At 54.6% G+C, this 42,701-nt stretch carries 38 protein-coding genes and 1 tRNA gene; 13 read left to right on the top strand and 26 right to left on the bottom strand.

All coding sequences use genetic code 11. The annotated features are described in order from the left end of the window. The first annotated feature begins 260 nt into the window (after positions 1 to 260). The 3 genes from HMPREF2981_RS06705 to HMPREF2981_RS11105 all read left to right on the top strand — a co-directional run bounded on the left by HMPREF2981_RS06705 (position 261) and on the right by HMPREF2981_RS11105 (position 1,703). Positions 261 to 698 (top strand): putative immunity protein, encoded by a 438-nt coding sequence (locus HMPREF2981_RS06705; protein WP_070661833.1) that lies wholly within the window; start codon positions 261 to 263, stop codon positions 696 to 698. 185 nt (positions 699 to 883) lie between these two features. Next, positions 884 to 1,444 carry a hypothetical protein gene (locus tag HMPREF2981_RS06700; RefSeq protein ID WP_070661831.1) on the top strand — a complete coding sequence of 187 codons (561 nt, stop codon included), beginning with the start codon at positions 884 to 886 and terminating at the stop codon, positions 1,442 to 1,444. Further along, positions 1,434 to 1,703 (top strand): hypothetical protein, encoded by a 270-nt coding sequence (locus HMPREF2981_RS11105; RefSeq protein WP_246825359.1) that lies wholly within the window; start codon positions 1,434 to 1,436, stop codon positions 1,701 to 1,703. Before HMPREF2981_RS06700 ends, HMPREF2981_RS11105 begins: the two co-directional genes overlap by 11 nt. Before the next feature lie 336 nt (positions 1,704 to 2,039). On the opposite strand, the gene HMPREF2981_RS06695 is transcribed toward HMPREF2981_RS11105, so the two are convergent. Beyond that, positions 2,040 to 2,360 (bottom strand): hypothetical protein, encoded by a 321-nt coding sequence (locus HMPREF2981_RS06695; RefSeq protein ID WP_013398181.1) that lies wholly within the window; start codon positions 2,358 to 2,360, stop codon positions 2,040 to 2,042. A gap of 200 nt (positions 2,361 to 2,560) precedes the next feature. On the opposite strand from HMPREF2981_RS06695, the gene HMPREF2981_RS06690 reads away from it, so the two are divergent. Both HMPREF2981_RS06690 and HMPREF2981_RS10890 read left to right on the top strand, forming a co-directional pair. After that, complete coding sequence (locus HMPREF2981_RS06690; protein ID WP_070661828.1) at positions 2,561 to 3,478, top strand: LysR family transcriptional regulator ArgP; 918 nt, start codon at positions 2,561 to 2,563, stop codon at positions 3,476 to 3,478. Between the two features lie 418 nt (positions 3,479 to 3,896). Continuing rightward, complete coding sequence (locus HMPREF2981_RS10890; protein WP_161800479.1) at positions 3,897 to 4,052, top strand: hypothetical protein; 156 nt, start codon at positions 3,897 to 3,899, stop codon at positions 4,050 to 4,052. Positions 4,053 to 4,113: 61 nt separating this feature from the next. Here HMPREF2981_RS10890 and HMPREF2981_RS06685 read toward each other — a convergent pair whose 3' ends face one another. Together HMPREF2981_RS06685 and HMPREF2981_RS06680 are read right to left on the bottom strand one after the other, a co-directional pair. Continuing rightward, complete coding sequence (locus HMPREF2981_RS06685) at positions 4,114 to 4,323, bottom strand: hypothetical protein (RefSeq protein WP_048751099.1); 210 nt, start codon at positions 4,321 to 4,323, stop codon at positions 4,114 to 4,116. A gap of 9 nt (positions 4,324 to 4,332) precedes the next feature. Next, positions 4,333 to 4,674 carry a cell division protein CrgA gene (locus tag HMPREF2981_RS06680; protein ID WP_013398184.1) on the bottom strand — a complete coding sequence of 114 codons (342 nt, stop codon included), beginning with the start codon at positions 4,672 to 4,674 and terminating at the stop codon, positions 4,333 to 4,335. A 157-nt stretch (positions 4,675 to 4,831) separates the two neighbouring features. Between HMPREF2981_RS06680 and HMPREF2981_RS06675 the strand changes: the two genes are divergently transcribed. From HMPREF2981_RS06675 to HMPREF2981_RS06670, 3 genes are read left to right on the top strand one after another with little or no spacing between them, the layout of a single operon-like run. Continuing rightward, positions 4,832 to 5,584, top strand: a complete 753-nt coding sequence (locus tag HMPREF2981_RS06675; protein WP_048780287.1) for a class E sortase — start codon at positions 4,832 to 4,834, stop codon at positions 5,582 to 5,584. A gap of 16 nt (positions 5,585 to 5,600) precedes the next feature. After that, positions 5,601 to 5,762, top strand: a complete 162-nt coding sequence (locus HMPREF2981_RS10885; protein ID WP_004006314.1) for a hypothetical protein — start codon at positions 5,601 to 5,603, stop codon at positions 5,760 to 5,762. Between the two features lie 23 nt (positions 5,763 to 5,785). Next, entirely contained in the window at positions 5,786 to 6,418 is a 633-nt protein-coding gene (locus HMPREF2981_RS06670) for an aminodeoxychorismate/anthranilate synthase component II (protein WP_048780286.1), read from the top strand. A 160-nt stretch (positions 6,419 to 6,578) separates the two neighbouring features. Here HMPREF2981_RS06670 and pknB read toward each other — a convergent pair whose 3' ends face one another. The 14 genes from pknB to HMPREF2981_RS06600 all read right to left on the bottom strand — a co-directional run bounded on the left by pknB (position 6,579) and on the right by HMPREF2981_RS06600 (position 25,729). Beyond that, positions 6,579 to 8,753, bottom strand: a complete 2,175-nt coding sequence (gene pknB / locus HMPREF2981_RS06665; RefSeq protein ID WP_070661825.1) for a Stk1 family PASTA domain-containing Ser/Thr kinase — start codon at positions 8,751 to 8,753, stop codon at positions 6,579 to 6,581. Positions 8,754 to 8,801: 48 nt separating this feature from the next. Further along, on the bottom strand, positions 8,802 to 10,526 hold the full coding sequence (locus tag HMPREF2981_RS06660) for a protein kinase domain-containing protein (protein WP_048780284.1): 1,725 nt from the start codon (positions 10,524 to 10,526) through the stop codon (positions 8,802 to 8,804). Then, complete coding sequence (locus tag HMPREF2981_RS06655) at positions 10,523 to 11,962, bottom strand: peptidoglycan D,D-transpeptidase FtsI family protein (protein ID WP_004006318.1); 1,440 nt, start codon at positions 11,960 to 11,962, stop codon at positions 10,523 to 10,525. The genes HMPREF2981_RS06660 and HMPREF2981_RS06655 overlap by 4 nt, the downstream gene beginning before the upstream one ends. After that, positions 11,955 to 13,427, bottom strand: coding sequence for an FtsW/RodA/SpoVE family cell cycle protein (locus HMPREF2981_RS06650; protein WP_179918966.1), 1,473 nt, complete (start codon positions 13,425 to 13,427; stop codon positions 11,955 to 11,957). The genes HMPREF2981_RS06655 and HMPREF2981_RS06650 overlap by 8 nt, the downstream gene beginning before the upstream one ends. After that, positions 13,411 to 14,997, bottom strand: coding sequence for a PP2C family protein-serine/threonine phosphatase (locus HMPREF2981_RS06645; protein ID WP_070661823.1), 1,587 nt, complete (start codon positions 14,995 to 14,997; stop codon positions 13,411 to 13,413). Before HMPREF2981_RS06645 ends, HMPREF2981_RS06650 begins: the two co-directional genes overlap by 17 nt. A 3-nt stretch (positions 14,998 to 15,000) precedes the next feature. Further along, positions 15,001 to 15,477 (bottom strand): FHA domain-containing protein FhaB/FipA, encoded by a 477-nt coding sequence (locus HMPREF2981_RS06640; RefSeq protein ID WP_004006321.1) that lies wholly within the window; start codon positions 15,475 to 15,477, stop codon positions 15,001 to 15,003. Then, a complete protein-coding gene (locus tag HMPREF2981_RS06635) occupies positions 15,477 to 16,388 on the bottom strand; it encodes an FhaA domain-containing protein (protein ID WP_048751104.1) in 912 nt (303 codons plus the stop codon). Before HMPREF2981_RS06635 ends, HMPREF2981_RS06640 begins: the two co-directional genes overlap by 1 nt. Positions 16,389 to 16,641: 253 nt before the next feature. Continuing rightward, positions 16,642 to 16,728: transfer RNA gene (locus HMPREF2981_RS06630), tRNA-Leu, on the bottom strand. 121 nt (positions 16,729 to 16,849) lie between these two features. Beyond that, complete coding sequence (locus tag HMPREF2981_RS06625; RefSeq protein ID WP_070661820.1) at positions 16,850 to 17,200, bottom strand: PLD nuclease N-terminal domain-containing protein; 351 nt, start codon at positions 17,198 to 17,200, stop codon at positions 16,850 to 16,852. 48 nt (positions 17,201 to 17,248) lie between these two features. Next, positions 17,249 to 18,802 carry an alanine/glycine:cation symporter family protein gene (locus tag HMPREF2981_RS06620; RefSeq protein ID WP_070661817.1) on the bottom strand — a complete coding sequence of 518 codons (1,554 nt, stop codon included), beginning with the start codon at positions 18,800 to 18,802 and terminating at the stop codon, positions 17,249 to 17,251. 341 nt (positions 18,803 to 19,143) lie between these two features. Then, positions 19,144 to 22,446, bottom strand: a complete 3,303-nt coding sequence (gene lysX, locus HMPREF2981_RS06615) for a bifunctional lysylphosphatidylglycerol synthetase/lysine--tRNA ligase LysX (protein ID WP_246825358.1) — start codon at positions 22,444 to 22,446, stop codon at positions 19,144 to 19,146. Positions 22,447 to 22,843: 397 nt separating this feature from the next. Continuing rightward, positions 22,844 to 24,199 carry a Na+/H+ antiporter NhaA gene (gene nhaA, locus HMPREF2981_RS06610; protein ID WP_070661814.1) on the bottom strand — a complete coding sequence of 452 codons (1,356 nt, stop codon included), beginning with the start codon at positions 24,197 to 24,199 and terminating at the stop codon, positions 22,844 to 22,846. 238 nt (positions 24,200 to 24,437) lie between these two features. Then, positions 24,438 to 24,962 carry a ferritin gene (locus HMPREF2981_RS06605; RefSeq protein ID WP_004006327.1) on the bottom strand — a complete coding sequence of 175 codons (525 nt, stop codon included), beginning with the start codon at positions 24,960 to 24,962 and terminating at the stop codon, positions 24,438 to 24,440. A 224-nt stretch (positions 24,963 to 25,186) separates the two neighbouring features. Further along, the gene (locus tag HMPREF2981_RS06600; RefSeq protein ID WP_070619724.1) at positions 25,187 to 25,729 is read right to left on the bottom strand and encodes a MarR family winged helix-turn-helix transcriptional regulator; all 543 of its coding nucleotides are present in this window, start codon (positions 25,727 to 25,729) and stop codon (positions 25,187 to 25,189) included. A 1,694-nt stretch (positions 25,730 to 27,423) separates the two neighbouring features. Here HMPREF2981_RS06600 and HMPREF2981_RS06595 point away from each other — a divergent pair. Next, positions 27,424 to 28,053, top strand: coding sequence for a superoxide dismutase (locus HMPREF2981_RS06595; RefSeq protein WP_048780277.1), 630 nt, complete (start codon positions 27,424 to 27,426; stop codon positions 28,051 to 28,053). A 121-nt stretch (positions 28,054 to 28,174) separates the two neighbouring features. On the opposite strand, the gene HMPREF2981_RS06590 is transcribed toward HMPREF2981_RS06595, so the two are convergent. The 8 genes from HMPREF2981_RS06590 to HMPREF2981_RS06555 all read right to left on the bottom strand — a co-directional run bounded on the left by HMPREF2981_RS06590 (position 28,175) and on the right by HMPREF2981_RS06555 (position 37,029). Beyond that, positions 28,175 to 29,647: an RNA-binding domain-containing protein gene (locus HMPREF2981_RS06590; RefSeq protein WP_070661811.1), complete on the bottom strand. Its 1,473-nt coding sequence runs from the start codon at positions 29,645 to 29,647 to the stop codon at positions 28,175 to 28,177. Positions 29,648 to 29,940: 293 nt separating this feature from the next. Beyond that, positions 29,941 to 30,777 carry a bifunctional transcriptional activator/DNA repair enzyme AdaA gene (locus HMPREF2981_RS06585; protein ID WP_070661808.1) on the bottom strand — a complete coding sequence of 279 codons (837 nt, stop codon included), beginning with the start codon at positions 30,775 to 30,777 and terminating at the stop codon, positions 29,941 to 29,943. A gap of 229 nt (positions 30,778 to 31,006) precedes the next feature. Further along, positions 31,007 to 32,773, bottom strand: a complete 1,767-nt coding sequence (locus HMPREF2981_RS06580; RefSeq protein ID WP_070661805.1) for an ABC-F family ATP-binding cassette domain-containing protein — start codon at positions 32,771 to 32,773, stop codon at positions 31,007 to 31,009. A gap of 434 nt (positions 32,774 to 33,207) precedes the next feature. Next, positions 33,208 to 33,807, bottom strand: coding sequence for a class I SAM-dependent methyltransferase (locus HMPREF2981_RS06575; RefSeq protein ID WP_246825356.1), 600 nt, complete (start codon positions 33,805 to 33,807; stop codon positions 33,208 to 33,210). 258 nt (positions 33,808 to 34,065) lie between these two features. Next, positions 34,066 to 34,530 (bottom strand): MmpS family transport accessory protein, encoded by a 465-nt coding sequence (locus tag HMPREF2981_RS06570; protein ID WP_070448444.1) that lies wholly within the window; start codon positions 34,528 to 34,530, stop codon positions 34,066 to 34,068. A 107-nt stretch (positions 34,531 to 34,637) separates the two neighbouring features. Next, complete coding sequence (locus tag HMPREF2981_RS11100; RefSeq protein WP_246822536.1) at positions 34,638 to 35,279, bottom strand: MmpS family transport accessory protein; 642 nt, start codon at positions 35,277 to 35,279, stop codon at positions 34,638 to 34,640. A gap of 493 nt (positions 35,280 to 35,772) precedes the next feature. Continuing rightward, positions 35,773 to 36,576, bottom strand: coding sequence for an NUDIX hydrolase (locus HMPREF2981_RS06560; protein ID WP_004006338.1), 804 nt, complete (start codon positions 36,574 to 36,576; stop codon positions 35,773 to 35,775). A gap of 129 nt (positions 36,577 to 36,705) precedes the next feature. Next, complete coding sequence (locus tag HMPREF2981_RS06555; RefSeq protein WP_004006339.1) at positions 36,706 to 37,029, bottom strand: putative quinol monooxygenase; 324 nt, start codon at positions 37,027 to 37,029, stop codon at positions 36,706 to 36,708. Between the two features lie 187 nt (positions 37,030 to 37,216). Here HMPREF2981_RS06555 and HMPREF2981_RS06550 point away from each other — a divergent pair, with 187 nt between their 5' ends. After that, positions 37,217 to 37,702: an SRPBCC family protein gene (locus HMPREF2981_RS06550; protein ID WP_070661799.1), complete on the top strand. Its 486-nt coding sequence runs from the start codon at positions 37,217 to 37,219 to the stop codon at positions 37,700 to 37,702. A 116-nt stretch (positions 37,703 to 37,818) separates the two neighbouring features. On the opposite strand, the gene HMPREF2981_RS06545 is transcribed toward HMPREF2981_RS06550, so the two are convergent. Further along, positions 37,819 to 38,409 carry a TetR/AcrR family transcriptional regulator gene (locus tag HMPREF2981_RS06545; RefSeq protein ID WP_070627106.1) on the bottom strand — a complete coding sequence of 197 codons (591 nt, stop codon included), beginning with the start codon at positions 38,407 to 38,409 and terminating at the stop codon, positions 37,819 to 37,821. Positions 38,410 to 38,602: 193 nt separating this feature from the next. Here HMPREF2981_RS06545 and HMPREF2981_RS06540 point away from each other — a divergent pair, with 193 nt between their 5' ends. The 3 genes from HMPREF2981_RS06540 to HMPREF2981_RS06530 all read left to right on the top strand — a co-directional run. Next, the gene (locus HMPREF2981_RS06540) at positions 38,603 to 40,168 is read left to right on the top strand and encodes an MFS transporter (RefSeq protein ID WP_070661843.1); all 1,566 of its coding nucleotides are present in this window, start codon (positions 38,603 to 38,605) and stop codon (positions 40,166 to 40,168) included. 325 nt (positions 40,169 to 40,493) lie between these two features. Beyond that, positions 40,494 to 41,885, top strand: coding sequence for a CoA-disulfide reductase (locus HMPREF2981_RS06535; protein WP_246825354.1), 1,392 nt, complete (start codon positions 40,494 to 40,496; stop codon positions 41,883 to 41,885). 173 nt (positions 41,886 to 42,058) lie between these two features. After that, the coding region (locus HMPREF2981_RS06530; RefSeq protein WP_070661794.1) for a hypothetical protein at positions 42,059 to 42,701 on the top strand (643 nt) is incomplete at its 3' end.

Here is a 42,701-nt window from a genome sequence, read left to right as displayed (position 1 = left end):
GCGTTCGCTGTATAGTTTTGAAACAACAAGCCTGAGGGTTTGTTAGTTAATTACATATGTATGGAAGAGACCCCGTGAGGGGTCTCTTTTGTTTTAACCACTGATTTGCATTCTCCTTGAGAGCTATCGGCTCTGCTGTGTTCTTATGGCGCGCGTTGGTGAATACTCTAAAGGCTAAGAAGACCTCATGAAATATAATAGGCGCATCAGGGTGTTGAAAATCTGTGAGAGTGCGTATGCTTTCTTGTTATCTTAGGAGCATGGAGACTTTACAATCTGCCCCAGACCCGAAGGATTTGACGCTATCGATAGATGAGAGGTGTGAACTTATCGTCTGGGCGGCAGATTGTATGTATCGGATACTGCCTATTTTCGAGAAGCAGTATCCTGCTGATCCTCGGCTTCGGCAGGGGCTTGCTGCGGTCGCTGAGTTCAACCGCGGTGCATTATCTGTTGGAACTATGCGTCAGCACGCCTTGCTCTGCCATGCTACGGCCCGGGACTGTGAGACCCCGTCTGCGCAAGCCGTAGCTAGAGCCTGCGGACATGCGATTGCCATAGCCCATATGGGTGCACATGCACGCAATATTGAACGATATACTCGCAAAGTGCTTTCGGAAAAATCTTTGACCGAAGAGCTCGAATGGCAACGGTCACATATTCCTGCTCGATTCTTTAGCTATGTTTTTGCGCGCTAAGCAGCGCATACCCACACGTAGAATTTCGGAAGCCAGAGAAGTCCTTTTTACCGGTCTGTGATAGCGTGCCTGAGGCGTCATGACGGGAATACTAATACCAATGATTCACATTCTTCTGAACGGGTTTCTGGAACGTTTACTGTATTAAGTACCGACGAATACCTATCTCGCGTTAGAGTGAATGTATGGAGTATCCGCTTTTTTCAGACCGACAGCAGGAACCGTATACGGGAGAGGACACCTCAAAATGCCGGACGGTGGCGCTCATCGCTGAGGTTAAGCTGCCTTTAGCGGAACTATGGCTGGCGTGTACTGAGTATATCCATCTGTGGTGGCCGCGGGAGCTTCTGCGGGACGAAGAAAGCTATCTGGAGCTTACCGATACAGTTCTTACTGAAGAAGACTCGCAGGGGTATGTAACAACTCTTGCTGAGGTAATCTACTATGAGCCCGAGGACGTGCTGGGCTTTTTGCCTCTGCCCGATACTAAACTGCATCAGCTTCTGCGTGATGACAGCGGGTTTAGCATACTTTTCGACGAAGACGGCGCAGAATCTTCACTTATGGAAATCACCTCTGGTTTAGTGAAACCCCGTGAACTTGCGGCTGAGTACGACGAGCTGGGTGTTTATACGATCCAACGTTATGGCGCAGAACTTATTTTGAAGGCGTGCGCACGATTCTTTGGCGCTGAACTTCAAGCAGAGTCTCTCGTATCGGGTATGCTTGACAGCTATGAGCACTAGGCAGGCCGCATCGGAAAGAGGTATCGCAGACAGTACAGTACAAGAGGCCGAACACGACATTATCGTTCGTCGCTCTTTGCCGATTGGGCAGTGGCTGAACCTGCTGGCAATCCCGATCTTGGGTCAGCTGATTCAAACTGCTTTCTTCGTTCTGCTGGTGTTCGGTTTCTTCTTATGGTTTGCTTCTGGCGGTTACCGACCAAACCATCGAGCTGTGAGTAGGAACCAAGCCCGAACATCTGAAAATTTTAGACCTTGAAGTCAGCTACAACGTGGTTGTGCTTAAGGCGACGATGATTGTTGCGGTATTCTCTGGGCTGAGCTTTGTGACAACGACCAGTAGCGACGATCGGCACGCGCGTGACTTCTTAGACCCGATGGTGCTGCGTCTGCGAAAAATCCTGCTGATTCGAGTTCGAGATATATCTCTCCATTTTCAGGTATGGGCGCCGAAGAGACACTGGAGGGCATGAACTGTGGTCCGCATCGGCGCAAGAAGATAGTACAGAGTCCGTTGACTAGACGGTGAAGGATAATGGACTCGAAGAAGCCACTGAATCCGGGAGTACAGACTCATCCGGAGGTGAAGATAGGTTCACAGCGCCTCGATCACAATGCCGCCAAAACGGGCATTCTTCGCCTCGCAGGTTATTCCATCAACGTAGCAGGTTGAACTGGAGTAGGTTTCTTGTAGCCCGGTATTGGCGTAATATCCGTAAAATCCGCCAAGCAGCGTTACACCCGAGCTGTTGGGAGTCGGTAGCACCTGTATATCGTAGAAAACGACCGGGCGGCCAGACCGGTCAGTCACCCGTGCAGAACATTCGGGACAGAGCGAGCGAGGATAACGTTCTAAAGTCTTCACGGGCTTGGAACAAACGGGGCATGCAATTTCCATGAATGGTGGCTTGACCATGGAGGATATCCTTCGGGTGGTTAGATGACAGCGTAGACACGTTGGAGGGGGACAGTCCCACTGCTTTTATCTTAGAGGTGTGTATCCAGGGTGAAAATGGTGTACGCCAAATAGGACATGCGCAGGGCGATGATGAACATCAAAAGTCTGAAAACCCCGTAAACCTAGCTAAGTTATTTCAACGTACGTAAGATGTTCTTATGACACGTTTTACGACCGACCACCTCAAAACATTCGTCACGGTCATCGAATACGGCACCTTCGACGCTGCTGCCGACGTTCTTGGGGTTAGCCCCTCCGCAATATCACAGCGTGTAAAAACAATGGAACAGCTGGCCGGTAAAGTTCTGCTGCAGCGCACCAACCCGGTTACCCCAACAGCCTCCGGGCAGAGCGTGTTACGTATTGCCCGGCAAAGTGAATTCCTACAGCTTGAACTGGAACGAGAACTCATGGGCGAGGGCGGATTCCAGACAGTCTCTATAGCCCTGAACGCCGATTCTTTAGCAACGTGGTTTTTGGAGGCCATACGCACGCTCGCTCAGGAGGACGAAATTTTCTGTGACCTGCGGCGTGAAGGTGAATTTCATTCCTCAGCCCTTCTGCGTACCGGGGAAGTTATGGCTGCCATAACCTCACAGCCCGGAAAAATCCCCGGATGCTCGGTAGATTACCTGGGCGTGGCGCGTTACTGGTGTGTGGCATCGCCAGCGTATGTGGATCGTTACCTTCCGGGGTTCCCCGCGAAGACTACCCGTGATGATCTGAACCGGGCACCCGTGGTGGAATATGATCGTAAAGACTTTGTGCAGGATGCTGCACGCGCTCTGATTGAGGAAGACCTAAAACTGTCCAGAGCCGAATTCGAACAGAGCCCAACGCTCTATATTCCTTCGTCACCGGACTATGCGCAGGCGGTCTATGAGGGTATTGCGTGGGGTCTGCTTCCGGAGGCACAGTGTATCGAATATTTCGCCGCCCAAACACTTGTGAAACTTGCTCAGAAGCCCGTGGAGTTCCCACTGTACTGGCAGCACTGGAATATCAACTCGCCCGTTCTGGAAAAAGTTAGCCGTCGTGTTGCTGATGCGGCTCATCAGGGGCTCTTGAACTCATGACAGACAGCTAGGGGCGAATGACATCAAACGCACCGCACCCAATTCTGCATCGCGCGGATTCACCCTGTGGCTGATAACACTCAACTTCGTGGCGGTATTCTACTGGTTGTGACTTTAATTCCACGATCGCCTTGGCAGCATTCCTAGTGGTGTTGGCGCTGTTGCAGATTATGTTGCGGCCTTTATTTGCTACGCTTGCTGCTACACAAACCATTGTTTTTACCAGCTCTTTAAAACCTCAATCGACTAGTATATATGCTTATATTGGAATATTTGCATATATAGATCTTGGCAGTGTTTTCTGCTGCACGTCGCATCGACGAAGCGCCCTAGAATCTTGTTCGCTGGGTACTGTTCTACGTCATCTTTGCGCTCTGTACAGGGATTCTCGGGTGTATACCCCCGTATATGACACAGCATGTGGAACAACTCAAAGAAAGTGCATGCCGCAGACCGACCCATGCAGCACACAGCGCTGACCCAGACGATGGTGGAGCTGATCGTCATGATCGTATTCGTACGGATTCTGCAGCCCCTGCGCGAAGAACCAGTCGCAGAGCCTCAGCACGATTAAAAGCAAGAAGAACGCGGCGGGCGCATCCCAGGGATACGGCACCGCCTCGCTTATACGTGATCTAGCGGAAGAAAAGAGTCGCCAGCCAGAATAACGCCGCAGCGACGATAAACCCGATCAACGCCCAGCGGCGTAGCCTTGTCTCCACGCGGGCGGCACGAATATCCGCACGTTTTGAAATATCCTCGGTACTCCGCATGGGATCGGAGGTAGAGCCATGCGGGGCATCCTGAGATTCTTGAGGCGAAGGAGACCCATCTGATTCGGACATAGCCCTAACCTAACGCCACCGAGTCATCATGACCATACCCACCATCATGGCACCCACGCCAATAGTCACATTCCACATGCCAATACCGGGCACAGGAAGTCGACCCTCAAAAATGTAATACGCAATAATCCAGAGAATACCCAGCGCAACGAGCGAAAACATTACCACTCGATACCACAGGGGAGTACCCTCTCTCTGTGTTCCGCTCGTTTCCATCTCGCGAGCGACCTCTAACAGACGGAGCTCGCTCGCATCTTCTTCAACGGCCTTAGCCGATTTCTTGTCTTGTGACTTCTTTGACTTAGTATTGGCAGTCTTTTTCGACTTTTTCGCAGTCGACTTAGGGGACATATTTTCCTCCGCCTCAGATGTATGGGTAACCTTATGTAGTACGTTAAAAACTATCTTTGCAGACTCGCGGGATGATTTCACCTTTCACCGGCGTTGTCATTAAAGAAAATGTAATGACTGGGACGGTAACATCCCGCTATGGAGGACACCCAAAACTATGGCGCATGCATCCGCGAAAGCGCATCAGGCAGTTCAGCCTCATAAATCTATTCTGCGGTGGACCATCCAAATCACGGGTGAGCTTCTGATCACCGTTGGTCTTGTGCTGCTGCTCTTTGTCGTGTGGCAGCTCTGGTGGACCAATATAGACGCAAACCGTTCACAGTCCCAAGCCGTCGATTCCCTAACGCACGAGTTCAGCTCCGCCGCGCCAGTCGAACAGTGGGATCCCCAAAATCCACCGGAGCCTGAAGCCGAACCCGAGCACGGAAAAGGATTCGGGGTTGTCTACATTCCCCGGTTTGGTGCAGACTACCAGCGCCCCACCGCACAGGGTACCAGTGCAGACGTGATCGATACCCTCGGTTTGGGACACTATGACGGAACCGCCATGCCGGGTGGCGTGGGCAACTTCGCGCTTGCAGGGCACCGGCAGACACGCGGGGCAGTGCTCGACTATATCGACCAGCTGCAGGTGGGCGATCACATTTATGTGCGCACCAAAGACGGCTACTACACCTACACCGTGTACGAGCATGTGATTGTGCAGCCTGACAATATTGAGGTGATCGAGCCGGTTCCGAGCAAGCCCGGACAAGAGCCCACGGAGCGCATTATGACGCTCACGACCTGCCACCCGCGTTACGGTGACACAGAACGTTATATTGTGCACGCCCGTTTTGAATCCTGGCAGCCTAACTCTGCTGGCGCGCCTGCGGAAATTGCCCAAGCAGCCCAGAACCCCGCCTAACCCGAGAGGATATAACATGTACGGTTGGATTTTTCGTCATCTTCCCGGACCTCTATGGGTTCGCATCATCATTGCTATTCTGCTTATCGCCGTGATCGTATACGCCCTCATGGAATTCGTGTTTCCGAATTTTGCCGAGTACGGTCCGTTCAACTTTGACGTTACCATCAACCATTAGCGGCGCTTGCCAAAGGAGAAGCCATGACCCGCATCCTGGTTATCGATAATTACGATAGTTTCGTGTTCACCCTCGTCGGATATCTGCAGCAGCTCGGAGCCGAGACAACCGTAATCCGCAATGACGAGTATGACCTTGATACCGTGCTCACAATGGCTGCCGAGTACGACGGCCTGCTCATCTCTCCGGGACCCGGTGCCCCCGCAGAAGCCGGGGTCATTATCGATACCATTCGCTGGGCTGCGCAGACTCATAAACCCCTGCTTGGCGTGTGTCTGGGGCATCAAGCTATCGCGGAGGCGTTTGGCGGCACCGTCACGCACGCCCCCGAGCTGATGCACGGTAAGACTTCAACCCTGGTCCACGAGAATGACTCGGTATTCAAAGGCGTACCGAACCCCTTCACTGCGACTCGCTACCATTCGCTGGCGGTCGTCCCAGAGACTATGCCTGAGGTCTTGGAAATCACCTCGACGACTGAGAGCGGCATTATTATGGGGCTGCGGCACCGGGATGCGCCCATGCACGGCGTACAATTCCACCCGGAATCCGTGCTTACCGAGAGCGGTTATCTGATGCTGGGTAATTGGCTGGAAGAAACGGGGCTTGAGGGCGCCGCTGAGCGTGCCAAATCGTTGTCCCCACTAATCGCCTAGCGGGCAGCAGTAAAGGCGCCTGACAGACCCAAGTAGGTCTGTCAGGCGCCTTCTCTATGTGTGCGGTACAGCCGAAGAAATATATGTGGGGCGTGCTTTAGATTCGAAATCTAAAGCACGCCCCACATATATGACCAGGATTTACCTGAGCGAACCAGCCTTACCTTTCTTCTTTCTCCTCATTTTCCTTGCCGTTTTGTACGGCCTTGGATGAAGGAGCAGCGGCACTTGGCGTTGCAGAAGGTACAGGAGCGTTGCCCAGCTGGCCCTGTTGACCTTGCTGCTGTTGATTCTGCTGCTGATTACCTTGCTGGCCCTGTTGACCTTGCTGCTGTTGATTCTGCTGCTGATTGCCCTGCTGGCGCTGGGTGTTGTTATTATTCGTCGACGGGGTAGTCGCACGCGGTGAGGCAGATGCGGTCGCCGCCGGGGCAGCCGCCACACGAATAGTAACAGTGCTGTTCTGGGCCACCAGAGTACCCGCAGCGGAGCTCTGAGAAATCACCGTATTCGGTGCCGCAGAGCTTGTCTGAACGGTCTCAATATTGGTGTTGAGCAGAACATCGGACGCGGTCAGAGCTTCAATAGCCTGATCCTTCGTCAGACCCACGAGCGAAGGAACCTTGACCTTACCGGAGGACAGCACCAGGTTTACGTTGCTGCCAGCCTCGATCGTGGTCTTACCGTCGGCATCGGTTTCAGCCTTCTCAGGCTCCAGAGAAACTACCATACCGGCGGGAACGGATGCGCTCTCAACGGTGCTGACGCGACCATCCTTAAGGCCGAGTTCCTTCAGGGCGTTGCGCACATAGGCTTCGCTCTGACCCTGCAGGTTATCGGGCAGGGTTACACGCTCGGGACCATTCGAGTAGGTTAGCGATACGGTAGAACCCTTAGCCGCCTTTGTGCCCTCGCCAGGGCTGACGCTAATAACATCGCCCTTCTTCACGTTCTCGGAGTATGCCCCGCGGCTCTCCACGGCAAAGCCAGCATTGCGCAACTGGTTCTCGGCATCGTCCTTCGACTGGTTCATCACGGTAGGAATAGCGACCTGCGGAACTTCATTGAGCTTGCCCTGGTAGTACAGGAACGAGCCGATACCCAGCAGAAGCGATGCTGCAATAGCAAGACCAACGAGGAAACGAACCCAGGTTCGCTTGCGGGGCTGCTCGGCGGGAAGGAACTCTTCCTCTTCAACAAATTCTTCTCCGCCGTACTCATCGTCATCGAAGAAACCGTTGAGATTCGCGTCTTCAACAGGAGTCGAAACCTGCGGCAGGGTCGTGGTGTAGGCATCGAAATCAACCTCACCCGTACCGGTTCCTGCCGCACCCGCCGCGGGAGCCTCAAGAGGCGCAAAAGCGGTGGTCATGGAGTCATCGGGAACCTGTTGCGGCATACCGCCGCCAACCTGCAGACCCGCTCCCTGACGGATCGCCTGCGAAAACTCATCGGCGGTCTGGTAGCGATCATCCGGGTTCTTGGCAAGACCTCGAAGAATAACTTCATCAAGCTCAGGGGGTACGCTCAGCGGACTAAAGGTACTCGGTGCGGCGGGAGTCTCGGTAAGATGCTTCGCCGCCAAATCGACGTTAGTTTCCGCATCGAAGGGGGAACGTCCAGCAACCATTTCATACAGTACGCATGCTGCCGAATAAAGGTCGCTTCTCGCGTCGACTTCTTTACCACTGACCTGCTCGGGAGACATGTAACGTGCGCTACCCATCACCACGTTGGCCTTTGTCAGAGCCTCGCCAGCCTCTTCAATAGCTCGGGCGATGCCGAAGTCCATCACCTTAATCTGACCCGGCTGCCCCTTCGCGGCGTCTTCCTCGGTTCGGGGAAGCACCATAATATTCGCGGGCTTAATATCGCGGTGGACAATACCCATCGAATGACTGTATTTTAGAGCGCTCAAAAGCTGCTCTGCGTACCCCACCGCATCACGCACGGGAATGTACCCGCCCGACGAAAGGACACTGCGCAGCGTCCTGCCATCAACGTATTCCATAACGATGTACGGGATCTTAGCCTCGTCATCGTCGGCGGCATCATCAACACCGTATCCGCTGTTGGGATCTGACGGGGAATAAGCGCCCGTGTCGTACACCGCAACGATACCGGGGTTGTTCAGGGATGCGACAGCCTCCGCCTCACGTTTAAACCGTGAACGGAAGGTTTTGTCTTGGGCCTGCTCCGGGCGCAGGATCTTCATCGCGACCTTACGACCGAGACGAGTATCCTCCGCCGCGTATACGGTAGCCATCGCACCGGTACCGATAACATCGAGTACCTTATAACGGCCATCTACCGTTTCAGGAACCAACAGGTCCATACGTTCTCCTGGGGTAAAAATAGTTTTTGATGTGAGTGGACTCAGACACTAACGCCCAGTACGAGGACTAGAAGAAGTCGACGCGCCTGAAGGCGTAGCTGCGGATGGCGACGAGTCAGAATCCGTCCTCGTACCTGAAGACTCATTAGCTACATACATCTCTACCTTACTAGGAACTGACACTTTAGTGCCAGAAGAAGGGCTGGTGCGCAGCACCGTACCGGGCTGTGCGGTGTCCGAATGCTCGAAGTGAAGGTTCACGTCAACACCAAGCGAGGTAATCGTCCGAGAAGCCTCTTCGTAGTTCTTCCCATCAACATTAGGTAGGGTCGCGCCCCTGGAACCGCTTGAATAACGCACGGTAATGGTGCTGCCTTCGTCTACCGAACCAGCCGGTGAAATCGACAGAACGGTGTTGGCTGGCTCTTCAGACTCAACACTTTCAGTCCTGGGCGAAAGACCCAGGTTTTTCAGGTCATTGACAACATCCTGAAGGGGGCGACCCTCGTAGCTGCGTGCCTGCAGGTTAATTTTCTGCTTCTGAGTGCTGCTCGCAGCCGAGGACTCCTCGCTCGGGGTGGCTACCGTGACGGTACCTTCCGCAGAGCTGGGTGTTGCCGAGCTGGTGGTATTCGGAGTGGGGGTTGCACGGCTATTTGCCGCCCAGACAGCCCAGAGGATACCGAGAATAAGCACTAGTGCCGCAACGATAGCGGCGATCCACACCCAGCTGCGTTTCTTCGGCCCCTGTTGTGACGTACGCGCGGCCGCAGCCTTCGACCCTGGCTCGGGAATCGGTGCCGTCGAAGGACCGGGCGTGAAGCGCGACCCAGATCCGAACTTCGGAGCAGCGGATGCCGAAATAGGCTCGGCGATTAGGGAGGTCTGGGCGGTATCCAGATTCTCCGGCAAGAATGCCTCCAGCGTGGGCACAGCCTTAATCGCCGCAGGAATATCGCGACGGCGAATAGCATCAATAGCAGACGCCAGCGCAGTAGCATCCTTAGGACGCTCCGCAGGATCCTTAGCAAGCAGGCACATAATCAAGGCGCGGGCGGGCGCCGGGATGCTCTCCGGCAGCGGTGGTGGCGGATCGTTCACCTGGGCTAGAGCAATCGCGATCTGTGATTCACCCGTGAACGGGCGGTGACCGACCAGGCACTCGTACCCGATAATACCCAGCGAGTACATATCGGAGGACGGGGTTGCAGGTTGACCGGTTGCCTGTTCGGGTGCCAAATACTGGGCTGTACCCATCACCTGACCGGTAGCGGTCAGCGGAACCTGGTTCGCAAGCCTAGCAATACCGAAGTCGGTAACCTTCACCCGGTCATCCGGGGTGATCATTAGGTTACCGGGTTTCACATCGCGGTGCACGAGTCCCTGAGCGTGCGCAGCAGCCAACGCGCGAGCCGTCTGCGCAATAAAGTTCAGGATGCGATCTGGCGGCAGCGTGCCGTCGCGCTCGATGATGCTCGACAGCGGCTCACCTGGAACCAGCTCCATCACCAGGTATGCAGAGTTATCCTCTTCACCGTAATCGAACATATTGGCAACGCCGGGGTGGTTCAGAAGCGCAGTATGGCGCGCCTCCGCACGGAAACGCTCCAAGAACCCGGGGTCACCCGTATACTCCTCTTTCAGGATTTTAACGGCGACGGTGCGTCCGAGAACCTTGTCGCGAGCTTTCCAGACCTCACCCATACCGCCGATAGCGATACGTTCGGTTAGGGTGTAGCGCCCGCCCAAGGTGATATCAGCCGAAGGCCTCACTTGTTCAACACCGCCTCAAAAAGTTGTTTACCTGCATTTGTCGAAAGCTGGGAACCGGTTGTTGCATCCATATCCTCATAGACCACCGCAATGGCGATCTGAGGATCATCGGCGGGTGCAAACCCGGTAAACCAAGAGTTATTCAAACCACCCGTAGTTTCTGCGGTACCGGTCTTACCAGCAACCTTATACCCGGGCACGCCTGCGTTACGGGCAATACCGTTATCCACAGAGTTCACCATCCATTGTTTCACCTGATCGGCGACTTTAGTAGAAGTTGAGGTGCGCAACTTCTCGGGTGAGAACTCGTAGAGCACGCTCAAGTTACTGGTTTTGACAGAACGAATCATATTGGGCTTCATCTGCACACCGCCGTTAGCGATCGCGGCAGAAGTCATCGCCACCTGCAGCGGGGTGGTGCGTACATCGTACTGACCCACGGATGCCTGCGCCAGCTGGCTCTGCGACATACCCTTCGGGAAGCTCGATTTAGCCACCGCCAGCGGAATCTTCAAATCCTGGCCATAACCAAAGTTTTCGGCAGTCCTGGAGATCCTATCTTCACCCAAATCCATTGCGATCTGCGCAAAAGGAGTGTTGCAGGACTGCGCCATAGCCCATTCAATCGTAGCCTTGGTGCGTCCTCCACACTGACCGCCCGCATAGTTCGGAAGCGACACATTGGTTCCCGGAAGGGGAAGCTGTGCGGGGTTATCGATCGTGGAGTTCGCATCATATTTGCCGGACTCCAAAGCTGCGACGGCATCAATAATCTTGAAGGTCGAGCCGGGCGAATAGGTGTTACCCGCAATAGCACGGTTGTAAAGCGGGTTATTCGGATTCGAGTTCAGTTCCTCATAGTTGCTGACTACCGTAGACCCATCGTGGGATGCGAGCGTATTCGGGTCATATGAGGGAGACGAGGCCATCGCCAAGATTTCGCCAGTCTTGGGGTTAATCGCCACAATAGAACCCTTACGGCCCTGAAGCAGGTTGTTAGCAAGCTCCTGAAGCTTGGAATCCACGGTGAGCTCGACGCTCGCACCGCGTGCCGAAGAACCCGAGAAGAGCTGAGCAACACGATCGTAGAACTGGCTGTCGGAAGTACCCGAAAGCTCCTTGTCCATAGCGGACTCGACACCGGTGGAACCGTACACTGACGAGAAATAACCCGTCAGCGCCGCATACTTTTCCGGCTCGGAGTACACGCGCTGATAGTTATACTCATCATCCGATTTCACTGACGAGGCGATTTCGGTTCCATCGACCACGATAGAGCCACGGTTGGCACCGTAGTTATCGTACAGAGAACGCGAGTTCCACGGGTTATCTTTGAGAGATTCGGTGTCGAAGAATTGGATATAGCTCAACGTACCCATGAGCAGGATAAAAACGCAACCTGCGGCCATCCACATGCGGCGAATTGCCCTATCCATTGCGGTCACCTCCTGCTTCTTGAGTTGAAATACGGGCGAGAACGCTGGTTGCGCCCTCAGATTCATAGCTGTAGTCTTCGTGGTCGATACTTTCGGGAACGTCGAACCCGACCACGACGTGAGGCGCTCGCGCGGTATGCGAAATCGAAAGCCACAACGCCACGATAATCCAGTTAGCCACCAGGGATGAACCACCGGCAGACATAAACGGTGTGGTCAAACCGGTCAGCGGAATTAACCGGGTTACACCGCCAACCACCACGAAGAGCTGAAGCACCATAACCGTGGAAAGGCCCGCCGCCAAGAGCTTGCCGAAACCGTCACGAGTGCCCAACGCCGCGCGGTACCCACGCGAGATGAGGATGAGGAACATCATCAAAATAGCGCCCAGGCCGATCAGACCGAGTTCCTCACCGAGAGAAGTAATAATCATGTCCGAGTTAGCGAACGGCACCAAAGAGGTAAGGCCCTGACCCCATCCACGGCCAAAGAGACCGCCGTAGGACAGACCGAAAATACCCTGAAGGATCTGACCGGAACCACCGCTGGAGGACATATAGACCTCGGGATCAAAGGCGTGCATCCAGCCATAGATACGGGCGTGCACGTGAGAAATGGAGTTGTAGGCGAAGTATCCGCCAACCACCACGCCGACACCGCCGACTACAAGCCAGGAAATCTTGCCGGTCGAGAGGTACAGCATCGCCATGAACAGCCCGAAGAACAGGATTGCAGAACCCAGATCCTTCTGGAAAACCAACACGCCGATGCTGACCATCCACGCCAAGAAAATTGGGGTCAAATCGCGCAGACGCGGCAGATTGATGGGTCCTAAACGCTTACCCGCTGTGAGAATCAAATCGCGGTGTGTGGACAGGTAGCCCGCAAAGAAGATTGCCAGGGTAATCTTGGCAATTTCGCCGGGCTGGAAGGTACGCCCGCCGAGCCTGATCCAAATCCGTGCGCCGTTGATTTCGGTACCAAGGCCGGGGATAAGCGGCATGATAAGCAGGATGAAGGAGAGCACCAGCGAAATATAGGTGATCTTACGCAGCACTCGATGATCCCGCAGGAAGTACAGCACAACGGAGCAGAGGATCATTGAGAAGCCTGTCCAGAACAGCTGGGACTCGCCCACTGGGGACTTCTGCATGGCGGGATCCTTATCGATGCGGAAAATCATCGCCAGCCCGATTCCGTTGAGCGCCACAACAAGCGGCAGAATAAACGGATCGGCGTAACGCGCCCGGAATTGAAGCACCAGATGCGCGATGAGCGCGCACACGCCCAGCACCACGGTACCTTGAATCCACGGGTTTTTCCCCATATCCCACGCCGTTTCGGGGTCAATCAGGTACATGGAAAATGAGCCGATGCCGACCGCAATTACGAGCAGAACAAGCTCAATCAGGCGACGCGAACGGGGTATGTGTGCATCACGCAATAGCCTAGCCACGATTACCACCTTCCGTTGCTGAAGTTTTTTGACCTGTCTGCGTGCCGGACGAAGCCGCACCGGAAGGCTGTGTATTCCGGTCATCCTGCAGATTCACCTGAGCCTGCATACGGTTTACGATAACCCGTGCATCGTCAAGATTATCCGCGTGAATCGTATTCTTCAAAAGCATGCGAGTATGCTCGGGCAGCTGTGAAGTTTCCACTTCGCTTTCCTCGACCACATGGGAGAGATGGATTGGCCCCAACGACTGCGGAACACCGTTATAGACGGCGACCTTACCGTTATTTTCACCAACGTAGTAGCGGCCCTCAACCCATTTCAGCCCGCTCCAACCCGCAATGAGCGCCAGCACAAGGATTACTGCCGCACTCACCAGCAGAATCGGACGCCGACGGCGTCGAATTGGATCCGACAGAAGCTCTTCAAGCTCGTCCGGCAGCTTTGCGGGTTCCTCGGTGCTCATCGGTACGCGCTGCGCCAACGAGGCCCGATGCTCCAGGGTGCGGCTCGTCACCGCCGGAATACGCCCGGTTTCTGTTGCCACGGCGGCGCTGCCCACCAGCTGATGCGGGCGAGAGCCAAGCTCGTGGCGCAAAATGGCGGCATTCGTGCGGGCGAAGTACACCGCATCCTGATCGCTTGCGTCGCCGTCGTGGGGGAAGGAATCCGTGAGGTCACGTGCGCGGCGGAACTTCTTGAGCGCGCGATCGTGATCGGACAGGCCCTCTTCGGCGTTTACTTCCTCGGTGATTTCCTCAAGCTCAGAGGTTGTCAGTGAGGTATCGATCTCGCCAGTCTCTGGCAGGGCAGAAGGACCTACAGGTTCGTCGGCAGGAAGTTCTTCGCGGTCAATAACCTGTACAACCACGACCGTCACGTTATCGGGTGCGCCGCCGTCGAGAGTCATCTGGATAAGAACGTCCGCGATCTCACCCAGATCATCGGTGGAACGCATGACGGCTTCGATCTCTTCATCAGAGACCACCGCCTCTAAACCATCGGAAGCAAGCACCCAGCGCTCACCGGGAATGGCTTCTAAAGTCTGCAGCTCAAGTTCGGGGGAGGCATCGACGTCGCCAAGCACGCGCATAATCACGTTGCGGTGCGGGTGATTCTCTGCCTCTTCGGGAGTGATGCGGCCCTCGTTGAGAAGACGCTGCACGAAGGTGTGATCGGTCGAAATCTGCTCGAAACCGCCGTCTTCATCGGCGCGTAAACGATAGGCTCGCGAGTCGCCAATATGGGCCATCTCGATCTTTTCGCCGTCCACCAGCAGAGCGGTGCAGGTGGTACCCATGCCCGCAAGGCGCTGATCACTGGTTGCCAGATCATTGATAATGGCGTTGGCACTTTGGATTTCGTCGGCGAGGTATATGCCGCCGGTACCGTCAAAGTCGGGGTGGTCCAAAGGGGTCAGGTTCAAAACGGCGGTAGCGGAAGCGACGTCACCACCGACGTGCCCGCCCATGCCGTCAGCAACAACAGCAAGATAACGCCCACCGTACCCGGAGTCGTCATTCTTGCTGCGTTTCACGCCCGTATCGGAACGGGCTTCAAAGCGAAAGGCTATCTTCAACGATTACCCCCTCAGCTGCATAGTCGTTCCGCCCACACGGAAATCGACACCCGGCTCAATAGCAGTAGCGCGGGTCAGCTTTTGGTTGTTTACGAATGTGCCGTTGGTTGAGCCCAAATCCTCCAAGAACCAGCGAGAACCCTGTGGGAACAGACGGGCATGGCGACCGGAGGCGTAATCGTCCTGCAACGAAACCTCAATATCATTGGCGCGACCGATAGTAACCGGGGAGTCACCCAACTGCATCATAGCTCCCGCCTGCACTCCCTTGGTGATCACCAAGCGGGAAGGACGTGCAGGAGGAGCTGCAATATGCTGCGGTTGCGGCTGCGAGTCTGCGGCAGATTCTACGGGTACGGAGCGGAAGTTCTTACCCAGCCCCAAATCGCGGCGGGCGGCTGCCACCACGAAAAACACAAAGAACCAGAGCAACCCCAAAAACGCAAAGCGCAGTATGGTTACAGTTAGCTCGGATGCCATTAACGTATACCTCCAGAGGCAATTGAGCGGAAGAGAACTCGGGCTCCGCCCAACTGTAACACCGCTCCATCTTGGAGAACGGTGGGGGTTTTCAGCGGAAAACCATTCAGCCGGGTTCCATTGGTTGAGCCCAAGTCGGTGGCAACATAGTTGCCTCCCTGGCGGGAAATCTGTAGGTGGCGGCGCGAAATACCCTTGTCAGCCAGACGCACGGATGCATCGGAACCGCGACCGATGACGAGAGGTGCCCCAGAAAGCTCATACCGCTGCCCGTTAATATCCACAAAAGCATGATGCGCCGCAGCACGTTGCTGCTGCGGAGGGTTCTGCGGGGAACGCGGTTTCGGCGCGGACGCGGCAGGTGCCTGCTGTTGCTGCTGCTGAGGCTGTTCCGTGCGGCGCGGCGGAGTAGCCCGCGGTTTTGTAATTCTGGTCGGCAGACCGGTATCACGAGCCGGGGCAACAGGGGCGTAGTCGGAGGCGCCGTGGGCGGCACCGGCGGGAGGAACATAGTTCGTCGCACCCGAGGGCGGAGCCTGGAACGCCTCAAAACTGGGCACAACCTCGAACTCGTCGGCTTCGAGATCGGCAATAGGGCTGAAGGTAATACGTACAGCCCCAATCAGTGAATACCCCTGCGCACGCGCATGCGAAATAGCAAGATTGCACAGCTCAACCGCGAATGGGTTGCCCCACTCCCGCACGCGCGAAAAATCGGCGCTCGAAAAGCGAACGTTGAAGATATTTGGTGCCATCGTGTGACCGCCCTGGTCTACATATGAGGCATCATCCATCGACGTGCGAATACGGTTAGCTACATCAGCCTTTGCGAAGGTGCCAAAGCCTTTGGAAAAGCCGACGGTACGACCGATGCCTTGCTCCAGTCGTTCCAACTTATCAAATAACTTCATTGCCTCCTCCTTTATGGCTCGGGCCGGATGTCACCCCTGGCATCCCGTGGTTGGGAACCCGAAGGGTTCAGTCTAGCTTTTGTAGCTGTGCATTTGCTGTGTTAGGTGTGAGTGCACACACCCAACTCTATTCTAGGGGATAGTGTGACCACCATGCCGATAATATACTTTTTACTCGTAAAATATAGACTCGAAAACCCCAAATGTTGCCGACACAACAAAAAATCCCCGGCTCATCAGAACCGGGGATTGCTGGTGCGCGAGGGGGGAGTTGAACCCCCACGCCCTCACGGGCACACGGACCTGAACCGTGCGCGTCTGCCTATTCCGCCACTCGCGCAAGTGTCATACGACTCAAAGAGCCGCAGGCAACATATAGAACTATACAGGCTCCGTAACAGACCGTCCACTTCGGTATTCGTGAACTTACTCACCGAAGGTTGAAATTGTCATAGGATATGTTATCTTCCTTCGTCGTGAGGGTTCGAGGCGGTATCGGTCTGGTCTGCGGCGGTCGCATCCTTTTTCTCGCGATGCACGCGCAAAAACCACGCCAGTGCACCAAAATAGGGGAGCACCAGAATGAACAGAAGCCACTTGAGCTTCTGAATCTCGTTGAAGTAGGGGCTGCGATGCACCGTAAAAATGCAGTACAGCACCGAAGCAATCCAGATAAAAATCAGGGCAAGCACCGTGTACTGGTAGAGTGCCTGCGCCGTCGGATTCTGAAAAAGCACGAGAGGAAACACCGAAAAACCTAAAGTCAGCACGTCTTTAGTATGCCAGAGGATACGCCAAGCGCCCGAGAACATAAAATTTATGTCCTCGGGCGCTGCAGGGAGAGTTATCTAGGTGAAACGTTATACATTCGCAGCCTTTTGGGCGCGTTTGGCCGCAGCCGCCGCATCACGCTCAGCCCAGAACTCTCGGGTGGTCACCTCATCGGTGCCGTCCCAGGCCGCAAGATTCTTAATCTCAGGCATATCGGATGCCTTGAAAATAGGCTCCACACCGGATTTGCGCTGCCGCTCGTAGTTCTTGAGCACCGCAACGACCTTCGGCGAAAGCCACACCACTGCAATCAGGTTCACAATCACCATGCCCGCGTTGAGCATATCCGCCGTGGTCCACACCAGCTCCAGCGATGCGATTGCCCCGAAGAATACGAAGCCCAGCACCACCAGACGGAACACAGTTAACGCCCCGGGCTTCTCAGTCACGAAGCGAATATTCGATTCGCCATAATAGTAGTTGCCGATGACCGAGGAGAAGGCGAAGAGGAAAATCGCGATGGTTAGGAAGTGGGTGGCCCAGGTGCCGAGCTGGTGGGCAAGCGCATCCTGAGTCAGTCCAGCGCCGCGGGTCTTATTGCCATAGGTTGGGTTTGACAAAAGCACGATAAACGCGGTGACCGAGCAGACCAACATCGTATCGAAATACACGCCCAAAGCCTGTACGTAGCCCTGCTTTGCGGGGTGCGAAATAGTTGCGGTTGCACCCGCGTTCGGGGCGGTACCCATGCCGGCCTCGTTCGAGAGCAGACCGCGCTTCATGCCCCAAATAACGGCGCCCATCGTGCCGCCCACTACGAACTCGCGCAGACCGAAAGCACCCTGGAAAATCATGAGCAGAACGTTCGGGATTTCGCCCACATTGAGCGCAACCACTAACAGTCCCAGCAGCATGTACAGAACCGCCATGAACGGCACCATATACTCGGTGACCGTAGAAATGGTGCGGATACCGCCGAAGATAATCGCAGCCGTCAGTGCGGCAACGAAAAAGCCTACCACGATGCGGAAACCCATATTCTCGGTACCGGAAATACCGATATTCAGGGAGTTCGCACCAGCTTCCACGATCGCATTGGTTTGTACCGCGCAGAACACAAAACTATAGGTGAGCACGATAAAGCCCACGAAAATCAGGCCCAGCCAGCGTGCATTCAGGCCACGCTGCATATAGTAGGCAGGACCGCCAATATAGGAATCCTTGCCGCGCTCCTTATACAGCTGACCCAGCAGGGATTCGGCAAAAGCGGATGCGCCGCCCACGGCAGCAATGACCCACATCCAAAACACCGCGCCGGGACCACCCATTGCAATAGCGATCGCTACGCCAGCAATATTGCCGGTGCCCACGCGGGATGCCGCCGAAACGGTGAACGCGCGGAATGAGGAAATGCTCTTGCTCCCATCGGCCTCGTGACCGGACGGGTCGGTGAGTACGCGCAGCATCTCGGGTAGGGAACGCCACTGTACGGCGCGGGTGCGGATCGTCAAGAACAGGCCCACGACAATCAAGGCAACGAACAGAAAGTTTTCCCATATCCAGCTTTGAATGCTGTCAACCACGCTGGTGGCGCCAGCGGTGGAGGCGTTAATGTCCTGAATAAAATTTACAAGTGAGTCCACAGGTTTTCTCTTTCGTCACGGCATAGAAGCGTAATAGGGATAGCAACTATGCGGGCATGAAGGCGCGAAGGTGCAAACCGGGTAGACCGCACGCCAGGGAAAGAAATTCCCTTTAGAAATTACAGGTACTTATTGTTCCGTTGATGAAGGGTTTACGGCAATCTCATTGGGGGTCTTGTCCACATTTGTAACGAATAATTAATATAGCCGGAACACGGGTGATACTCCGTTTGACAAGCAAAAACATCAAAAAGTTATGACTGAACCACAATTCATATCAAACATCGTTTAATAGACATAAAAACACTCTCTAGTGGAGAAAATGAATCTTTGACTACATGCTACTTCACGGGTTTAACAAACGGGAAAGAAAGCACCCCGCGAATCTGGGTCTGCGCCATGAGCATCGCCAAGCGATCAATGCCGATGCCCAACCCGCCCGTCGGGACAAGCCCGGTCTCAAGGGCGTACAGAAAATCCTCATCAATCTGCATGGCTTCCGGGTCTCCCGCTGCAGCCTTGAGAGACTGCTCGGTCAGGCGGCGGCGCTGTTCTAAAGCATCCGTCATCTCGGAATAGGCGGTTCCCATCTCCATACCGTTAATCACCAAATCCCAGCGTTCCACCAAGTGCGGCTTGGTGCGATGCGCACCCGCCAGGGGAGAGGTCTCCACCGGAAAATCCGTATAAAACGTGGGGAACACAGTTTTTGCCTCTACCAGCTCGCCGTAAAGCTCCTCAAGAATGGCGCCCGCGCCCATGTCATCACGCACATGAATCTGATGCTCATGCGCCAGCTCAAGCAAAGTCTCAAAATCTGTTTCACTCGAAATATCGCGCCCCAGCGCACGCGAAAGGGCCTCGCATACCGAAACTGCCCGCCACTCACCCGAGACATCCGTGAGAGTACGCTCGGTACTGCCCTTCTCGCCCAGCGGAAGTACCTCAGAACCATAGACGGCCCGGGCGGCATTCTTGATGAGCGTTTCGGTAAGCTTGCGCATGACCGTGTAATCTGCGTAAGGCTTATAAGCCTCCAACACCGTGAACTCCGGGTTATGGGTGGCATCCGCGCCTTCGTTGCGAAAATCCCGCCCTAACTCATAAACAGCGCCCAAACCGCCAACCACCAGGCGTTTAAGATACAGCTCAGGCGCAATGCGAAGCGTCAAATCCGCACCATAGGCGTTAATAAAGGTTTTGAAGGGGCGTGCGCTCGCACCGCCATGAATAGTATTCAGAATCGGGGTCTCAACCTCGGTGAACCCTGCATCATCGAGCGTGCGGCGAATGGCAGTGATCAGTGAGGAGCGCATCCGAAGGTTTTCAAGCTGCTGCGGATGCACCAACAGGTCGGTCGAGCGTTTGCGGATGCGCGCCTCCGGATCATTCAACGCCCCGTACGGAATGGGGTGCAGACACTTCGCCGCCATCTGCCAGCCGTGCACAATGACAGATGCGGTCCCGGTGCGGCTGGCCCCCGCCGTGCCGGTCACAAGCAGAATATCGCCCGTATCAACGGCGGATTTGAGAAGCCGAAACTCGCGCTCGCTCACAAGGCTGCGCTCGGCAATAATCTGTACCTGTTTGCCTTCCTCAGACAGGGTCAGGAAGATAACCCCGCCGTGGTTGCGGATAAACCGCACCCTGCCCGATAGGGTAAACTCCCCGCTTGGAAGCGTATGGTCACTCAGCCCATCGTGCACCTGCACCGTCGAATACTCGCATGTAGCCCCCAGTGGGTACGGGTTCATACCGGCATCCCGAAGCATCTGCAGGTGACGAATACGGTGCTTGGTCTGATCGCTGAAGCGGTGTTCGGGGGCCTGCGCCTCGCCCGGATGCATACGCTCGATCTCGTGAACTCGCGCGATCTGGTCTTCAGTCAGGCGGTGCACTTCATGGCGCTGTTTACGTGCCGAAAAATCGGGCAGGAAGCCCTCGGCAACCCCAGCCGCCGCCGCAACGTTCAGGAAGGCCAGCGTCGGTTCCGCAACCATATAGCGTGGCATCCACTCCGGGGCGAACTTGAGGTTGAAGCGGTACAGTCTCTCCAACTGAAGGAACCTGTCTAAAACCCCCAACGACCGAGAAGCGAACCTGCTCCAAGCATTAGCACCGAACTGATCTGCGTTCTCATACACATGGCGGAACATAGCAAAGTTCAGTGAAACACGCGTGATGCCGTAGTCGGGGGCATCCTCCATAAGCTGGGCAACCATATATTCCACGATGCCGTTGGGGCTGTCAGGGGAGCGGCGCATCACATCCAGCGATATGCCGGTGCGGCCCCACGGCACGAATGAAAGGAGGGCAACCATTGTGCCAGCAGAATCATGCGCCGAAACAAGCAGATTGCGACCGTCTGCGGGGTCTGAGAGCCTGTTGAGCGCCATCGAGAACCCGCGCTCAACCTTGCCGTGACGCCAAGCGTTTACGTTATTTTCCACCTCGTGCAGCTGCTCGGGTGAAAGCTCACGATGTCTGCAGATTTTCAGCGTGTAACCGGCCTTACGAACCCGCTGGTGGGCGTGGCGTACCTCCGTAAGCGAGGTATTGTTCAGGCTAAAACGTGAGACCTCTAGAATGGCTTCGTCCCCCATGCGGATTACGCCCAGTCCCCGGCGTGCGAAAGCTCTGGCGCCGTCTTCGCTCACGCTGATGGCGGCGGGAATCCACCCGTAGCGGCGCACCTGGTGCATCCACCGGTCGATTGCGGAACCCCAGGACGCCGGATCGCCCACCGGGTCGCTGGACGCCAAACATACAGAGCCCACTTGCCTGTAGGTGACAGCGGCGCGCATATCCGCCGAGAAAATCACCTGCTTATCGCGGCGTGTTGCAAAGTACGAGAGTGAATCGTTTCCGCCATACTCCTGTAAAAGTTCGCGCAGGCGCAATTCCCGATCGGCAGTCCAGGTATTGGGGACACGGTACCCCCGCACCACCACATACACCGCGATCAGTGCAAAAATTCCGTAGAACACGGATGCCGCTCCCACCACCGTGGCGCCCGGGTTTGCACCCTTGAGTTCGGGAAAACTATCGAGCCCTAACCCCTGTTTGAGCAGGTGGGGAACCGTAACCCCCGGCACGTGATGCCCAAAGTACCAGGCCAGCAGGGTTGTCACCGTTAGCCCGCCGAGGAAGACCATGCTCGCCAATACCCATGAAATTCGGCCTATATGCGCCGGGAAAGCAGAGCGTGCCAGGATGAGAAGCGGAATAAAGATAGCCGCCACAATAATAGCTACGGTGTCGAGTGTGGAGGAGAAAAATTCTTCGCTCGGCATCACGTTATCGGGGAAGAAGAGCAGAAGCGCACTTCGTGTTCCGATGAGGATGCCGATGACTTGAAAGAAGATGACGGCGTAGAGGGCGGCTCGTTTACGGGTAATCAGAGCGGATGTCATGACCACCATGATGACCGCGCTCACCAGCGTATGACTTGATGGGATGTTGAGCAGGCTCGCGGTGATTTCCCACCAGGTGAACCCGTGACCCCTGCGAAGCGGGGAAATAATCCAGGTGAAAAGTGTCAGAATTGTTGCGATTGAGTAGATACCGATAACCCAGCGGGCGATGATTTCCGCATAGCGTGATGTCGTGTGATGGGCGTCTGCGCCCCGCTTCTGATGTGCCATAAAACGTTCTCCACCAATCACTCGGTACATTTCATTCTACGGACATGCCGTGTGTATGCGTAGAATCTGAGGACGTAAGACAGCGCACCATTGGGGTGGAGGTCGAAAGCGCTGCCAGGGGTCGCCATGCAAGGAGTGCTTTGAATGCCATATGGCATATGCGGTAAGACTCCCCGCCATCGATATATTCCAAAAATAGAATATATCTGAAAGGGTGCAGCATGGTCAGAGGTGTTGGGTTGGATGTTTAGAAAAAAGCTCTCAAACCTGCGAAATATCAACTATATTCTGGAATGAGAATATAAAAATCCGGTGGTGATTCTTAGGGGTGTCACCACCGGATTCTTAATAGTAGAGCAGGGTATTCACCGATGTCTCTCCACCGAAGACAGACCGTCTAGGATTGTGATTTACGCTGCTGGAACACGTCCGGAATGCCATCCATATCGGCATCCACGCTCTCCTTTTCCGCCAGTAAACGGTAGTGCTTATTACGGCGGGAGAGAATCAGAGCACCCAGAATTGCGGCGGCTACTGAACCGAAGAGAATAGCAATTTTGGCGTCTTCACCGTGCGGTGACCCACCGGTGAATGACAGTTCTGCCACCAGAAGCGATACGGTAAAGCCGATACCGCCGGTAACCGCAAGACCTATGACGTCAATCCACTGCACATCCGGGTCTAGGTTGGCGTGCCTGAACCTGGTAACCAGCCAGGTGGTTCCCGTAATACCGATGGTCTTGCCGAAAACTAGGGCGAACATAATACCCAGGGAGACTGAGTCGGTGAGGGCCCGCGTAAGACCGTCAAAACCGCCCATAGCAACACCGGCGCTAAAGAAGGCGAAGACCGGCACGCAGATACCCGTGGAAAGCGGGCGAAAACGATGCTCGAAAACTTCGGCGAGACCTGCATCTGCACCCGCAGCTTCGGTACGTTTATTGAATTTAACCGGAACGCAGAAACCAAGCACCACGCCGGCAATAGTTGCGTGAATACCGGATTCAAGGAAAAGCGCCCACGTGATAAAGCCCAGGGGCAGAAGCAGAATCCACGCTGCGGCGGGCTTGAGGTGCAGCATTTTTTCGCCACGATAGGCGATAAAGGCGAACAGCGAGATAGGGATGATCGCAAGGAGCAGGTATTCGCCATGGAATGTGCCGGTGTAGAAGATTGCAATAATGCAGATAGCGATCAGGTCATCAACCACTGCCAGGGTAAGAAGGAAGATGCGCATCGCCGAGGGCAGGAACGTGCCCACGCCCGCCAATACGGCAACCGCGAAGGCAATGTCGGTTGCCGTGGGAATAGCCCAGCCATGTATAGCGGTGGGGCTGCTGAAGTTGATAGCGGTGTAGATGATGGCGGGGGTTATCACGCCGCCGAAAGCCGCTGCGATGGGAACGATCGCGGTTGCCGGTGATTTGAGGTCACCGATAGCGAACTCTTTTTTGAGTTCAAGACCGGTCAGGAAGAAGAATATTGCCAAGAGACCGTCTGCCGCCCAGGTGCCTATCTTCATGTGAAGGTGGTGAAACCCTGGAACTTCGGGACCTATAACGGTATCGCGCACCCCGAAATAAATATCTGCCAGTGGGGTATTGGCAAGAACTACCGCGAGGACGGTCGCCACCAGCAGGATGCTGCCGCCCACGGACTCCGTGCGCAAAATATCTGCAACTCGCTTAGAGTTGCTGTAGGATCCGCGGCTGAAAACTGTATTTTCTGAGTTCGGTGTCTGTGATTGGGTCATATTCTCTGTAGTTGTCCTCCGGATAGGAATAATTCTTACTATTCTAACGCTCCTACCTAGGAGATGGTATTTTTTGCTTCTATAGGTATAAATATACTTAACCAATATATGCCATTTTGGGCATATATTCTATAACGTAAGCGAAATTTCAGGGTCAATATAAATATTCTCGCCCCTGCCGTAAGATCGACTCGGAGCGAGAATATAAAAATTATGCAATTATGAGGTGTGAGGCACCTTAGGACCCTGCAACGGCAGGAGCGGAGCTGTCTTCGCCGTGCGACTCATCGAGCTCACGAGCCACATAGTTTTCGATGTCGAAGAGGTTTCCGTTTGCACGCTTCACAATGGTGACGAGAGTTTCCATTGATGCGACTTCCTCAACCTGTTCCTTCAGGAACCAGAGGATGAACTGCTCACCCAGAGCATAGTTTTCGTTGCGTGCTGCGGAGAAAAGAGCCTCGATCTGACCGGTGACTTCCTTTTCCTGCGCTAGGGAAAGATCCACGATTTCCTGAACATCCTTAAAATCATTCTTGACGTTCGGAACTGCGGGAATCTCAACCTTGTGGCCGCGATCCAGCTTGTACTGAACCATCATGAGGGCGTGCCCGCGCTCCTCCAAAGACTGGCGGTAGAAGTAACGCGCCAACTGGGGAAGGTCCTCACCATCAAGCCAAATCGCCATTGAAAGGTATTGGTGGGATGCGGCAAACTCGTGACCGATCTGTTCGTTGAGCAGATCGTAGAAGGACTTAGACATAACTTTTCTCTCCTTGAAATTAGGGTGTGTGTTCTATTTGCGTAGGATACAGTGCAACGCTGTCGAACCCATCATAGAGGGCCGAATCAGCACTGTATAGAGAGAAAAGGCTAATCTGGAGGCGTATTTAGGGGTTCCTGAGCTCGGTCTATCACACCAATAACAGAACCGTTATGATGTGCTCGCAAGCCTCGGAAAATCCGGGTGTATTCGTTCGTGCAGGCTTAGGCGGGGTAACTTCCGCGCCGCAAACTCGACGATGAAATAAGTTTAGAAGGCGTATCGCCCAGAATGCTTTCGCCGATATTAGCTAAAGCACGCACCTGATCTTCCGTGAGGTGGTCGAAAATCTCGTGACGTACCTGTGCTACGTGACCGGGTGCCGCATCCTGAAGCTTCTGCAAACCCTGAGGAAGCAGATGGCAAATGCTGACGCGGCGGTCTTCGGCGCTGAGTGACCGGGACACGTACCCGTCTTTCTCCAGTCTGGCGACCACGCGCGAAAGACGCGCCGGCAGAGTGTTTGTGGCCAGCGCCAGCTGCGTCATTGTTAACTCGTGATCCTCTGACTCTGAGAGTCCAACAAGTACCATGTACTCGACATAGCTCAAATCGGCATCCTGCTGAAGCTGATTATCGAGCTGCCGTGTGAGGTTGAAGATGATCGAGCTGATAAACAGCCATCCCTCACGTTCTTCTTCATTTAGCCATTTGGGCTCCGCCTTCTCTGGAAGATCGCCAGAGACGGTGGTTGCTTGTTTGGGCATGAGTGCTCCTCCTCGCACCTCCAGCTTTTAAACTGAGCGCATATATAAGGTGTGTAAAGTTCATTGTACTTGTTAAGACAGCAAACCCTCAGATATTGCTCAAAACTTGGTATGTCTTTCCTTAAAGTACACACTGACGGCACAAATTTGTCCGAAATACGTCACACCATTGTCGGCGTGTCTTCGGCAATATGCCCGGGAAATAGCGCTTCCCGAATGAAATCATTGTAATGATTACCTGTAAAAAATACTTGATAATTCAAGGTTTTACACGTAAAGAAGGTAAAATTTTGAGGCTACTTAGGTAGTACTCGCCAGGAATATTACAAAATGATTAAAAAAATTTGGGAAAAAATACCATTTGGGTTTGCACATGATAAATAAGCGTGTACACTGGTATGCATAACGGGGTCGAAAAAGAAGCCCGCGGGGCGAGACCGGAAGCTCAAACCGACAGGGTTCGACTCTCTATTTATCGGTGATTGTCGTCGGTGTGCAGGTAACCTGCATTTCTACCGGCGGTTGTGCGGTGCGGGTACTGTTCGTGGTTGGGCGGTTCCCGCGCCGTTCTTTTTAAGAAGACCCTACGTGCCTCGCCCACACTAGCAAGAATGCCTTATAGGTGGGCAAGCGCACATCAAAAGGGTTGCGCGACGTCTATGCTCGCTACTTCCCCGGTATTTCGGGGGTTTTCTATTAATTTTTCCCCCGACGGTCACGGTCTAGGGGGATTTTTCATGCCTTTCTGCACGGCGTGGTGCATGGTGGGCTGTGCGGATCGCACACAGTACGCCAGATCCATACCTTAATACCCCATCAGAGCAGGATGCGCCCGTCGTGTCGCGTTCCTACGCATTCTGACATTCACAGGGTGAAGGCACCTCTCTCACGACGCGGAACGACAGGGGCAATGTATGTGTGTTCTAAGGGAGGGGCGCGGCTGATATAACCCCACCTGGAATCCTCCCGAGGTTTTATCCACAGTACTTTTCCACACTGTGGAGAACTTACACGACTGTTATTAGGGAATCTGGCTCACACACGCATTACGCCCACTGTGTCTTAGAACGCGCCCGTTAATCCCTGCAAATACGCGAAAATAACCCTGCTATGAAAATCTTCGGTAGGCGCATCCAGAATTTTGAGGATGTCGAGACAAGTTTTAAACAGATACTTTCCACACCTGTGGAAAACTTTGTGAACAATTTCCACCGGTCATTATCCACAGAATAGGTTGTGCATTATGCACACACTAAATTCTGCTTGTGAAAACTATATGCGGTACTAGCGTGTGAGTTTTTATGGGCGAAAAGACGCTAAAACACAGCGAATACGGTAAAAATTACACGTAACATAACGACACTAATTTTCGGCTTTTGGCGTCATAAATCGTCGCTATCTATGCGCGACAGAGAATATCATTATGGGTTATCCACAAAGTTTATCCACAGCGTGGATAACTTACATACCTGTTATTTGCGGGTCTGAACCCCGCAAAAATCCGGCAAATACTCCGAAATCGTGATGAATTTGAAATAAAATCCACGGGTTTATCCACCCCTGTGGAAAACTTTCTCCACCCTATGCACAGCAATGCACAGCATCCCCGCACAATGCCCAGAACCCACTGAACTCGCAGGCAAACGCTGGTAACCTTGTAACGACGCCATCTTCTGAATGAAAGGGCATAAACTATGGCTGAAAAGTACACTCTTCCCGAGCTCCCCTACGACTACGCGGCGCTCGAACCCCACATCTCCGCAAAGATCATGGAGCTGCACCACGATAAGCACCATGCAGCCTATGTTGCAGGCGCAAACACAGCCCTAGAGCAGCTTGAGGAAGCACGCGCAAACGGCTCCTACGGCAACGTTTCCAAGCTGTCCAAGGATCTTGCCTTCAACCTGGGTGGTCACACCAACCACTCCATCTTCTGGAAGAACCTTTCCCCCGAGGGCGGCGACAAGCCCACCGGCGAGCTCGCAGCGGCTATCGACGAGTTCTTCGGTTCCTTCGATAAGTTCCGTGAGCACTTCACCAACGTTGCCCTCACCATTCAGGGCTCCGGCTGGGCAATTCTCGCCTGGGACACCGTGGGCAAGCGCCTCATCATTGAGCAGCTGTACGACCAGCAGGGCAACATCTCGGTTGCACTGATTCCCGTTCTGCAGCTCGATATGTGGGAGCACGCCTTCTACCTGGACTACCAGAACGTGAAGGGCGACTACGTGAAGGCATTCTGGAACATCGTGAACTGGGCAGATGTCGCTGAGCGCTTCGCCCGTGCAGTGTCGCAGACCAAGGGTCTGGTTGTTCCTGAGTAGTCCTCAAAGATTATCGATGCGCTCGCACTCAGGGCGTATCGTATACGGGCGGGTGCCCGGTGCCTTCGTTAGAAGAGGCGCCGGGCACCCGCTTTGCGCTATAGAACTCATGGGTTAGCGGCTACACGGTGATGAGACGGTATACAGAACCGCGATGCCCTGAACGTGCTTGCTGCTTTGCCATGCCTCGTTTGACCAATTTGGGCAGCGCATACCGAACCTGCCGCGCGGTTAACTGGGTATCTTCTACGAGATCGGTGACCGTAGCGGGCTTCTGCGCTAAGGCAGAATACACCTGTGATTCTGTGGCGGATAGTTCCTGCGGTACGTCAACATGCTGGGAAGACTGTGCCGCCCGTCGCTCCCGTGTGGACTGTGCATCGTTGGTGGATCGGTAAATGATAACGCGTACCTGAATACCTTCATCAAGGATGCGAGCCTCGCGCAAACCAGCATTGCGTAAGGCCTGCTGTGCCGCCAAAATACCTCCGCCTTCTCCCTCAATGAGCCGGCGACCGTCGCTGAGACGAATATTCTGACAGATAGCGTACAGTGCCTCATTCACAGCCGCGGGGCGGTGCACAAGACCAACCTGACTAGGTAGAATACCCCAAAAACCACCGGGGCTGATGATCTCAACACGGCCACGCTTGATAAAAATCTGCACGAACTTTCCCGAAGCATCCTGCTCATAACTGCGGTGCACAAGGGCATTTGCCACGAATTCGCGCAGAGCCACTAGAGGAATTTCGGGTTCATCCATTAGACCCGCCCCGTCAGGGGTTGTTACGGTGCGGTTTTTAAGATTACGCACAAGCCAGGCAAGCGCATCTTCAAGCATGGCAGGAATAGGGCCTTCGCCCCGAAAACGGTCATCATTACGGGCTGTACCGCTCATAGACACTACGCCGATAATACTTGCCCCAGAATAAAACTGCTGCGGATAATCCCCCAGAGCACATAATCCGGCCAAGGTTAAATCGTTCTGCGCGGTGGTGAGAACATTGCGTTTGTGCAGAATTTCCTGGTCAGAGTCATGCCGCAAACGTGCTGAGGAGAGGCGAACCTGACGCAGAAAGTCCTCGGTGTACGGCTCATCTAAATCTTTGACGGACGTGCCAGGAATATTTCGTAGGTCATTCTGTGGTTTATGGCGTTGGGCATACATAAGGCTTAGCGCGTAACTATCCATCGGGTAGTCACCGTCTCCGAGGCGTTGATACGCCACATTACCTTTAAAGCAGGGGCGTTCCTGTATCGGTAACCCTGGAACAGATACGATGAGCACCTGATGATCGCCCAGAACCATATCGGTGGTTTCTACCGCGATTTTGGGTTTGAGATTCTGCGCGGCGTCAATAATTTTCGCTCGTAAATCTTCAAGATCGTAAACGCCCACGGGAGCAAAATCTTGGGATTCGTCCACGCCGCATATGATGGTGCCGCCGTCAGGAAGGTTGGCAAAGCTACAGATAGTCTCAGCAATGGACGACGGGTAACCGTTATGCGCCGACTTCACCTCAACGGTCAGGCTATCCCGACCGAGGAGGCGTAGCTCATTCAGAGTTTGTGTTACTTCTTCAGGCGTATACATGTAAATATTGTAACTCCGAGAGTGACAATGTGGACGTCTGACTGGGCTGAAAGTTACAAATCTGGTGATTTTGGGTGACAAAATGTAACTTTCAGACGGGTTTTTTGTCACTTTGGCATGAAAAACGCGAGTGAACGTGACAAAAATGTAACTCTCGATGGCAATTGTGTAACTTTCACCGGGGAGTCAAACGGGTCCCCTTTGAATTTTGTGGACTTCCGAAGGGGCACACATACTCGCGGGATGCTCTCGAAAGCGGAAAAGCGGGTAAAACTGGGACGGATCGATGTTCGCTAGGCCGCGCCGAGTTCTTGGGCCAGAAGCACCATTTTGCGGCCGCGACCCCAACGGTAATCCCCGATTACGCCGCTCTCACGAATCACTCGGTGGCAGGGAATAATCAGCGCCACCGGGTTGTGCCCCACAGCGGTTCCCACGGCACGGGCGGCACGGGGGCGGCCAATACTCCCAGCCACAGACCCATAACTTTGCACGGACCCCTGCGGAATATTCAAAAGTGCACGCCACACCTGCACCTGAAACGGCGTACCCTTCAAATGCAGGGCGATGCGCTCCCCGCCTCCACCGAAAATACTTAACGCCTGCTCGTGAAAAGGATGCTCGCCCTCATGCAGCTGCGCATTCGGGTATTCGGCGCGCAGGTTCTTAAGAGCCGCATCCGGGTTATCGGCGAAGGCCATATGACATATGCCTTTATCCGTTGCGGCGATCAGCACCATGCCGAAAGGGGACGCTGCGTAACGCCAGACGATGCGCAGGTTCGCCCCGCCGTTCTTGTACTCGCCGGGGGTCATGCCCTCAATGGTGACGAACGCATCGTGCAGGCGCCCCGTGCCGCTGAACCCGCTCGACCAGGCCGCATCGAGCGTGCTCTGCTGCCCAGCGAGCGCCGCCTTCGCCCGTTCAAGGCTGATATGCTGCAGCATTTTCTTGGGGCTCACCCCCGCCAACTGCTGGAACTGCCGCTGCAGGTATTCGGGGCTCACATGAACCGCTTGGGATACCTGCGCGAGCGTGGGCTGATCTGCGGCGTGGTCATATAGGTACTCGATAGCGGCGGCTATGCGCCCGAACTGGACGGTCTGCTCGATCGGGTCTGTGATGCTCAAAGATTCTCCTAGTTCAAGGTCTTAACACTAGAGAATACGGATGTTCCGGGTGGAAAACGACCCGATTCTTGACCTTGTGCGCGGGAGGCGTAGAAGCGGGAATATTCTCATCGCTCCGGAATAAGAAACTTCTCCCGGATTTGTGGGGTTGGCTGAAGTGGCCGATTAGTCACCCTGTCTGTGAAGCGAAGAGTTATACGGAATGCCCACGGAATAGAACGAAGAATGTTTAGCACGGTGCCTCCCTGAGGGTCTTTGCCGAAATGCTGAGCGTGCGGTCGATACGGATGCGCTCGCAAAAATCCTCATCGTGGCTAACGATGATCAACGCGCCGGTATAGGCATCGAGCGCCTGTACCAGCCAATCCACCGACGAAATATCTAGGTTATTCGTGGGCTCATCCAACAGAAGAAGCTGCGGCACCGGGTCAGTGAGCAGAACTGTCGCCAGCGCGGCACGAAAACGTTCACCCCCGGAAAGCTCCCCAATACGCTGATGCACGCTCTCGCGCCTGAACAGCAGCCGCGCCAGTTGATCGCGAAGATGCTGTTCGCTCGCCCCCGGGTTCGCCAGCTGCACGGTTTCAAGGAGGGTGCGTTCAGGGTCAAGCGTGATGCGCTGCGGCAGATACGCGGCGTTGCCCAGACGGTAAAGCACCCGGTAAGCAGGCGGCACGGGGGAGCGGTAGTCGGGGTCATTCGCGTGCGCTATCGCGTTGAGAAGCACGGTCTTGCCGCTGCCGTTTGCTCCCGTGATGCGCAAATGTTCGGGCCCGGTCAGGATAAGAGCCTCGGGAAAGTCTTGGCTGCGGGACGAATAATCAACTTCATAAGGTTGCGTTTCATGTGAAACGGTATTTTGGGTGTTTACATTCTTAAATTCGGCACTCTGTTGCGCAGACACGCAAGAGTCTTTCCCCACCCGTTGTAATTCCAGCACCTGCCGCCCCGCCGGGAGTGCATCCTGAGCGAATTCCAGGTAGATACTCTCCTGCACGCGCAGGTTCTCTTGGGCTTCTTCATAGATAGACTGTGTCTTGGAAAGGTCTAAGCTACGGGTTCCGCGTAGCTTGTTTGCTGCTTGGCGCGAGGCGTCTTTAGCAAGAGCTCGAATCGTATCTGGTTGGTCGTCTTTCCAAACATGGGAGGTATTGCGTGATATAACTTCATGGGCACGAATCCATTCTTTCTTCGCCTTGCGCACCTCATTTTTCGCCTCGTTCACGCGGCGATGCGCGGCACTCTCCTCGGCCTTCCGCGCCGCCCGGTAGGTGTCGTAGTTGCCCTCATATGTGCGCAGATGCGCCCGCCCCTCACGGTCGGCGTGCAGCTCGGCGATCACGTTCATGTGTGCGAGCAGATCGCGGTCGTGGCTGATGATAAGCGCCGGGCAGGCGAGGGTTTCAAGAGCCGCAAAAAGCCGACTCTTCGCGGCAGAATCCAGGTTATTCGTGGGCTCATCCAGCAGAATAAACTCGGGGTTCGAGCGCAGAAGCGCGGTGAGCGCGGCAGTGACCGTCTGACCGCCCGAAAAGGTGCTAAGGGGGCGCATCAGAAGGCTGCGAATGGCGTGCGGGTCGGCGGCATCCGTGGTGAGCGCAGGGGCAAAACCGTACTCGGCAAGGGTCGCGAGAGTGCGCTCTTCAATATCCCAGGCGTCGCCGATAACGTCATAAAGGTCGGGGGAGTAGTTGCCCGATTCCAGCGCATCGAGCGCCCGCAGAATTTTTGTAATTCCAAAAATATCGGCAAGATGCTGATGCTCGCTCAACCCCAAATCTTGCGGCAGATACGCTATGCGCGGCGGGGCGCTGATTATGCCGTGACTAGGCTTTATCTCGCCAAGAATAAGCCTGAAGAGGGTAGTTTTCCCGGTGCCGTTATCGCCGATAAGCCCGGTGAGTGGCGCGGAAAATACGGCGGAGAGGTCGATGAAAAGCGGGGGTTCACCCGGATGCGCATACGAAATATGGTCGAGTGTAATGTGGTGTGGCATGGGCCGAGTTCCTTCGAGTCGGTGCTCGGATCCCTGCCATCGCAGCGCGCGTTAGGTGTGAGGGCATGAAAAAACCCGAGCATGGTGTGTAGATACACGTAAGCCCGGGTAGTGGGGTGGGCGCATAAAAGCGCTCTGACCTGGTGTTTTGATCCGGGCTATGCTCGGGAGCCGCTCATGTGCTGGTGCCTCCTCGTGTGCCGATGCGCTTCCGTGCGCCTCGGTGGAATAGATAGGGACAATCCGGAATGTGACCCGGATAACCTCTAGTGTAGGGAGTGGCGATAGCGCCTGTCAATCATGGGGCGCATTAATCTCTGTTTCGACCGGGATACTCGCGAGCGGGAGCGTTTTCTTCATTTGGGAGCAGTTAAAGTGCTCCCAAATGAAGAAAACGCTCCCGGAACTCCCCTGTCGACATCAGCACTTCTGTATCACTCTGGCTTGCGCGCCACTATCGCCAGGTGGTCGCGGTGCCGCCCAGCGCGGCGGGTGTGAACTTCTTCCACCGTAAACCCGGCCTTCTCGCACAGCGCGGAAAACTCTGGAACGCTCACATAATAGGCGGTTGTCACGGCGTGCGCGAAGGGCAAGCCGTGTTCGCCCAGAAACATCCCTAGAAGAAGGCATCCTCCCGGAAGCAACAGCCGATAGAACTCGGTGAGTGTGCCGGTAAGGTGAGCTGGCGGCGTGTGAATAAGCGAATACCAGGCGAGAATTCCCGCGAAAGACCCGTCAGTATAGGGCGTGTGTGCCATATCCATGACCTCGAAGCTAAGGTTTGGGGCGCTAGAGGCGGCGCGGGCATGGGCAATAAATTCGGGGGTTACATCTATGCCGGTGACGGATCGGTCTGCGGAGGCGAGCAGGCGCGCCCAATGCCCGGGGCCGCATCCGGCATCAAGAATACTGCCTGGCACGGATGCGCCCCACGACTTGATTAGGGCAATATCAGTCGGTTCCATCTGATCGAGCGACCCCAGCGCCTCACAATATTCCGCCGCCCGCGCCCCATACCTGCTGCTGACTGTCACTAGGCGATCCCTTTCCACGTTGAGGCTGCAGAACGCGTATATACGCAGGTAGCTTTATATTTACATATTTGTGCCTGCTGGCGCGAGGCTGACTTTGGGCAAACTGCCTCGTAAGTTCTGCTTGCACTCTCATAAAAATCGAGCTCCGGCACCTTCAAAGATGCCGGAGCTCTGATTTGCCATGAGCTACTGTTACTTACTAATAAGTCCCGGTAGCTGGGACAGCTTTATTGTGGCGAGCCTGAGAAATTAATTATCTTAGTACCCGAAATCTGCGGAAAGGTGGCAATCGGCGCTGGAGTATCCGTCTCCTGTAGCCTTCTGCTCATCTTTAACTTCGCCGTTAACGATGATCTTGCACGTTACTTCTACGCCGTCTTCGGTGGAACTGACGTGGAGGTTATAACCGTCTTTGCGCTTAGTCTGATCTTCTTGCTTCCATTCGCCGTTAAAATCTGCGCTGCTTGTAGACCCTAGTGTGCCATATGTCACGTGTCCTTCGCCGGTGGAGGTCGCTACTAGCTCAACTTTGATATCCTCGTCTGCATGGGCTGACGCAGAACTAATGGAATCTGACGCAGATTTTGCGCCAGCAAAAACTAGCGCTGAGCATCCTGCAAAAATGAGGAGAATGACCAGGCAGCCGCCACCAAGAAACCAAGGCCATTTAGGTTTTTTCTTGGGTTCGGGCATGGGGTATTGAGGTGCGGAAGGTTGAGACATCAGTGTTTCCTTAGAAATAGTTGTAAGTAATTTGTGTGATAACGGTACCGGCCATTGGTACCGCAGTAATTATAGATCTCTGCGTGATGAGTTTGTCTATTCGATGGTTATAACGTAGAGCAATAAGCGCTGCCATATTTACCGGTGGCACTTTTCTCTGATTTAACTTTGCCGTCAATTATGAGTTTGCAGGTGACGACCTGTGAATCATCAGAGTTGAAAATGTCTCCGCTGACAGAAACAGCGTAATAGTCGCTCTTACTGATTTCTTCGGTATATGACCATGAATTTTCAAATTTTGCGGTGTTATGCGACCCTGAACCTCCGTAGGATGCATTTCCAGAGCCTGACGCAGTAGCTTCAATGGTCACAGTACGCGTATTTTTCTTTGTGGTTGTGTGAGTGTTTTGTGGCGGTTCTTCTTTCTTTTCTTCGGCGGGAGGTTGCGCGGCAGTGCTTTCTGGGGTTGCTTCTTCGGGCATGTGAGAAGAAGCAACAGCAGAGGGGCTTGCCGATGCTGGCCTGCTGGGAGACGATGCGCCAATGAGGGCTATCACTCCAACAAATACCAGGCCAAGAGCCAACAGCCCAGCACAGCCCAGGCAACCTATGAGTGTGTAGGTTCCTGCTTTATTTTCATTGGGTTTAGCGAGTGAAGGTTGGTTATTGTAAGGGGTGCCTTCCATGGTGTATTCCTGTTCTACGCAGAGAACAAAAAATATAATACTCCATCTACGAAAATTATTCATCAGAAAAAACTTTTCATGTCTGATGTGAGGATTCTATGTCTGAAAAAGCCGATATACCGCTGAACTTGTCTTGACACTGTGCTTTAGTAAGAAGCTCACAGAAAATTTTTCATGTCTGGCTTTGTTATTTATGTGTAGATATCAAAACTTAATGTCTGAGGGCTCTTCTCTGTCAATCACCGCAGATTTGCCACAGTAACAAGGATTCTTAATGCAGGATTTTCTGCTGACCGAGACGTCATGACGTGGAGAGTACAAAAACGGGGGCGTTTTCTTCATGCAGGAGCAGTTAAACCTGGCTCGTTACCTCGCCAGCTTCAGAACGTTATTTATTCCCTCGCGCGCTCGGAATAACGTCCCTCAGCGTATGAAGAAAACACTCCCGGATTTAGAGTGTCTGAGTATTCCACCAGTTTTTAAACGTGGTACCAGTACTTCACGCGATCAAAATAACGACCCCTGAGCGACGCAACTTGTCGCTCCCGGAACTCGTCTAAGACTCGCGGCGCTCGCGGTACATGCCCAGCGGGCCCGCATCCGCATAAGCCTGCGCCGTGTTGTAGCGGTACAGGCGCGGCGGGCGGTGGCGGGTACCTTCAATACGCCGGCCGGTATCAATAATCGATTTCGAGGCTGCAATCTGGCGGCGGAAATTCGCGGGATCCAGCGGGCGGCCGAGAATTGCCTCGTACACCTCACGCAGCTGTGCCAACGTAAACTCATCGCCCAAGAACGAGTGCGCAATACGCGAATATTCAACCTTATTCTGCAGGCGGTACAGGGCGTACTCCACAATCTCGTTGTGGTCGAAAGCCAGCTCGGGAAGCTCATCTACCGGGAACCAGCGAATATTTTCGTGCACGCGAGTCTGCGAAACCTCGGTCGCCGGGATCGAAGCCCAATAAACTACCGAAACCACACGCTCATGATCCGCCCCAGGTGCCGGAACCGGCGTGCCGTTGATGCGCGCCGCACGCGCCTCCGGGGCACGCAAAACATCACCGAACGCATACAGCTGTTCCAAATACCCAGGCTCAAGACCGGTCGCGCGCTTGAGCGTGTACCCCGCCGCCTGCTCTAGGGACTGCTGGGACTGCAAGGGACCGCCGGGAAGCGCCCACTGACCCTTATAAGGCTCGCGCAGGCGGCGCACCAGCGGGAGCCAAAGACTTGGGCGCGCACTATTCTTTTTGTGGCGTAATGCAAGAATCACGGTAGAAACCGCTAACGAAACCGAACTGTGGTCGGCCTCGTGCTCTTCGGGGACCTCAGCTGCGTAATGTGGTGATGAGTTCATCCATGACTCCTGTACTTATTTTTGTGTGCCCTATAACCATTTTAAGGGTAAAAACGGCGTTACACGACTTACGGCGCGCGCATCCGACGGATACACGCGCTGCATGGTTGGACTCTTGAGGTAAAGCGGCTAATTCTCGATGTTCAGCTCGCCCATAGCGTCCCATCCGTCACCGTCAATTTGGCGGGAGATAATCTTCGGAGTCTCGCGCAGAGCCGGGCGCATATCGGCTATGGCTTGGGCGAAATGCGCGGAGTTCACATGAGCCGCCGCGCCGTCGTCCTCGAACGCCTCCACCAGCACGAACTCGTTCGGATCCTCAACGCTGCGCGACCACTCAAACCACTTGTTGCCGGGTTCGGCACGGGTTGCCTCGGTGAAGTCGCGGGTTAAATCCAGCCATTTTTCGGTGTATTCGGGCTTGACGGGAAATTTCACAACAATAAAAATCATGACGACTCCTAATACGCAAGATGCGGAACACTTCTATTCTTTCACAGGATGCACTCGCGCGGGCAGAGGCTCTAACGCGCGAGCAGGTCGGATTCCGCCGACAAGGTAGGATTTTCCAACCTCCTCGGGCCAAAAACCACCTGCTCGCGGCTAGTCGTGGGGTGTTCACGGGCGTAGGGTTAAAGGTATGACTACTGCACAGATAAAGTTCCTTGAGACGGATCCCGCCATGATCTCCGCCGAAACTACTCTGCGGGCGGCGGCGAGTGATGTGTACGCCCTAATTGCCGACCCCGCCCGCCATACCGAGCTTGACGGAGGCGGTTCGGTGCGTGGGCTGGTATCCGGCGACACCCCCGAACTGCGCGAAGGCGATACATTCACCGAAAAAATGTTCCTGGGCATCCCATACCGCATGTCTCCTACGGTCGTGCGCGCCGAGAAGAACCAGATCCTCTCCTGGCGCATGCCTGCCGACCACTACTGGACCTGGGAGATCGCAGATAACCACGACGGCACCGTGACCGTGCGTGAAACCTGGGATGCTTCCGAAGCGAAAATTTTTGGGTTCATTCCCGCTGTGCCCGTATTCCGTACATTTGGTGCGTTCGCGCGTAACCGCCGTAATATTGCGCTGTCGCTGGCGAAACTGCATCGCACCTTTGAGAAGTAGGGTTTTTCTTGTCTGCTTCTTCCCTGCGAGCAGATAGTATTTCGACGAAAAGATAGCAATCCGTTACCTGCTCGTCGAAATACTATCTGCTCGCGGTGTTATGCCGATACGAAACACTACCGCGCTGCGCGCCTGAGAATGTCGAGCACATCCAGCAGAATATCCCGATCAGCCTTGATGCGTTTGCGCGCCGCCGGGTTCGCCATGCCTCCCGCAAACGCCGCACTGTAATACATGCCGTCCCCCAGTAAAAGCACGGTGCGCGCCATCTTATCGTCCCCAATCTCCGCGCGAATCAGCTCATACCACTGCCCCTGAATCTCGTCCATGAGTTCGCGTGCCGCCGGGTTCTTATCCTGCGCCAACCGTGAGAGGGCAACCAGGCATATATCGAATGGGGTGCCCTGAAAGGTTGAGGTGTTGATGTAATAGGCACTGGCCCCCTCGGGTGCGGCGCGCATCTTCTCAAGGTCTTCGTCTGCGTAGGTGCGGGTGCGGTCTAAAAGCGCCTGAAAGAGCGCCTTTTTCGAGCCGAAATGATAGAGCAGCCCACCTTTAGAAACTTTCGCTTGGGCGGCGACCGCATCAAGGGTGGTGGCACGTTCACCGGCCTGTACCAGCAGATGTTCATAAGCGTCTAGAATCTGCTCGCGCGAGTTGTTGGCGCGGGTCGCACGGGGTTCGGATGCGCTGGCTGGGGTAGTCATAATCACCATTCTACGGATTAGAAACTTTACCGTCTAGTTGGTATAGTTAGTGTGTCCGTGGTTGTCTGCGCGGCGCATCCTTACTACCCCAAGCAAAGCCTCTAGCAGCAACCCCTCTGCGGACTATGAGCACTTGCCGCCCGGCGCATCTGCCGCAAGTGCCGAAAACTCCCAGATGCGTGTGAACACAACGATGAACAACTCATACCCCGTCACCGAGGCGCTGCCTATTCACGCGCCCGATCAGAAAATCAAACGGTGGATTGCCTTGACCGTGCTCATGCTGCCGGTGCTGCTTGTCTCGGTCGATAACACCGTGCTCGCATTCGCCGTGCCCTCAATCGCGCAGGCGCTCGAACCATCTTCCAGCGAGCAACTCTGGATCGTAGACGCCTACTCGCTCGTGCTCGCAGGGCTGCTCGTGCCTATGGGAAGCCTGGGGGACCGCATCGGGCGGCGTAAAATCCTGCTGATCGGTTCCGTCGGGTTTGCAGTTATCTCGGCACTCGCCGCATTCGCACCCACCGCCCTGTTGCTTGTCATCGCCCGCGCCGTACTCGGGTTCTTCGGCGCCATGCTCATGCCCGCCACGCTCTCACTCATTCGCAACATCTTCCGTGACCCGAAAGAACGCCGCACCGCAATCGCCGTGTGGGCGGCAGGCTTCTCCGCCGGTGCAGCGCTCGGCCCTATCGTGGGCGGATTCCTGCTGAGTCATTTCTGGTGGGGATCGGTGTTCCTTATGGCGGTACCCGTACTCGTACCGTTCCTCGTGCTCGCACCCATGACCGTGCCCGAATCGAAAGATCCAAACCCCGGCCCGCTCGATATGGTGAGCATCCTACTGATTATGATCGCCATGATCGGCATAACCTTCGGACTCACCCATATTTCCGAAGCGGGCGTGGATGCGCTCGCACTCAGTACCGCCCTTATTGGCGCCGTATTCGGTTTCTTCTTCGTGCGTCGTCAGTTGCGCCGCGGGTGTGCGGGAACCACCCCCATGCTCGATGTTCGCCTCTTCAAAAACACCGTGTTCACCGGTGGGATTCTGGCGAACCTGTTCGCCATGTTCGTAGATGTTGGGTTCCTGCTCTTCGTCTCGCAGCATTTGCAGCTAGTTTCGGGGTACTCTCCCATGCAGGCGGGTCTGTTCCTAATTCCCGGGCTGGCGTGCACCATTGTTGCGGGCCTGTACGCCGCTAAGCTCGTTTCGCGGTTCCACCCGGCGGTGATTGTGTCTTCAGGGCTTGCCTTGGGTGCCCTCGGGTACGTGTTTGTGGTGTTCTTCGGTTCGCGCAACGACCTTCTGCTCATGCTTTCCTTCATGTTCTTAGGCTTGAGCGTGGGTGCGGCTCAGACCATCTCGAATGACCTAATTCTTTCTAGCGTTCCGGCGAATAAGGCGGGTGCTGCGTCAGCGATTTCTGAGACCGCCTACGAGTTCGGCACCGTGCTGGGTACCGTGGTGATCGGCGGCATGCTGACCGCAATTTACCGTGCACAGGTGACGGTTCCCGCCGGTCTTAATGCGGATGCGGCCCATGCGGCGGGCGAAACCCTCGGCGGCGCGACCGCAGTTGCCGGGCAGCTTCCCTCGGATCTAAGTGCCGAGCTGCTGCATTCGGCGCATGCCGCGTTCGATTCGGGCGTGCTGGTAACCGCAACCTTTAGCGCCGTACTTCTGGCGGTGCTGTCGGTCTTCACCTACCGGATGCTCCGCTCGGCACCCGCCGAACTGGAGAAAGCAGAGCACTAGGACGGAACTCCAGTTTCATTGCTAAAAAGAGCCTTGATGCGAATAAAGCGGCGAAAACACTCTTTATTCACATCAAGGCTCTTTTAGCGCGGAAGTAGGCGCCGGAAAGACCGCAGAAGACCCATAATTCAGGGAAGGAAATTTTACATGGAAACCAAATGAACGCGGCAGGAAGAAGCTCAGATGTTACGGTAGAAGTACCAGCTTCAGCGAGTAGGTGCCGCGTCAGCTTACGCGTTCTTTGCCGCCGCATACGCGCATTCAGGCTACTAGGATGCGCACAAGGGCAGTCGCTACAGTCGCCGCGCGCCGGGAGGATAACCACGTGGATATTAAAGACTGGATGGCGCCTATGGTCACGCTCGCCATCGGCGCCAGTACCATTTTCATCTCCTATAAAAACTACCAATCACAAACCCAAGCCAAACCCTCGGAGCTTGCCCGCTTAGAGCTGTGGAGCAAATTGCTTGCGGAAGCGGGAATCGATATTGGCGACCTGCCGCCCGAGGATGAACTTACCGCCGAACAGCGCGAGATCCTTGAAAATTACCGGGTTTTCCTCAAGCGTGCGTCGCTCGAATCGAAGCTGCGTAAGGTCGGTATCGAGAATAACCGCCTATTCAACTTGCTGATGAAACGCGCGCATTCTCCCGTAAAGCCTACCCCCATCGGGTTTGGCGATTCCATTATTTACTATCGTCTTATTCTGTGGCTTTTCGCATTTATTTGGATTCCGATAGCCATCATTTTCTTGGGTATTCCGGTGTTGATCTCGTTCGGTGCGTATTTGTACCGCATGTTTGTAACCCGCAGCGGTGGTAGTTATGTGGACTATTCAATTCCGGTTGGCTCGCTCGTCATTATCATTATTGGGCTTCTCGCCGTTGGCGGGCTCTGGTACCTACAAAACAAGATTCGTTCGGCGATTATCGCCAATAACGTGTATTTCTATTTCTGGGACACCTACGGCGCCAAGCGAGGCAGCCGCGATTCCGTGCAGGCATACACCGAGCGGCTGACCGCGAAAACCTACTCTGACCTGCTTTTTATTGGGCAGCACGAGTTCGCGCAGCAGTTCCGCGAGAACATGTACATGGCGGGCATTCAAGAGATTGATGAATATCCGCGCGTGCTCAGCGATGTGGGCATGATTCCGCGTAACCACCAGGTAGTTGAGGCGACCGCAGACTACAACTGGCTTGACCGCATCATTAACTGGATGCGCGCCAAAATCGGCATGGAACCGAAGCCTGCACGCGTTATCTACACCCTGGAACGTAAACCGCCGAAGGGTGCGGGGGCAACTGCGTCCGGGATTGACGTGCAGCTTCATGAGCTCAAGCCGGGCAAGAAAAAGCGTTTTAGGCGCAAGCGCAAGAAGGGTCGGGTGCTTATGCAGGCTGAACCGGCGACGGATGCGGTGCCCCTCTACACCGAGCACCCTGACGATGCGGCGAATGATGCCTCGGAGGCTGATTCCGCGGCAGCTTCGCAGCCTCAAGTGGTGAACGGCCCGACTCTGACCGATGAATTGGTTGAGGACCTCAGCACCGGGCAGATTCCGCTGGTTCAGGTTCGCAGAGAGCAGGGGCAGAAGTCGCAGAAGAATGCGGGCGCCGGGGATGCTGGCTCGGCAGAAACGTATGACATAGATAGTGCCGCTGATGGTGCTCGTGCAGATTCCCCGAAGTCGGCATCGGAAGGTTCGTCTGAGTAATACACACATATCCCTGGTGTAAAAAAGGCTCTTTATTTCAATAAAGCGTTAGAAATATTGCTTTATATAAATAAAGAGCCTTTTTAGTATCAGATAAATTTAAAAGTATTATTTTTTGAGAATATTCAGGGAGCTTTCACAGAATACCCAGGCTATAAGCTTAGGGTGAAGCCATGACTATTGATGAGAACCTTCCAAAACCTGAGCATGGAACGATCCAGGCTCAAGATGTTCATGAGATAGAGAAAGAATCTGAAACGGATTCGGCTGAGAAGCAGAATTTGTTTCCTCCTAGCCTTATAACTGTACAGATTATCAGGACTGCTCTTGAGCTCATATTGGTAGTGCCGTTACTGCCATTGCTCTCTAATCCTCTAGGGATAATCCTTTTCTTGCCTTTTGGTTTGTATTTTGTTTTGCAGGCTGCGGCATGGTCACGGACAGAGAAAGAAACTCAGATCGCTTGGATTTTAGGAAGCAACATTTATAGCCTGATGATTGTTGCGCCTATTGGTGCTTTTTATACATGGTTCGTGATGGAGGTGACGGCTCCAAATGCCGATGTTCGACCATTATGGTGGTTTATAGGTGCCTGCGTTCTTGAAGCAATCATGAGCATTTTTATGATCGTTGCGATGAGTGTGATCAAGAAAAACTCTCCGCATGATTTTCAGGACAAGGGAGTCACTGTCGCTAAACCTCGAATATATGATGATGCTCTACACAGTTCTCAGGGAAGGATACACGAGGTGGGTGATGAATCAGAATCCTTGAAGAAGCATCATGAAGATCCGATTGTAGAAATTCCTTGGCAGC

This window comes from Rothia sp. HMSC069C01, assembly GCF_001814655.1.
GTDB lineage: Bacteria > Actinomycetota > Actinomycetes > Actinomycetales > Micrococcaceae > Rothia > Rothia dentocariosa.
This window is presented reverse-complemented; position numbering and strand designations above follow the sequence as displayed.

Excerpts from the sequence above, each read along its gene's own strand:
- HMPREF2981_RS06600 (WP_070619724.1), bottom strand. The coding sequence starts at position 25,729 with ATGCCCAAACAAGCAACCACCGTCTCTGGCGATCTTCCAGAGAAGGCG.
- HMPREF2981_RS06640 (WP_004006321.1), bottom strand. The coding sequence starts at position 15,477 with ATGGCATCCGAGCTAACTGTAACCATACTGCGCTTTGCGTTTTTGGGG.
- lysX (WP_246825358.1), bottom strand. The coding sequence starts at position 22,446 with ATGGCACATCAGAAGCGGGGCGCAGACGCCCATCACACGACATCACGC.
- HMPREF2981_RS06695 (WP_013398181.1), bottom strand. The coding sequence starts at position 2,360 with ATGGTCAAGCCACCATTCATGGAAATTGCATGCCCCGTTTGTTCCAAG.
- HMPREF2981_RS06570 (WP_070448444.1), bottom strand. The coding sequence starts at position 34,530 with ATGTCTCAACCTTCCGCACCTCAATACCCCATGCCCGAACCCAAGAAA.
- HMPREF2981_RS06705 (WP_070661833.1), top strand. The coding sequence starts at position 261 with ATGGAGACTTTACAATCTGCCCCAGACCCGAAGGATTTGACGCTATCG.
- HMPREF2981_RS11100 (WP_246822536.1), bottom strand. The coding sequence starts at position 35,279 with ATGAATAATTTTCGTAGATGGAGTATTATATTTTTTGTTCTCTGCGTA.
- HMPREF2981_RS06550 (WP_070661799.1), top strand. The coding sequence starts at position 37,217 with ATGACTACTGCACAGATAAAGTTCCTTGAGACGGATCCCGCCATGATC.
- HMPREF2981_RS06580 (WP_070661805.1), bottom strand. The coding sequence starts at position 32,773 with ATGCCACACCACATTACACTCGACCATATTTCGTATGCGCATCCGGGT.
- nhaA (WP_070661814.1), bottom strand. The coding sequence starts at position 24,199 with ATGACCCAATCACAGACACCGAACTCAGAAAATACAGTTTTCAGCCGC.
- HMPREF2981_RS06595 (WP_048780277.1), top strand. The coding sequence starts at position 27,424 with ATGGCTGAAAAGTACACTCTTCCCGAGCTCCCCTACGACTACGCGGCG.
- HMPREF2981_RS06700 (WP_070661831.1), top strand. The coding sequence starts at position 884 with ATGGAGTATCCGCTTTTTTCAGACCGACAGCAGGAACCGTATACGGGA.
- HMPREF2981_RS06690 (WP_070661828.1), top strand. The coding sequence starts at position 2,561 with ATGACACGTTTTACGACCGACCACCTCAAAACATTCGTCACGGTCATC.
- HMPREF2981_RS06605 (WP_004006327.1), bottom strand. The coding sequence starts at position 24,962 with ATGTCTAAGTCCTTCTACGATCTGCTCAACGAACAGATCGGTCACGAG.
- HMPREF2981_RS06625 (WP_070661820.1), bottom strand. The coding sequence starts at position 17,200 with ATGTTCTCGGGCGCTTGGCGTATCCTCTGGCATACTAAAGACGTGCTG.
- HMPREF2981_RS06675 (WP_048780287.1), top strand. The coding sequence starts at position 4,832 with ATGGCGCATGCATCCGCGAAAGCGCATCAGGCAGTTCAGCCTCATAAA.
- HMPREF2981_RS06590 (WP_070661811.1), bottom strand. The coding sequence starts at position 29,647 with ATGTATACGCCTGAAGAAGTAACACAAACTCTGAATGAGCTACGCCTC.
- HMPREF2981_RS06545 (WP_070627106.1), bottom strand. The coding sequence starts at position 38,409 with ATGACTACCCCAGCCAGCGCATCCGAACCCCGTGCGACCCGCGCCAAC.
- HMPREF2981_RS06555 (WP_004006339.1), bottom strand. The coding sequence starts at position 37,029 with ATGATTTTTATTGTTGTGAAATTTCCCGTCAAGCCCGAATACACCGAA.
- HMPREF2981_RS11105 (WP_246825359.1), top strand. The coding sequence starts at position 1,434 with ATGAGCACTAGGCAGGCCGCATCGGAAAGAGGTATCGCAGACAGTACA.
- HMPREF2981_RS06680 (WP_013398184.1), bottom strand. The coding sequence starts at position 4,674 with ATGTCCCCTAAGTCGACTGCGAAAAAGTCGAAAAAGACTGCCAATACT.
- HMPREF2981_RS06635 (WP_048751104.1), bottom strand. The coding sequence starts at position 16,388 with ATGAAGTTATTTGATAAGTTGGAACGACTGGAGCAAGGCATCGGTCGT.
- pknB (WP_070661825.1), bottom strand. The coding sequence starts at position 8,753 with ATGGACCTGTTGGTTCCTGAAACGGTAGATGGCCGTTATAAGGTACTC.
- HMPREF2981_RS10890 (WP_161800479.1), top strand. The coding sequence starts at position 3,897 with ATGTGGAACAACTCAAAGAAAGTGCATGCCGCAGACCGACCCATGCAG.
- HMPREF2981_RS10885 (WP_004006314.1), top strand. The coding sequence starts at position 5,601 with ATGTACGGTTGGATTTTTCGTCATCTTCCCGGACCTCTATGGGTTCGC.
- HMPREF2981_RS06540 (WP_070661843.1), top strand. The coding sequence starts at position 38,603 with ATGAACAACTCATACCCCGTCACCGAGGCGCTGCCTATTCACGCGCCC.
- HMPREF2981_RS06655 (WP_004006318.1), bottom strand. The coding sequence starts at position 11,962 with ATGGATAGGGCAATTCGCCGCATGTGGATGGCCGCAGGTTGCGTTTTT.
- HMPREF2981_RS06560 (WP_004006338.1), bottom strand. The coding sequence starts at position 36,576 with ATGAACTCATCACCACATTACGCAGCTGAGGTCCCCGAAGAGCACGAG.
- HMPREF2981_RS06685 (WP_048751099.1), bottom strand. The coding sequence starts at position 4,323 with ATGTCCGAATCAGATGGGTCTCCTTCGCCTCAAGAATCTCAGGATGCC.
- HMPREF2981_RS06670 (WP_048780286.1), top strand. The coding sequence starts at position 5,786 with ATGACCCGCATCCTGGTTATCGATAATTACGATAGTTTCGTGTTCACC.